Here is a 57,671-nt window from a genome sequence, read left to right as displayed (position 1 = left end):
CAGACCGCCAGTATTATTGCGGTGTTGGGTGCTGCTGGTTTGGCCGTGGGTTTGGCCTTGCAAAACACACTGCAAAATATCGCGGCAGGCATCATGCTGCTGATGTTGCGGCCCTTGCGTGCCGGTGAGTTTGTATCGGTAGTGGGTAAAGGCGATGGTACGGTGCAGGAAGTGGGTTTGTTCTTGACCCGCTTTGAGCAGGTGGATGGCATTCAGTTCACCTTGCCCAATAGTCTGATTTGGGGCAATCCCATCATCAACTACAGTCGTAATGCGACTCGTCGTTTGGACTTCGGGGTGGGCGTACGTTATGGCGATGATCTGGATCTGGCCATCAAGCTGTTGCAGGATCTGTTGAATGAACATCCGCAAGTGCTCAAGGACCCTGCTCCTGTGGTGATGGTCATGGAATACAAGGACAGCGTGATTACCGTAAATCTGCGTGCCTGGATCAGTTCCGCCGATTTCTGGGACGCACGTTTTGATCTGTTCCGCCGTGCGGTTCAGGTGTTGAATCAGGCAGGTTTGCAGACTCCGGTTCCCGTACGAGAAATCGTGCAATCGGGTGTTGAGAAAAAAGCGGCTTGATGTGACAGGCTCCAGGTCTGAAAGTCAGATCTGGAAGCGCAGTACGCAGACTTTTTAGCTAAGTCCAAGCTCAAGAAAAATGCCCCACGCCTTAAAACTTGTCTGCCACCGAGTCCAGGGCTTCGCGCAGCAGGCCGGCAATTTCTTTTTGGCGGGGCGCTGGCATGCGCTCGGTAATGGCCGTGACACTCATGGCCAGAATGGGGCGGCCTTTATGGTCGCACAGGGCGCAGCCCACACCCAAGGCACCGCGCACAGCGTAGTTGCCGACAACTGAGTAGCCACGGATACGGGTGTTGGTGACCAACTGGCGCATCTCGCGCTGAGTCATGCCACCGTACTGATCCAACTGATTGGCATTGCGTTCGATAATCTGCTCGATTGCTTCGTCTCCCAGTGTGGCCAGATAGGCCATACCCCCCGAACCCACGCCCAAAGGCTGACGCTTGCCTACATAAGTGGCCAGAATCTGTACCGGGTAGGGGCCGATTTCACGCCACAGGCTGACGGAGTCGTCGCCATCGCGGCCCACCAGAAAGACCGCATCGCCGGTCAGTTGGGCCAGCTCCTGCATGATGGGCTGCATGATGGTGACACGCGGGTCCAGTCCAAACAGGCCCTGATCCTGGCGCGTGGCGCTGTAGCGGCGACTATGGCTGCTGTTTTGGACCAGACCGTGATCGATCAGGGCGGCCAGCAGCCGGTAGATGGTGGGGCGCTGTAGTTGCGTGGCGCGCGACAGGTCGGTGACGCTCAGCCCTTTGCCTTGATGATTTTGCAAAGTCTTGAGCACCAGCAAGCCGCGTTGCAGGGTACGCGGCCCGGCCTGATCTTGCGGTTCTACGGTCTCGGGAGTGTTCATGCTTGAAAACAGCTCATGCTTACTGAAAAAGTAACTCAGTAAGAATATACGCCAGCCGAGAAAGTGTCCACTGTGTGATCGTTCATAAAAGACAATGCCCGCTGAGTGCAGCGGGCAAGCGGGTCAAAGCGCAAGCTTTATCGTTGCTCAGGGCCAGCCGATTCGTCTTTGCGCTGTTCAGGAATAGGGTGGCCCGCTGCTTTGGCGGTCTTGATCATGGCGGTACACAGGCCGCGCAACATATCCACTTCGTCCAGGCTGAGCTGAGCACGCCCAAATAAGTGCTGCATGCGCGGCAACAGTTTTTTGGGGTGTTTGGGGTCCAGGAACTTGACGCTCTCAATGGCCTGTTCCCAGTGTTGCAGCAAGGCCTGCACCTTGGCTTGCGGAGCCAGCTCTTTTCCAGGGTCAGCCTTGCCATCGGTATTGGGCAGCAGGCTGGCGCCGCTTTGCGCCAGCAGGGCGTAGCGCAATTCCCAGGCGGCCAGTTGCAAAGCCTGGGCGACATTCAGGGAGCTGTATTCAGGATTGGCCGGAATATGGCAGACATACTGGCACTGGCTGATGTGCTCGTTGGTCAGGCCCACGCGCTCGGTACCCAGCACAATGGCCACGGTTCCGGCGTGCTGGCGCAGGTGTTCACGGCTCAGTTCGGCCGTCTGGCGTATGTCGGCAGCCGGTGGTCCCAGGTAGCGGGGGCGGGCCGTCAAGGCAAAAGCCAGCGTGACCGGCTCCAGTGCATGCGCCAGAGTGGGAACAATGCTTGCTTGCTCCAAAACGTCCACGGCACCGCTGGCCAGCGAGATTGCCTGAGGGTTTTGTGCAACGTCCGGGTCTAGCGGGTCGACCAGACATAAGTCGCCAAAGCCCATGGTTTTGATCGCTCGCGCTGCTGCGCCCACGTTTCCAGGGTGGCTGGGTTGCACCATAATGAAGCGAACCCGGTGAAAATTATCATCAAATGCCGATGCTTGCGTCTGAGTCATTTAAAATAGCTACTTTGAAGCTACGCTTCCTGTGTCTGCTCACGCGATTTTACCCTGCAACAGGGCACGCCAGGCAGGCTCAATTATTGTTAAAAAAACGGAATTTCCATGCACCCGATGCTCAATACCGCCATCAAGGCGGCTCGCCGTGCCGGCACCATTATCTCTCGCGCCAGTCTAGACCTCCAGCACCTGTCGGTTGCGCGTAAAGGCCCTAAAGATTATGTCACGGAAGTGGATCGCGCAGCAGAGGAAGCCATCATTGAAGTGTTGAGCGAAGCCTACCCTGATCACGGCTTTATCGGAGAGGAAACGGGCGAGCGTCCTCCGCTGGAACCTGCAGGCGAAGGCACCCCTGAATACCAGTGGGTCATTGATCCGCTCGATGGCACCACCAACTTTATTCACGGCTTTCCGTGCTACGCCATTTCGATTGCCTTGATGCACCGTGGTCAGGCTGCCCATGCCGTCATTTACGACACCAACCGCAATGAAATGTTTACGGCCAGCCGTGGCGGTGGTGCTTTCCTGAACGACCGTCGTATTCGTGTGTCGGGCCAGACCCGTTACCACGATGCCTTGATCGGTGCGCACGTGCCCGATTCGGGTGCAGGCGTGAAACCCACCTCCCCATTTGCCGATATGCTGGCCGAATGTGCGGCTGTGCGTCGCGTGGGTGCAACGGTTTTGGATCTGGCTTATGTGGCTGCTGGTCGTCTGGATGGTTTCTGCGCCGTCAACCTGAAACCCTGGGATCTGGCTGCCGGTACTTTACTGGTGACCGAAGCCGGTGGCCTGGTCGGCGACTTTGAAGGTGAGCAAACCTGGAAAGAAACCGGCAATGTGATTGCCGCCAGTCCGAAGATCTTTATCCAGATGCTGTCGCACCTGCAAGATTAAGAACCTAGACCCCGGCTCCGCCGGGGTGTTCTTTTAGTCACAGCGCCAAGGAGCTGAGATGGAGTGGTTGATGGACCCGACCGTTTGGGTTGGGTTGCTCACACTGGTAATTCTGGAAATTGTGCTGGGCATCGATAACCTGGTGTTCATTGCAATTTTGGTCGACAAGTTGCCTCCCGCGCAGCGTGATCGCGCTCGTGTGCTGGGCCTGTCCTTGGCCCTGTTGATGCGTCTTGGCCTGCTGACGGTCATGTCCCATCTGGTGCAGTTGACTGATCCTTTGGTGTCCGTGCTGGGCTTGGATTTCTCGGGCCGCGATCTGATCATGATAGTGGGCGGCTTTTTCTTGTTGCTCAAGGGCACGCTGGAGCTGCACGAGCGCATTGAAAACCGCAGTGCTCACGCCTCTGGGTCGCGTATGTATGCCAGCTTCTGGGTCATCGTGGCGCAGATTGTGGTGCTTGATGCCGTATTCTCTCTGGATGCGGTCATTACTGCCGTGGGGATGGTCGACCACCTGCCTGTCATGATGGCGGCGGTGATTATTGCCATTGGCATCATGCTGGTGGCCTCCAAACCGTTGACTGCATATATCAACAGCCGGCCTACGGTCGTCATTTTGTGCCTGGGCTTTTTGTTGATGATTGGCTTTTCCTTGCTGGTCGAAGGCTTTGGTGTACATGTACCCAAGGGTTACTTGTATGCGGCCATCTCCTTCTCCATCCTGATTGAAATGTTCAACCAGTTGGCGCGTCGCAAGCTGCGTCTGTTGCAGGCGGGCCGCCCCATGCGTGAACGCACGGCTGAGGCCGTGCTACGCATGTTGGGCAAGCGCCCCGCCTCGGGAGAGGCTGTCATTGGGCCGGATCTGCCTGGGGCATCGGCGCAAATGGTGTTTGGTCAGGAAGAGCGCAATATGGTGAGCGGTGTGCTGACCTTGTCCGAGCGCACCGTGCATTCGGTGATGACGCCACGCAATGCGATTACCTGGGTGAATGTGCAGGACGACCCAGAGGTCCTGCGTGAAAAAATGACACAGGAACCTCATAGCATGGTGCCGGTGTGTCGCGGTTCGCTCGATGAGGTTATTGGCATTGGTCGAAGCAAAGAGTTACTGGCAGATCTGCTGATTCATGGTCATATCCGTGTGGACCAATTGCGTCAGCCGGTCTTTGTGTACGAGTCCATCGGGATTTTGGACTTGATGGAAACCATCAAACAAAGCCGCGGTCAGTTGGTTCTGGTAACGGACGAGTTTGGGGCGATTGAAGGGTTGGTGACGCCCTTGGATATTTTTGAGGCTATTGCGGGCGACTTTCCCAGCGAGGATGAAGCTCCTGATATTGTCCAGGAGTCTCAGGATCATTGGGTATTGGATGGCTCCACGGATTTGCATCATTTGGAACAGATGCTGGGCGTGGAGGGGCTGGTGGATGAAGAGGAAGAGTATGCCACCTTGGCCGGCTATCTATTGACACGGTTTGGACAGTTGCCCAAGGTGGGTGATGTCTGTGAGCTTGAACAGCATGATGCCGTGTATCGCTTCAAGGTTCAGGAGCTGGAAGGGCGTCGCATTTCCCAGGTCAGTCTGGAGCGCGTGCCCTACGATGATGAACAAATCGATCCCTTCTTGGCATCTTAATTTTTATTGGCTTTGATTCACACAACATGACCGAGCAAACCATTTATTTGTTGAAGGCCCTGTTTCTGGGGATTGTTGAAGGTATTACTGAATTTATTCCTGTTTCCAGTACGGCACATTTGCTGATATTGGGTTCGTGGATCGACTTTTCTTCGGGCGACGCCAAGGTGTTCGAGGTCGTGATTCAGTTCGGTTCGATTCTGGCCGTGGTCTGGATTTTCCGTGCGCGTCTGATTCAACTGATCATGGGAACCTTGCGCGGTGACCGCACCGAGATGATGTTCACGCGCAATCTGCTGATCGCGTTTTTGCCCGCTGCGGTGATTGGTGCCTTGACGATTCAATACGTGAAAGCCTTGTTTCATCATCAGATTGTCTTTGTGTTCACGCTGGTGTTGGGGGGGCTGTTGATGCTGTGGGTAGAACGCAAACCGCAGTATGCAAAGCACACGGCAGACAGCGATCAGGGGGAAACTGCCACCTCGCAAAAGGCCACGGCCTTTGCTTTGGAGGAGATCACCTGGAAACAGGCTTTGGTCGTTGGTTTTGCTCAGTGCATTGCCATGGTGCCCGGTACGTCGCGGTCGGGGGCGACGATTATAGGTGGCATGCTGGCAGGTATTCAGCGCAAGACGGCCACGGAGTTTTCTTTCTTTCTGGCCATGCCCACCATGTTGGCCGCCACGGTTTATGACCTGTATCGCAACGGTGCGTCCTTGAGCGCAGATCAGAGCAGCGCGATTATCGTGGGTTTTATTGCCGCGTTCTTTAGCGCACTGTTCCTGGTGAAAGCCGTGCTGCGTTTTGTATCCAGCCGTACTTATCGTCCTTTTGCCTGGTATCGGATTGCGTTGGGCGGAGTATTGTTTGTGTGGTTGATGACGTAGCCCTTTATCGCTTTAGAGGTTCTGAAATCCCCGCTTGGTTTATCTGCCAGCGGGGATTTTTCTTTTTAGGGAGGGTCGGTAAATACCGTCTTTTCACGCACATACTTTGTCTATCTATCTATCTATCTATCTATCTATCTATCTATCTATCTATCTATCTATCTATCTATCTATCTATCTATCTATCTATNCCTGCCTGGGTGGGTGTGGGGATGTGCGAAGGCGCCAAACTTGCTACGATGAACAAACGCAAAAAAGCCCGCAGAGTGGCGGGCTTTCAAGTATGTTTTTCCAGTTCCTAGCTTTGACATCTTTTAAGGAGATTTGCAAAACTTTGGAAGCGGTAAATTTTTTGGGGTGACCGATGGGGCTCGAACCCACGACAACCGGAATCACAATCCGGGACTCTACCAACTGAGCTACGGTCACCACTATTTACTGCTTTTTTGCTTCAGGCCTACTTTAAAGTGGCTGCGAAGTAAAAAATTTATTCTAGCATGCTTTTTTTAAATAATGCAACACCCATGCACGAATACGCCGACCCTGAGCCCTGCTTCGGTCTTGCCGGTCACGGCGTGACTCAGGTTTAATGATTTCCCCTCGTAATAGCAAGGAAGCGCGAAATGTCTCAATTATTCGTCGTTCATCCCGAAAACCCCCAACCCCGCGCATTGGCTCAAGCAGCAGAACTATTGGCTAAAGGAGGGCTGCTCGCCATTCCTACCGATTCCAGTTATGCCGTTGTTGCTCGTCTGGATGACAAGTCAGCGGCTGACAACCTGCGTCGTTTGCGTGGCTTGGATGACCGTCATCATCTGACCTTGCTGTGTCGTGATCTGGCTGAGATCAGCCACTTTGCCAAAGTGGACAACCCGCAGTATCGACTGCTGAAAATGGCCACCCCTGGCCCGTGGACTTTTATTCTGGAAGCCACCAAGGAAGTGCCGCGCCGTGTGTCGCATCCTTCGCGCAAAACCATTGGTATTCGGGTGCCCGACCGGAAAGTGGCCCTGGCCTTGATGGAGCAAGTGGGCAGTCCTCTGATTTCCACCACCCTGATTCCCGACGGCGAAGACGAGCCCTTGAACGATGCCCAGGACATTCTGGACCGTTACGCCCATCAACTGGCGGCGGTTGTCGATGGTGGGCCGTGCCCTTTGCAGGCCACTACCGTCATCGATTTGACGGGACCCACGCCCGACGTGTTGCGTCGAGGCTCTGGTGATCCCTCTACCTTGGGCCTGTCTTGACCCCCTGACTGACACAAAACTCGCGTCCAAGTGCGTATCCGTGTTTCAATTCTGAACCTTGGGGCAGCAGTCGCTGTCCCAATCAGACGGGTTGCGTGTGGGTGGCTTAGCCTATTGTGAATAGACCCACGGCCCGGACCCAAGGATCACCATGGACTCTTTTATACAGACCTTGACGGTCTATGCTTTGCCTGTCATTTTCGGCATCACGCTGCATGAAGCCGCTCATGGCTATGTTGCGCGTATGTTTGGCGACCCTACGGCCATGCAGGCCGGTCGCATCAGCCTGAACCCACTGCGTCACATTGACCCTATCGGGACCATTGTGGTGCCTGCGGTTCTTTTGCTCTCCAGCGCCATGATGGGCATGGGCGGTATTCTGTTTGGCTGGGCCAAACCCGTCCCTGTGGATTGGGGGCGTTTGCGCAATCCCAAACGGGACATGCTCTGGGTTGCCTTGGCCGGCCCGGCCTCCAATATGATGATGGCTATTTTGTGGGTTCTGTATGCCCATTTGATGGTCAAGATCGGTCAGGGTGACAGCCGCTTCTGGATGGGCATGGCGGTGGCCGGTGTGCAGGTCAACCTGGTTTTGATGGCACTGAATCTGCTGCCTTTGCCGCCTTTGGACGGTGGGCGCATTGTATTTAGTCTATTGCCTAACCGTTGGGCCTATCATTATTCTCGTATCGAGCCTTACGGCATGATCATTCTGATCTTGCTGATGTTTACCGGTGTGCTCTGGACACTGATGAGTCCTTTGATTGCACTGGGCGAAGGCATATTGAAATGGTTCTTATGATTTAACGGCTTATCCGTTAAACTTGTGAGTCATATTTTTTTTGGGCTATAGGGCCTTAAACCCGGAGATTCATCTCATCATGGCAAGTTCGGACTCTGCTATTTCCAATTTTCAGGGCAGTATGGTGGCCCTTGTTACACCCATGGATCCCAATGGGGGTCTGGATTTTGCCGCTTACCGAAAGTTGATCGACTGGCACATTCAGGAAGGAACACGTGTGCTGGTGGTTGTTGGAACCTCGGGCGAATCGCCTACGGTGTCGGTGGATGAACACGCTGAACTGATCAAGGTTGCCGTGGAGCACGCTGCCGGTCGTGTTCCTGTGATCGCTGGTGTAGGCGGTAACTCCACCCGTGAGGCCATTGAGCTGTCGCGCCACGCCCAGGAAGTGGGTGCAGACGCTGGTTTGTCGGTGGTGCCTTACTACAACCGTCCCACCCAGGAAGGCATGTACCAGCATTTTCGCGCGATTGCCGAAGCGGTCAGCCTGCCCCAGTTTCTGTACAACGTGCCTGGTCGCACGGTAGCCGACTTGCAGAACGATACCGTTCTGCGTCTGGCTCAAATCCCCAACATTATCGGTATCAAGGACGCAACGGGCGACTTGGCTCGTGGTGGCCTGTTGCTGCGTGATGTACCGGAAGACTTTATTGTGGTCAGCGGTGATGATCCTACCGCTGCTGCGTATATCTTATTGGGCGCCAAAGGTAATATTTCTGTGACGGCCAACGTGGCCCCACGCCTGATGAGCCAGTTGTGTCAGGCTGCCCTGGATATGGACGTACCGACGGTACGCCGTTTGAACGCCTATCTGGCAGGTTTGAATAAAAACCTGTTTATTGAGGCTAACCCCATTCCCGTGAAATGGGCCGTTGCAGAAATGGGCCTTACTCAACTGGGATATCGTTTACCATTGACGCCGTTAAGTACACAGCATCACGAATTGCTGCGTCAATCCTTGAAACTTGCGGATCTTCTTCCATGATTGCTAAGCCAGTTAATAAAAGCCTGATCGGGCTGTCTTTGAGCCTGTTGGTACTGTCGGGCTGCTCGACAATGGACCAGATTATGGGCCAGGGCGAGTCGGTGAATTACAAGAGTACGGTTGCAGGCGATCCCTTGAGCATTCCGCCGGATCTGACTCAGGCTAACCGCGACGCACATTACCGTGCGCCAGAAGGGGCCACGTCTTATTCGGTCTACTCGCAAGGTCAGAGTGCGCAGCAGCTCAAAGGCGGGGCGGATGATATTCTGCCTCAGTCCGACGTCATCAAAGTGATGCGTGACGGCGATCTGCGTTGGCTGGTGGTCGATCGGCCCGTGGAAGACCTGTTCCCTCGTATTATCGAATTCTGGGGTGATCATGGTTTTACCATTCAGTCTCAAGATCCTCGCGCTGGTTTGATCCAGACCGATTGGGCTGAAAACCGTGCCAAGATTCCAGAAAGCTGGATTCGCAGTGCCTTGGGTTCCATCATTGACCAGGTCTTTGACAGTGGTGAACGAGACCGCTTCCGTACCCGCTTTGAGCGCGTCGGCAACAAGACAGAAATCTATGTGTCTCACCAGCATATGGAAGAAACACCCACGGCAGACGGTACCGCCTTTAAGTGGGTGTTCGCCAAAGAAGATCCCGGTCTGAATGCCGCCATGCTGGCTCGCATGATGGTCTTCCTGGGCTCGGATATTGAAACCGCACGTGAACAAGTGGCCAATGCCACCAAAGATCCTGCTGGCGTTCAAGTCCAGACCTCAGACAAGGGCGATCAGGCCGAACTGACGCTCAACGAGTCCTTTGATCGTGCATGGCGTCGTGTTGGCGTGGCCATCGACTCCGCTGGTTTCTCGGTGGAGGATCGTGATCGTTCCACGGGTGAGTTCTTTATCCGCTATCTGGATTCGGATACGGGCGAGAAGATCGAACAGCAAAACATCATTGGCCGCATCTTTGGCAGTCGCAACACCGCCGAAGCCACACCATTCCGCATCAAGCTCAGTGCCCAAGGTGCAGGTACTCGTGTCACGGTGCTGGATCAGCAAGGTCAGGAACAGACGACGGCGACAGCCAAGCGCATTATCAATGTGCTTTCCACCAATCTGCGCCCCGGCAACTGATTGTTATAAGCTGGCCTGCGGGCCGTCTGGAAAAAACCCTGGTTTCATGCCAGGGTTTTTTTTATGCCCTTGATCTGCCCTGAATGGGTTTGATACGGTTTCAAGTCTAAAAAGGCATGTCAATTGGCATCAAGCGTCAAACGCAGCCAGTGTGGTTGCCGCCTGGCTGTTAGTCTGTCCTGGGTTCGGTTGACACTTTTTTCCTTTGGGCGAAGGAGAGGCAACTGGTGGGATTTGTCCTGAAAGGGGAGGGCTGTTCTTGTGTGGGCTGCTTGAAAGGGGCCACTTTTTATTTTGTGAGCCGAGTGAATCTTTATCGAGCAGGGCTGGACTTTCTCTAAAACAGTAAAGATAATAGGAACTATTATCATTTGCTGTGTTTAAGGAGTGGCCCATGCTGAAATCGTTTTATCGTAACGGTTTAAGTTTTTGCCTGCGCATGCTGCGTGGCTCACAAGCCTCTGCTCATGCTCCTTCAGAGCCGGGTGCTCGTGTGCTGGCCATGATCGAGGCCTTGCCTCGTCGCCGCCGCGAAGCCTTTGTGCTGCACCGCTTTGAGGGCCTGAACTACAAAGAAATCGCGACTCGTATGGGCACCAGCCCTCGGGTTGTTGAGCACTATATCCGTATGGCCATGCTGGCGTGCCGCCACAACCCGGCACCAGTCGATCGGATGGACGGGGCTGTGCCGCGTCCGGCTGGTTCGTATGTCTAAGGACGAACACATGCAGCACATCGATGAGCAGGCCTTGAACTGGCTGCTCAAACAGCATGACCCCAAACACCAAGGCGACGCCCGTAGCCAGGCGGCATTCCGCGCCTGGCTGTCCATTGACCCTCAGCATCAGGCCGCTTTCCTGCGTTGGAAGCTGGAGTGGGAAGCCATGGATGGAATCAGCCAGGAGCATTTGAGCCGTTTGCGTGCGAGCTCCCAGCAAGCCGCCAGTGCGGCAGGGCAGAGAGTATGGTGTCGCCGCGTGCTAAATAGTTGCGTGGACATGTGGTCTGCCAACCCTGCCTTGCGTTTTGCTTTGGGTGGGGCGGTATGTTTGCTGCTAGGTGTGGCGTTTTTGGGCAGTATCGGTAGCTATTTTCTATAAGCCTTGTACAAAGTGTCTAGGTCTTATCTCCCCAAGGTGAACGTAGGTATTGCGCAGCTTGCTGGATACGCTCATCCAGCGTTGTGGCTTCCAGTCTTGGAATGACACCCAGGCAAGGGCCCGGCAGATAGTCATGCAGCGTTTGCAGATTCTCCTTGGCATAATTCATCTCCGGGACTATGTGGTTGGCGACCCAGCCCAGAAAGCTCAAGCCACTGGCGCGTATGGCTTGAACGGTCAGCAAGGCATGATTCAAGGCCCCCAAACGTAAACCAACCACCAAGACTACAGGTAGCTGCAACGCCTGTGCCAAATCTACCCCCGTGTGCCCTTGTCCCAGGGGCAGCATGAAGCCTCCCACTCCTTCAACGATTACATAGTCGGCTTGTATTGCCGCTGCATGAACCGTTTTTTGGATCAGAGCCGGGTCTAATTCGACTCCTGTTTGCTCAGCCAGAATGTGGGGTGCCGCAGCGGGCTTAAACAAGTACGGTGTCAGTGTTTCCGGATCAGGTTTCAGGCTGGAGTGCCGGGCCAGCGCGTCTACGTCTTCGTTATGCAGACGGCCTTCTATTTCCTCGGCCCCCGACGCAATAGGCTTGATGCCCAGCGTGCGTGCACCGCTTTGGCTTAGTAAGTGGAGCAAAGCCGAGCTGACCAGCGTTTTGCCAATCTCCGTATCGGTGCCCGTCACAAAGCAGGCCCTCATGCGTATTCCTTCAGCAGACGACCCAGGCCATTCAGGCAATGCTCCACTTCTTGTGTGCCCCATAGATAGCCGGGCATCAGGTACACGGTATTGCCGATAGGGCGCAGCATCAGCCCTTGTTGCAGGGCTGAGCGGTAAAAGCGTCGTGCAAAACCCTGGTGATCGTAGCGAGCCGGGCCCGTGTCCAGGTCAAAGGCCCAGATCACCCCGCAGCGGCGCAGATGCTGCATCCTGGGATACTGTCGATTCAGTTTTTGCAGGCCGTCATCCAGTGCTTGCCCCAGCGTTTTTTGCAGCTCGTAGACAGGGTATTGCTCAAACAAGTCCAGAGTAGCCAGCGCGGCGCGGCAGGCCAGGGGATTGCCGGTGTACGAATGAGAGTGCAGAAAGCCCCGGCGCAAGTCTTGATCATAAAACCCTTGAAAAATCGTGGGGCTGGAGAGCACCACGGACAAAGGCAGCGTGCCGCCGGTAATTCCCTTGGACAGGCACAGCAGATCAGGCCAGATACCTGCCTGCTCGCAGGCAAAGAAGGTGCCGGTACGCCCGCAACCCACGGCAATCTCGTCCAAAATCAAATGTACGTGATAGCGGTCGCATAGCTCACGCACACCGCGCAGATAGTCGGGTGAATGCATGTTCATGCCAGCCGCACATTGCACCAGCGGCTCCAGAATCACGGCGGCAATGTCCTGATGGCTCTCCAGAATCTGTTTCAACGACTGCAGTGCGTTTGTGGTGACCTGGTGGTGTTCGTCCGGGCTATGGGCCTGGCGCAGATCGGGGCTGGCTGCGGTGTATTGCTGGCCCAGTTGCGAGCCGTAGCTTTCCCGGAACAAGGGCACATCGGTTACGGCCAGAGCACCCAGCGTTTCGCCGTGGTATCCCTGTGCAATGCCTACAAAACGGTGCTTGTGCTCCTGGCCCTGGTTGCGCCAGTAGTGCACGCTCAGTTTCAAGGCAATTTCCACTGCAGAAGCGCCGTCGCTGGCATAAAAAGCATGGCCTAAGCGATGGCTGCTCAAGGTGGCCAATCGTTCGGAAAGCTGCACAACCGGCTCATGGGTCAGGCCGCAGAGCATGATGTGATCCAGTTGCTGGACCTGATCGCTAATTGCCTGCACCAGATGCGGGTGGCTATGTCCAAACAGATTCACCCACCAGGAGCTGATGGCGTCCAGGTAGGCGTTGCCGTTGGCATCATACAGCCAGGCGCCCTGGGCGCGCTTGATCGCCAGTAGCGGTACGCCTTGATCGTGATGCTGCATCTGAGTGCAGGGATGCCAGACCGCTTGCAAGCTGCGTTGGGCCAAAGGAGGGAGAGAGTTTGAGTTCATGGCAAATCACCGTAAAGAGTGGGCGGCTTCCTGTAGTGCCTGGACCAGTTTTTCAATATCCTGATGCCGGTGGGCGGCAGACAGGGAAATGCGTAATCGGGCTTGATGGCGGGGAACGGTGGGCGGGCGTATGGCCGGTGCCCAAATACCTTTTTGAAGAAGCGTTTCGGATAGCTGCAAAGCAGGTTCCACCTCGCCCATCAGCAGGCTTTGCACGGGTGTGTCGGACGGCGCCAGACGCCAGGGCAGGTCCTGGCTCAAGGTTTGCAGCGTTTGGATGTGTTCTTTCAACAAGGCCCGCTGGGGCTGAGCTTGTTTGATCAGCCGTAGGCAAGCCAGCAAGGAAGCGCAATGTGCCGGTGCCAAGCCGGTGCTGTACACATAGCTGCGGGCGGATTGCGTGAACCAGTCGGCCAAGTTATGGGAGCAGGCAATAAAAGCGCCGCCTTGCCCGGCTGCCTTGCCAAAAGTCCCCAGATAAATCAGACGCCGACGTTGTGTGGCCGTGAGCTGGAAAAGCTCAGGCGCACCGCGCCCGTTTTCGCCCAAAATGCCCAAGCCATGTGCATCGTCCAGATACAACAAGGCATCGTGGCGTTCGCATAAGGTGATCAGTTCATCGACCGGGGCTATTGTCCCGTCCATGCTGAACAGGCTGTCCGAGATCACCAGCTTGAAGCCCGGCGTTGGTCTGCCGAGTAGATTATCCAGCCGTGCCATATCCCTATGGGGATACACACGTAAACGAGCACCGGATAGACGGCTGGCATCAATCAGGCTGGCGTGGTTCAGCCTGTCACAGAAGATGGTGTCGCCCGTGCCGACCAGCGCGGGAATGACACCCAAGCTGGCTTGGTAGCCGCTGACAAAAAGACGGCTGGCCTCGAAGCCACTCCAGTCTGCCAGATCCTGCTCCAGTGCCTGAGCCAGCGCATGATGCCCACAAATGAGTGGGGAGGCCGTGGCTCCGGCTACATCTTGTGCTGCCAGCAGTTTGAGTTGTGGATGCTGACTAAGGCCCAGATAGTCATTGCCGGCGAAGTTCAGCACGACCTGAGCATTGCGCTCGATATGCGCGTTCGGCAAGGGACGGCTGATGGCTCTTTGTCGCCACAGCTTCTTGGTCTTCAAGGCCTCCAATTGCTGATCCAGATGAGTGAGAAAAGCACTCATGATTGAGCAGCCCGGTATTGAACCAGCAAGCGGTTCCAGCCCCGATAGGCAGGGAGTTGAATGCGCTCTCCTTGAGCCAATTGCAGGCGAGGTAGCAAAGGCAGAAACTGCTCAAGTACCAGTTTTGCCTCCAACTGCACCAAACCGGCTCCCAGACAATGATGAATTCCATAGCCCATGGAGAGCTCGGCCTGATTGTCGCGGCTGAAGTCCAGCTCGTCGGGATGGGCAAACACCTCCGGATCCCGGTTGGCAGCGCCCAATAGCAATAGCAAGAGTTGTCCTTTGCGTAAATGCTGGCCGTGCCAGTGTTGGTCCTGCATCAAACGTCTGGCCGTGTATTGAATCGGGCTGTCGTGACGCAGAACCTCCCTGATCGCGGCGGGAATTTTTTGTGGATTCGATAGCAGTTCCTGCCGCTTTGTGGAGTCGCTTAGCAGAGTCTGAAACAGTGAACTGAGCAGATGCCGGGAGGTTTCATAGCCCGCAAAAAGCAACATACAGGACTGCGCCAAACGCTCGCGCCTGCCGTGCAGAGAGAGCTGCTCGTCATGCAACAGTCGCCAGGCCAGCCCACCTTCTTGCAGATTGATGGTGTTACCCAGAAAGTCGGCCATCTCCAGCAAAGCGTCCTGCGTATCCATCAACAAAGGTAGATCCGGTGTCGCTAGGCCAATGAAACGTGCCAGTTGCTCTGACCAGGCCTGAAAAACCGATAAGGGTAGCTGCTGCAAACCGAGTACATCCATCATGACCAAGGCGGGGAGCGGGCGACAGACCTCATCAACCAGATCCGCAGAGCCGTGCCGCAGTTTGTCTTTCAAACCAAGATGGATTTGCGCAGCACGACTCTTGATCGTGTCGTGCAAGGATTCCAATGCCTTGGCGCTGAAAGCTGCATTCACCACCCGCCGGACGCGTGTGTGACGGGGGCGATCCAGAAAAACCAGTGTCCGGGCCATCAAGCCCTTGAAGGTTTGCAGACGCGGGGAGGGGGCAGCGCCCGCCTGAGCTACCCACCCGCCGACACGCCGCACACTTAAATCAGGATCACGCAGGGCGGCTTGTACATCGCTATGCCTATGAACCAGCCAAGCCCCACCGCAGAAATCCGCATCCCACACCAAAGGCGACCCCTGGCGAAGGCAGGCATAAGTCGGGTAGGGAGACGCAAGCTTGAAATCGCCAAACATGACACCGTTTCCTGAAAACCAAAGCCAGCGCAGGCTAGCACTTGAGCCGGAAAGAGGCAGTCAGGAGATTGTGTCTATTAATTCTTTCAGGGTGTTTTGGTGGGATTAGAAAGTGGTTTGAGGTTTATGGAGGCTGTTAGGCTAATTTGTGTGACTATTTTTTACAATAAAATTGATCAGTGGATTTGAAGCGATTGAGCTTTCCTTGTAGAACCCTTTTTTCTATGGTTTTGAAATTTCATTTAAAATCAGATGCTTATAAAGTTGTCAAAAAAAAGGGTTTGGGAGGCAAAAAGAGCCATAAGATAGAGTCTGTTTGGCGCTCAGGGATAAACGCTCTAGTTTGCTGCCGCATAGGCAGCTTAGAAAGCCCGGTGGATGCGCCACCACCGCCTGCGAAGTTTGCTGCCGCATAGGCAGCTTAGAAATGTTCGTTGATCTTTGCGGCCTGGGTATCCCGGTTTGCTGCCGCATAGGCAGCTTAGAAATTTCCGCAGATTCGCCATTTAACGCTTTACCCGTTTGCTGCCGCATAGGCAGCTTAGAAATGGTCGCACAACTTCCCATGTGACCTCCGCAAGTTTGCTGCCGCATAGGCAGCTTAGAAATTACCGTCAGAGGTGGTGACGAAGTAAGGCTCGTTTGCTGCCGCATAGGCAGCTTAGAAATGGAATACAAGGAGCTGCGGGCCTGCGACTACGTTTGCTGCCGCATAGGCAGTTCAAGAATGGAGGCCACAGGCTGCTGCTATATGGCCGCTGAAATAGAGGAAGTTTCAGCTGCTTAGCTAGCTTTTTGTCGTAGGCCGTCGCCTATCCAGTGACAAGGCCAGTTCTGGTAGCGGCCCTGCAGCAATAGCAGACTAGGACTACCGCCCTAGTCTGCTATTTCTTCCAACTAGTTACCGAGCATCAGATGCTGCCGGTAGTCCATCATTACTCAGTTGTTCGGTTTTACGCTGCGGCAACTTCCCATTCAAAATACAGTACGCCAGCAGACCGATCACCAGTCCCCAGAAGGCCCCGCCAATCCCGAATAGCGTGATATTGGCAGCCGAGGCCAGGAATGTAATCAAGGCTGCTTCACGTGATTTGATATCGGCCATGGCCCCTGCCAGGCTGCCGCCTATGGTGCCCAGCAGCGCCAAGCCCGCTAGGGTGGTGATGAACGTTGCGGGGAAGGCCATGAACACGGCGGCCAGCGTCAGGCCAAAAACACCGACAAGAATGTAGAACACACCAGCGGCAATCCCGGCAACCCAGCGTTTGGAGGGATCCTGGTGCGCTTCTGGCCCGGTGCAGATGGCTGCAGTAATGGCCGCTACATTCATGGCGTGGGAGCCAAAAGGAGCCATGATCAGCGAACCCAGGCCGGTCACCCACACAATCGGGTTGGCGCTGGTACGAAAACCGTCGTTACGCAGGACCAGCATACCGGGCATGTATTGGCCAGTCAGCGTGATCAGAAACAAGGGCAAGGCCACGCTCAGCAGGGCATTGAGCGTAAACACCGGCATGGTGAACACTGGCGCGGCCAGTTCCAGTTTCAGACCGCTGAGGTCGACGCGATGCTCCAGCAGCAAAAAGCTCAGGCCCAGGATCAGTATGCCCACCACGGCGTAGCGTGCGGAAAAGCGTTTGATGATCAGGTAGGCCAGAATCAGCAAGCCGGCCAGCTTCGGGTCTAGCGTCATGCTGCCAAATGCCCCAATGCCAAATTGCAGCAGAATCCCGGCCAGCAGACCGGCGGCGATGCCGTTTGGAATCAGGCGGATCAGGCGCTCGAAGTAGGAGGATAGGCCCAGGACCACAAAGGCTGCTGCCGAAATCAGGTAGGCGCCGACGGCTTCCTCGTAGGGGGTACTGGCCAGAGCAGTCACCAGAAATGCGGCTGCTGGAGTAGACCAGGCGGTGATGATGGGCTCGCGCGAGACCCAGCTCAAGAGCAGGCCCGTAACACCTACACCAATGGAGATCGACCAGACCCAGGAGGCGGTCAGCTCAGGGCTCAGGCCAGCGACTTTGGCGGCCTGGAAAACCAGAATGAAGGTGCCGCCGTAATTAACGATGACCGAGATCAGACCGGCCACGATAGGCGGGATCAGGTCGCTGACTAAATAGGATGAGGACGATCGGGAGGTAGACATAGTGCTCTGCGCTTTCCAAAAGGAGAGATGACAAACAAGCACTATTTATAGCGATTAAATGGACTGGTCTGGCAGGACGCTTTCCGGGAATAGGTCAGACCACTTTTGAATTAGGTAGGTGCCTGACTATATGGAGTGGGGTGGCTACAGGATTGTTGAGTGTGACCCGAGCTGGATTGAAGCTGGGCTGCAAAGTCACTAATGGTGGCTTTATGACGAGTTGCTCATCTTGTGAATTGCGTTTTTCATGATAGTGCTTTTTCTTGCTGGATGGCGTGAATAATACTGTGGCAACCGCAACCGCAACCGCAACTGCAACCGCAACCGCAACCGCAACCGCAACCGCAACCGCAATCAGCAACTATATCGGGCTTTCGATTCTTTTGGGGCTAGAGATAAAAAAGCGAGGTAGCCTGCAAGCTGCCCCGCTTTTTTGCTGAACTCGCCAGAGCTAGTGGCTCGGTGCTCAGTTTTCCTTGAATTGCAGCCAGCCGTCATCCAGCCAGGCATTCAGCATTTCGCGTTCATCTTCATCCAGGGCTTCAAAATGCTCGCCGGGAATTAAGAGTTCACGCTGGTCAGCCAATTGTTTCAGCGCCGGGCTGGCCGGGCAGGGGGCGACCTCGCCGTTGATGTACAGTTCATTGTCGCGGTACATCATGCGCGAACAGCGATCCAAAACCAAGCGGCCCTCAGGCAGCTCGGGGTCGTGCAGATCCACCGGGTCTTCGGCGATGTCGAACCAGCTATTGCTGGGCAATTCGGTCAGCCAGACGCCCAGAAAACGTGAGGCCAGTGCTTCGTCAAAACGAATGGCGTTCAAGGCATCCAGCGACTTTTGAATCAGGTTTTCCGGCAAGGCGGCAGGCGTGGTGCTGGCCTGTGCGTCTGGGTCAGTGTAGCGTTGCTGCATGGTTTCGGGCATGGACATGGGCGGGTCGGCATACAGGCCAAAGCCTTCACCACTGGCAGCGGCCAGTTGATCCGAGGCGGCGTCCATCAAACCACGAGCTAGCGTTGCCTGGGTAGGCGAGCGAAAGCCGATGGAAATTGTCATGCAGTCGCCAATCGCAATCCCGTCATGCGCCACGTGCGGGGGCAGATACAGCATATCGCCGGGTTCCAGGGTGAACTCTTCTTCGACCTGAAAATTGCGCAAAATCTTCAAGGGCAGGTCGGGCACCAGGCTTAAGTCTTTTTGCTGGCTGATACGCCAATGGCGCTTGCCGTGGGCTTGCAGCAGGAACACATCGTAGCTGTCAAAGTGTGGGCCTACGCCACCGCCGTCAGAGGCAATACTGATCATGGCGTCATCCAGACGGGCATCGCCAATGAAGCGGAACTGACGCATCAGGGCAGCGGTGTTGTCGTCGTGCAGATCCACGCTTTGTGCCAGGGCGGTCCAGTTGGGCTGCGAGGCGGGCGGCAGTTCGTCAAAAGGCCCGGTTTCCATTTCCCAGTCTTCGCCATCATGCATGATCAGGCGCGACTCGACCTCTTCACGCGTTACCAGCTCACGGATATTGTCTATGCTTAGCGAGTGCTGGAAATTAGGGATGGCGCCGCGTATCAATAACGGTTTGCGTTGCCAGTAGGTTTGCATGAATTCATGCGCGCTGATGCCACCCAAAAGGGTCAATGGCTGGTCGATAGTCATGGACTGCCCGAACAAGAATTAAATTAGCCCGTAGCTTAACTGATCCGGCTTGCCTCGGCTGCTGTGCTGTTTGTGCCTAAGGCGGATGAAGCGCAAAGAAAGCGGAAAAATAGTTTGGCTGTATTCGGGCAGAATGGATGGGTGATGATTGGCACTTAGTCAATCTGGAAATCCGATGCTTCGATGGTCACGGTTTTTCCTGGAGTCCAGCGTGCAGACTGGATAGAGGTTCCCCGAAGCCTTTGGGCCTTTGGCGTCAATGGCACAGAGCAAGCAAAGGTTGTGAGATCGGCATCCAGAGACCACACTGAAAGAGCTGCCTGAGGGAGCCATAACGGCTCCCTTTGTTTTAGTCAGCGGGTTTCATCTCTTTTTTCCAGCGATACAGCAGATCCAGGGCATCGCGTGCGCTCATGTCATCTACATCCAGTTGTTTGAACTGATCCAGCAGTTCCAGTGCCTGTTCTGTGGTTGGATCAGGTTCCGCCACCGTGGCTTCGGGGGCGCTACCTGCATTGAATAGATCCAGTTGGGCACTAGGATCATTCTGTGCTTCCAGGCGGCTGAGCTCACGGCTGGCCTGACGAATCACCGCAGAGGGGATGCCGGCACGCTGTGCAACCTGAATCCCGTAACTGCGACTGGCCGGACCTTCCTGAACTTCGTGCAGGAATACAATGCCCGAAGCCGATTCTGCGGCGGCCAGGTGTACGTTCGCAGCGGCAGCTAGCTCGTTAGGCAGACGCGTGATTTCAAAGTAGTGCGTGGCAAACAGGGTCAATGCCTGATTGTGGCTGAGCAGGCGATGCGCGATGGACCAGGCCAGGGCCAGACCATCATAGGTGGAGGTGCCGCGGCCAATTTCATCCATCAGCACGAGACTGTAGGGGGTGGCGCCAGCCAGAATCGCTGCTGCTTCAGTCATTTCCATCATGAAGGTGGAGCGGCCACCGGCCAGGTCATCAGCCGCACCGATACGGGTAAAGATGCGATCGATCTGACCAATACGGGCCGTGCTGGCCGGTACAAAGCTACCGATGCGGGCCAATAAGGCAATCAAGGCAACCTGGCGCATATAGGTGGACTTACCACCCATATTCGGGCCGGTAATCAGCAACATGCGGCGTTGTGCGTGCATCTCACAATGGTTGGGTGTGAATCGCTCGATACTGTGTTCCACCACGGGATGACGACCCGCTTCAATCCAGATGCCGGCCTGTTCGCTTAGTTCCGGGGCGACCCAGTTATTGTCCAACGCATGCAGCGCCAGGGAAGACAGGGTATCCAGTTCCGCCAGGGCGCTGGAGCACAAGGCCAAGGGGCCTGCATAGCTTTGTAGCTTGTCCAGCAATTCATCGAACAGGAACTTTTCGCGGCTCAGACTGCGGTCCTTCGCGGACAGGACTTTGTCTTCCCATTCTTTTAGTTCAGGTGTGATGAAGCGTTCGGCGTTTTTCAGTGTCTGGCGGCGGCGGTAGTCGTCGGGGACTTTGTCGGCCTGACCACGGCTGACCTCAATAAAGAAACCATGCACACGGTTGTATTCGACGCGCAAGGTGGCGATGCCGGTACGTTCGCGCTCACGGGCTTCGATCTTGACCAGCACATCGCCGCTGTCGCTGGCCAAGCTGCGCAATTCGTCCAGATCGGCATCGTAGCCATCGGCAATGACACCCCCATCACGGATTAGCAAGGCTGGCTCGGGGGCAATAGCTGCCTGCAGCAAAGAGGCTAGCTCCGGGTCCAGAGCCAAACTTAACAAATGCCCATACAAATGTTCAGACTGCGCAAAGTTCTGTTCCAATTCCTGACGCAGTTCGGGTAGCGTTGCCAGTGCGTCGCGCAAACTGGCCAGCTCCCGGGGACGCACGCTGCGCAGGGAAATACGCGTGGCAATACGCTCCAGGTCTGGAAAACGGCGCAGGGCATGACGCAGCGCACCCAAAGGATCACCTGCATTCAGGCTGGCGCTTTGCTGGGTCTGGAAGAACAGGGACACCACGTCCTGACGCTGCTGAACGGCGTGGTTCAGACGCAAGGGATGATGCAGCCAGCGGCGCAGCAAGCGGCTGCCCATGGGGGTTTGGCAATGGTCCAGTGTGGAGAACAGGGTTGGGCTGGTTTCACCGCTAATGGTTTCGGTAATTTCCAGATTCTTGCGCGTGACCGCATCCAGCACCAGAAAGTCCGAACTGTGCTGAACCCGGATAGCGGTGATGTGAACCAGGGATTGGGATTGTGTGCTGCCGACATAGCGCAGCAAGGCTCCGGCCGCCGCTGTCGCCGCAGGCAGCTCGTCCAGACCAAAGCTGGCCAAGGAGTCCAGATCGAAATGGTCCAGCAGGGTTTCGCGCGAACCGTCTTGTGCAAAGTGCCAGTCTGGCAAGGTGTGGCAACTGGCTTGGGGCAGTTCCGGGGCAGGGCGCAGCGATTCGGGGTAGACCAGTTCTACAGGGCCGATACGGTTCAGTTCCGTATCCAGCATGTCTGGCTCGCACTGGCTGACCAGAAATTCACCACTGGCCAGGTTCATCCAGGCCAGTCCCACCATTTCCTGACGTTGTACTTTGATGAGTGTGCAAGCGGCGATCAGGCGATCTGCCTTGGGAGGCAACAAGGCATCGTCGGTCAGTGTGCCAGGGGTGACCACGCGCATGATCTTGCGCTCGACCGGGCCTTTGCTGGCAGCCGGGTCACCGACTTGTTCACAGATGGCGACGGACTCGCCCAAGGCAACCAAACGTGCCAGATACCCTTCCATGGCATGAAAAGGTACCCCTGCCATCGGGATGGGCTCGCCATTGGAGGAACCACGCTTGGTCAGTGTCAGGTTCAGCAGGCGCGCGCCACGCTCGGCATCGGCGTAGAACATCTCATAGAAATCCCCCATCCGATAGAACAACAGATGCGAGCCAGCCTCCGCTTTGAGCTGAAGGTATTGACGCATCATGGGCGTGTGGGCGGACAGATCGGCAGCAGAGGTCATAGCGCAGTACAGGTCAGGGAATTCAACAACAAGGCCGCCCAGAAGGCGGCTGAGTCGATATTGTAGCGAGGGCAGTCACGTGGGGGATAGGCAAGTGGCTGATTTAGTCTCGCGTATTTCCCCTTAAGGTGCAGGGATATCCCGGTTTTGAGCATGGAAGTGCTTAATGTAATAATAAAAATGATAATCACTTTTATTTAGAAAACAGGATATTCCCATGTTTACACGTTGTCTCGCTTTGTCTGTTTTGTCTGCCGCTTTGCTGAGCGCAGGATCGCTTGCTTACGCCCAGCCGGCCGAGGCGGTCTCGTTGCCTCTGACGCCGGAGCTGGCACAAAAGACTTCGATTACGGCAGAAGGAGCCTTGCGCAAGGATCTGGCCTACGGGATTTATCAAACGGTTTACAGCCCTTTTGACAATTCCTTGTATGTCGCCTCGGCAGAGCGGGCACCCTCGGTTCGTGGTGGTGTGATCTACAAGCTGGACCCCATCACCCTGGATGTGAAGGGGACGATATATACCGACGAGAGCAACTTCGGCCTGACAAGAAACGCCTCGGGCGACGCTCTGTACGTTACCAATAGTCTGGCTGCTGCCGTCTCCAAAGTAGAGCTAAAGGAGGACGGGGGCATAGAGCGCGTCCATTTCAACAATAGGAGTTTTGATGACACCAAAATGGGGCCGCGTACGATTCGTCACGATCCTCAGCAAGGTCGTGTCTATGTGGGAGCCGTCGGTGCGCCTGCCGTGATCTGGGTACTGGATGATCGTAATCTGGAACTGATTGACACCATTGAAAACGCAGGCAAATGGGTGACCGGCTTGCTGGTGGATTCGGCCTCGCATCGTTTGTATGCTGCCAATGGCGATGGCGATGGCGAGGTGATGGTGGTGAATACTCAGACCAACAAGATCGAACAGCGCTGGAAACCGGCTGGCGTCAAACCCGCCTTGCTCTTGAATTTCGCGCTGGATTCCGCCCGCAATCGTCTGTATGTGACGGAAACCAAAGATCAGAAAACTGTGTATGTGCTGGATGCCCGCGACGGTAAATTGCTGCAGCAACTGCCGGTGGGCGATGCGATGGATATCCTGTATAACGCCGATCGTGACGAGCTGTATTTGACGCACCGCGAGCAAGGCAAGGTGTCTGTATTGGATGGCGCCAGCTATGCGGTCAAGGCGCAGTACAACTTGCCCGAAAACCCCAACAGCCTGGAGCTGGGCCCGGACAGTCAGTTGTACGTCACTGTTAAAGCACCGTTCACCCCTCAGTACAAAGCCAGCAAGCGTGAGAGCGTGGTGCGTATTGACCTGAAGAACATCAAGGGTTGATAGGTAATCGTGATGACACGTCTATTTAAACCTTGCCTGGGACGCTCTCTTGTCTTATCCCTGCTTGCTCTCCATGTACAGGCTCAGGCGCAAGACCAGGCGGATGTTGTCCAGGCGCAGGAGTTGTCCACCATTACCGTCAATGCCAGTGCAGATGCCTCGCGTCAGGGTTTGCTGCCCGAGTATGCGGGCGGCCAGGTCGCCAGCGGTGGCCGGGTGGGGATATTGGGGGCTCTGGATAATATGGACTCGCCCTTTAGCGTCAACAGCTATACCAGCCGCTATATCGAGCAATTGCAGGCGACCACGGTAGCCGATGTGGTGCGCCATGATCCTTCCGTGCGGGTGGCGCGTGGTTTTGGCAACTTCCAGGAAAGCTTTTTCATTCGGGGCTTTTTGACGGCTTCCGATGATATTGCTTACAACGGCTTGTTTGGTTTGCTGCCCCGGCAAGCGACCGCGGCCGAACTGGCCGAGCGTATTGAAGTGCTGCATGGAGCAGGCGGCTTTCTGTACGGTGCCGCACCTTCTGGCGGTGGTATTGGGGGCACGATCAATGTGCTGCCCAAACGAGCGGGGGAGAATCCGCTGACCAAGCTTGGTGTGGGTTATGGCAGTGGCGGGCAAAGCCAGATCAAGGCGGATATTTCGCGTCGCTTTGCGGATGATGCGGCAGGTATTCGCATCAATGCCATCAAACGCAGCGGTGATACGGCGGTCGACAATGAACACACCCGTCTGGACCTGTATACCGTGGGGATGGATTGGCGTGGTGAGCGTGTACGCTTGTCTGCCGACCTGGGCTATCAGGAGCACAAGCTGCGCGAAGTCCGGCCCAATGTCACCTTGCAGGCCGGCTTGTCGGCCTTGCCGGAGCTGCCCTCTCACAAGCGTAACTTTGCTCAGCCCTGGACTTATTCCAATGAGAAAACTGTCTTTGGCACGGTGCGTGGGGAATATGATCTGAATGATTCCATCACGCTGTGGGCGGCCTTTGGCATGAAAAATGGCAAGGAAGAAAATCAGTTGGCGGGCCTGACAGTGACCGATGCGGTTTCGGGTAAATCTACCTTTTCACGTTTCGATAACTCCCGACGAGATGATGTGAAAACGGGCGAGCTGGGCTTGCGAGCCAGTTTTGAAACCGGCCCTGTGTTGCATGAACTGGTTGCTGCGGCTTCTCTGTATGACCACAAGGAGAAAAACGCCTGGGCCATGGGCAGCGTGCAGGACAGCAATCTCTATGATCCTGTGAGCTATGCCTTGCCACCCATTGCCTTTTCGGGTGGTGATCTGGGATCTCCGACGTTAGTGGGGCGCACCAAATTGACGAGTTACACCCTGGGCGACTTGATGTACCTCTGGGATGACAGGCTGGAAGTCATGCTGGGTTTGCGCCATCAGATTATGGAAACGCGCAGCTACGACTACGGAACCCAGGCCCTGCAACGCAAAGACCGTCAGCAACACACCAGCCCCGCAGCAGGAGTGGTATTCAAGCTGACGGATGAATGGGCTTTGTATGGCAACTATACGGAAAGCCTGGCCCAAGGTGATCTGGCTCCGACTCGCTTTAACAACCAGCCCGTTCAGAATGCAGGGCAGCGTTTATCAGCGTTTGTTGCCAAGCAAAAAGAACTGGGTATCAAGTACGACAATGGCTCCATGGGCGGCGGGTTGACCTTCTTCACCACGACCAAACCGCGTGGCGTGGTCAATGACACGCTGCGTTTTGTGGAGTCGGGCAAGGATCGCCATAACGGGCTGGAGTTGAGCTTTTACGGTCAGTTGACGGATTCCTTGCGCATCCTCGGTGGTGTGACTGCGCTGGATACCAAGCAGAAAAACACGGGTGATCCGCTTAGCGAAGGCCAGCGCGTGATTGGCGTGCCGCGCTGGCAAGGCAGTCTGGGTTTGACCTGGGATGTGCCGCAGGTGACTGGCTTGTCGCTGGATACCCAGTTGCTGGCCACCGGTGCCCGTTATGCGGATTCGGCCAATGCGATCCGTGTGCCAGGTTGGGTACGTTGGGATCTGGGAGCCAGCTATCAGCGCAAGGTCTCCGGTGTGCCCATGACGTTTCGGGCCAGTGTCGAGAATGTGGCCGATACGGCATATTGGGCGTCAGTTGGCGGTTATCCCAATAATGGCTATCTGGTTTTGTCGCAGCCTCGTACCTTCATGTTGAGTGTGTCCGCCGAGTTTTAAGGATAGGGCAGGGGAGTACCTCCCCTGCCTTTGTTGGCATGTTGAGCGCGGTATCTTAAAACCGGGATGACGCCTTTTATTTCAGAATAACTCTGACAGTTTTAGTTCTTAGTATTTCTTTTGTGACTGTTAGGTGGGTGCTTGCTAGTGTGATTAGCCCCTGACTTCGTGACGACCAGCCGTCAGTTGTTTTGTATTTAAGTAGTACGCTGGCTAATTAAATGAACGGCTGATTTATCTAATAGAAAAATAAAAAAGAAGATGTTACAAGCTGATTTATGGAACCTATCGCCGCCTCCGACTTGAAAACTATTTTGCATTCCAAGCGTGCAAATATTTATTATTTGGAACATTGCCGTGTATTGCTTAATGGCGGGCGGGTCGAGTACGTAACTGACGCAGGAAAAAAAGCCTTGTATTGGAATATCCCCATTGCCAATACCACCTGCATTTTGTTGGGAACCGGAACGTCGTTGACCCAGGCCGCCATGCGGGAGCTGGCTAAGGCAGGAGTACTTGTGGGGTTTTGTGGTGGAGGAGGGACTCCTTTATTTGCAGGCTCCCCCATGGATGTAGAGGTGGCATGGCTTAGTCCTCAAAGTGAGTATCGCCCTACCGAATACTTGCAGGCTTGGGTGCGGTTTTGGTTTAAAGACGATCTACGCTTGCAAGCCGCCTTGAAATTGCAGAGCCTGCGACTGAAATTCTTGCGTTCTCAGTGGGGGCGTAGGGAGATACAGGACATGGGCTTTCAGCCGGTTTTGTCCGAGCTTGATGCTGTATTAGAAAAAAGTGCATCCTCTTTGCAATATGCACCTGATGTTACGCATGTTTTGACAGAGGAGGCGCGGCTTAGCAAGGCGCTGTTTCGTATAGCCGCCAATGCGGTGCAGTATGGTGAGTTTTCCCGAGTCAAAAAAGGGCAGGGCTTGGACCCTGCCAATCGTTTTTTGGATCATGGTAATTACCTGGCCTATGGTCTGGGAGCGACTGCGTGCTGGGTGCTGGGCTTGCCTCATGGCTTGGCGGTGCTTCATGGCAAAACACGCCGAGGCGGCTTGGTGTTTGATGCGGCTGATTTGGTTAAGGATGCCATTATTTTGCCGCAGGCGTTTTTATCTGCGATGCATGGCGATCAGGAGCAGGAGTTTCGACGGCAGTGTATCGAGGCGTTGACGCGCAGTGAGTCGTTGGACTTTATGATCGATAGCCTGAAAGATATTGCGATGAGTGTTTCAGCCGATGTTGTAGATTCGTAGGGCTGCAGGCATGAATATTTTGCTGGTGTCGCAATGTACAAAACAGGCCTTGGTCCAAACACGTCGTATTTTGGATCAGTTTGCAGAGCGTCGAGGGGAGCGTACTTGGCAAACGGCCATTACGCAGGCCGGCCTGGATACTTTACGCAAATTGTTGCGGCAAACCGCTAGAAAAAATACAGCGGTTGCGTGTCATTGGATACGTGGCAAGGATCACACTGAATTGTTGTGGGTGGTGGGCAATCGCAGTCAATTTAATGAGTATGGTGCAGTGCCGACGCACTCCACCTCCCGAGATGTATTGCGTCAGGCGGATGAGAATAATTGGCACAATTTGTCGCTAATCAATCTGCTTTCTGGCTTGGCGGCTTTGCTGCATGATTTGGGTAAATCCTGCCAGTCGTTTCAGGCCCGATTAAAACCCGGCTCCTTGCCGGAAAAGAATCGTTATCGGCATGAGTGGGTGTCGGTTCGTTTATTTCAGGCGTTTGTGGGGCCGGATGATGATCAAGGCTGGTTACATCGCTTGATGCTGGCCGGGCATAAACAGGCCGATGCTCACGCATTTGAACAAGTCTGGTTAGGTGAATCAGGCCATGTTCTATATAAAGATGGCCTGGATCAACAGACAAAACAGCATAGACCGTTTGCACAAGATGGTTCTGGTTTACCTCCCTTGGCGCAAGCAATTGCCTGGCTCGTACTGACGCATCACCGTTTGCCTGCTTGCCCCGACGAGCAAAACCCAGATCCAGAGCGTCGCCTTTGGCACGGGAAAAAACCCTACAACGGCAGTGCGCAAGCACTAGAACACTTACTGGCCAAGGTGAACGCTGATTGGAATGAGCCATGGCTTGAAGTTGCTGATAAACAGGCCATTGATCGCTGTCAGCCATATTGGCATTTCCCGCATGGCTTACCTGTGCGTACCTTGCTTTGGAGGCAGCGGGCAGCTCGCTTTGCCAAAGCCTTGCAATCACATGTTTTGACTGGGCAAGACTTACTGCATGATCCTTATGTGATGCACCTGTCGCGCTTGTCGCTGATGCTGGCGGATCACTATTACTCGGGCCTGAAAAAAGAGGAGCATCGACTTCAGGGGGAGAAAAACTTCCCCCTTTATGCCAATACAGACCGAGCTACCGGCCATTTACTGCAGCCTTTAGATGAGCATTTGCTTGGGGTGGAGCATCAGGCCGGAAAGCTGGTGCATAGCTTGCCCTCCTTGAGGGGGCAGTTACCTCATTTGATTGCGCATCGAAAGCTGAAAAAGCGTAGCGCGGATGCGCGTTTTCACTGGCAGGACAAGGCGGCCGATCTGGCTGTAGCGGTACGGCAAGAATCCAGGGATTGCGGTGCTTTTATCGTCAATATGGCTTCAACGGGGTGTGGCAAAACCCTGGCGAATGCCCGCATCATGAATGCCCTGACGGATCCTGCTTTAGGGCTGCGTTGTGCCTTCGCTATTGGATTGCGTACCTTGACTTTGCAGACCGGGCGTAGTTTTCAGACTGACCTGGGCTTGGATGAGGATGCCTTGGCCATTCAAGTGGGTGGCTCTAGTCAGAAAGCCTTGTTTGAGTATTACGAACAGTTGGCAGAACGCAGTGGCTCCGCCTCGCGGCAAAGCTTGATTGATGAAAGTAGCCATGTCATTTACGACAGCAATACGGATCATCCGGCCTTAAAACAGTTGGCGCATGAGCCGGGAGCGCAAAAGTTATTAAGTGCTCCGTTGCTGGTGTGCACGATTGATCATTTGACTCCAGCAACCGAGAGTTTGCGCGGCGGACGGCAGATTGCACCTATGTTGCGCTTGTTGACCGGGGATCTGGTGTTGGATGAGCCAGATGATTTTGACCTGGATGATTTGCCCGCCTTAACGCGTTTGGTGCATTGGGCGGGGCTGTTGGGTTCCCGAGTCTTATTGTCCTCCGCCACCTTAGCCCCCGCATTGGTGCAGGGGCTGTATTTGGCTTATGCGGCGGGGCGTCGCTGGTTTCAACGTAATCGCGGATTGCGCCCCGACGAGCCTGTGCAAATTGCCTGCCTCTGGGTGGATGAGTTTCATCAGGTATATGTACCGTGTCGACAGGCGCACGAGTTTGAAGTCCAACATCATGCGTTTGTACAGAAGCGGGTACAGGAGCTGGGCCAGCAAGTTGTACGGCGTCGGGCTGAGTTGTTGGCTTTGCCCGCAAACATGGCGAAACTTTCTAAGCACGAGCAGCGTATACAGTTTGCGCAGGTGGCCCGACTAGGGATATTCAAGCTGCATAAGAAAAATCACAGCCAAGATCCCCATAGCGGTAAACGAGTCAGTTTTGGTTTATTGCGTATGGCCAACATCAATCCTTTGTGTGAGGTGGCGTTGGCCTTGTATCAGGCCGGGATGCCGGATGGCGTTCAATTGCATGTGTGTGTATATCACTCTCAGTATCCCTTGGTGATGCGCTCCGCAATCGAGCATATGCTCGATCAGGTCATGAACAGACGGCAGCCCCAAGCGGTGTTTAACCACCCTTTAATCCGGCAGAAACTGGATCAGTCCAGTGCTCAGGATCATTTATTTCTTGTGGTCGGCTCGCCAGTGGCAGAAGTAGGCCGGGATCACGATTATGACTGGGCGGTGGTTGAGCCTTCATCCATGCGATCCATTATTCAACTGGCAGGGCGGGTGCGTCGACATCGAAGTGATCAAAGCGATCGTGATCTTAATATTTTGCTGTGTAACGCCAACCTCTTGCACTTTAGCGCAGGCAAGGGAAAGCCCGCCTTTTGTCGGCCTGGGTTTGAGGGGACTGGACCGAATCTTTTAGAAAGCCATTATTTAGCCTCGGTGCTCCAGCCCCTGGTGGATGAAAAACATCAGTTTTGCGTCGATGCTCGTCCGCGAATCCTGCCGCGTGCTTTGTCGCAACGACAACCTCGTAAGAGCTTGGTTGATTTGGAGCATGCCCGCTTGGAGACGCAGATGTTGCCCAGAGAGAAGAATAGCAGTGTGTCTACTGCATCTTCTGTGTTGAACGCCAGCAGTTTTTGGGCAGAGCCGCAGGCGCATTTGTTGGGCTTTGTACAGCAAATGCAGCCCTTCAGGGAGCAGACCAGCCAGCAAGTAGAGCTTGTTTTTTTGCCGGATGAAGACGAAATCTTGCGGCTCCATAAAGTGCAGGATCAAGATCGGTATGGAGGAAAACAGTATGTACCTGTTGATGCAAGCTTGAAGCATGCTGTGTCGGTACCAGAGGATAAAGGCGCCATCAGGTGGCAGACGGAGAGCCTGGAAGAACTGATGCAACGGCAGGCACAGGAAATGGATCTGTCCCTGGAGGCGTTCGCCTACAAGTTTGGAATGGTATCAGTGGGGGCGAGTGAAAATGGGTGGGTCTGGAGTGAGGCGCTCGGGTTTAGTCGGAAGGGATAGATGAGTCTGTATTAACAGTACAGTTGCTTGACTGTTGGGAGAGATGATGTGAATGAATCCTTAAGTTCTGAGAAAGCGAGGCAATGGAGGGAGCTTATCCAGAGCTTTATCCAGGCCCGTTTACAGGCCAAATTAGAAAAGCTGTCCGAGGATGATCCCAAACGCTCTGATTTGATTGCTCAGTATCAAGTTGAGACATGGTTGGCTGACGCTGCTCGGCGGGTTAAGCAGATTCAGGCGGTGACGCATTCCTTGAAGCCGATCCACCCTGATGCGCGAGGCACCAATCTCTATGTGGACCCGACGGCGTTACCTGCATTGGAGCAGCTAAGTAGCCATGTGCTGCATGACAACTTTGCCAGCGATGTGGTTGGTAATGCTGCGGCACTCGATGTCTATAAATTTCTACGTTTGGAGTGGGGCGGACACAGCATTTTGGACCGTTTGCAAGCGGATGATCCTGCTGTGCTGGCTGCGTTTTGTGCTGATCTCGAACAGGCTAAAGAGTGGCAGCAAGCCTTTCTGGGCTTGCTCCAGGACAATGGTCAAGCCATGTCCAGCCATGTTCTGGCTAAGCAGTTGTATTTCTTGGTGGGCGAAGATTCTGGTGATGATGCACACTATCATTTGCTCGCTCCGTTGTTCCCCACCTCCTTGGTTCATGCCGTGCATGAAGTACTTCAAGAGGATCGGTTTGGGGAACCTATGAAACTGGCCCGACAGGCACAGCGCGATAAGGTGATGCATGAGCATGCGGTGCGCTGGTATCCCAATTTGGCTGTCCGTAAATTGGGAGGTACTAAGCCGCAGAATATCTCTCAGTTAAATAGCGAGCGGGGTGGCGTTAATTACTTGCTCAGCTCCTTGCCCCCGACTTGGACGTCTCGATCCGCTCCCAGCCCATGGGCGGTAGAGTCCATTTTTGACTCCCTGTTCATGCAGCGTCGGGAGGTGCGTCAGCAAGTAAGAGGTTTGCAACGGTTTTTGCATAGTCAGCCCAAGCCTATTAAAGAAACGCGTGATCGTGTCGACGATTATCTAGCCCGCTTGATTGATGAGTTGGTGTCGTTTGCTGCCGAATTACGCCTGGCTTGGCCTGCGGGTTGGACAGCGGATAGTCGTTGTCAGCTTAATCGTGAAGAGCAGCTATGGCTGGATACTGAGCGAGTTCGTCAGGAAGATCTTTTTAGTTCTGAGGATGACCAAGCGTTTCGCGCCGAATGGTACTGGATGGATTGGCCTGATCAAATCGGCCAGCGCTTTGCCCGCTGGCTCAACGGGCGTTTGGGTGACACTTTACCGGTCGGTGACGTTGAGTATTTTCACTGGAAGAAAGAGCTGTTAATAGATCAAGCTCATTGGGCCAGTCAGTTGCGCACATTACGGCAACAAAACAACGCACCTTTATATATCTCGGCAAGGAAGGGGGGGATATGAGTTCGAACATAGAAGCCTTGTTGCTGATTCCCCGTTTGCGTATTCAAAATGCCAACGCCATCTCCAGCCCCTTAACCCACGGCTTCCCAGCCATGAGTGCTTTTTTGGGCTTGATGTGGGCCTTGAATCGCAAGTTGGAAAAAACAGGTGTCCCTATTGTGCTGGAAAAAGTGGGGGTTGTTTGCCACTCACATCAGGAGCAAGTAAATACTGGCTTTGTGAGCACGTTTAATCTGACCCGCAATCCGGTTGACAAGAAAGGCGACACTCTGGCGATTGTAGAAGAGGGGCGCATGCAGTTGGAGCTCAGTCTCATCTTTCAGCTTCGGGGGCGCGCCAATGGGGAGAACGGCAGCTTGGCGAGTCAAGAGCACACTCAACGACAGGATTGGGCGAAACAGGTCGATGACTGTTTGGCGACGATGCGCGTGGCGGGCGGTAGTGTGCTGGGACATCAGGGGGCGCAGCGAACCCCATCCATGATGCTTTGGCCCTCCGAGGAGAAAGAGCAGAAAGAACTGTTCCGCACCTTGCGGCGTCGTTGTCTACCAGGCTTTGCGCTGGTAAGCCGAGAGGATTTGCTGCAATCGCATTGGAGCAAATTAAAAGACGAAGTACCCGAGAGCACCTTGCTGGATGCCTGGCTGGATTTATCGCGCTTCAATTACCGCAGTCAGCAAATGGAAGATGGGTCGGTAAAGTGGCAACACGATCGTGAGGGTTGGGTTGTGCCTATTCCAGTTGGTTATCGTGCGCTAGGACCGTTGCAGGAGTCTGGGTCGGTCTTGAATGCTCGTGACACCTCCACACCCTTTCGTTTTGTAGAAAGCGTTTATTCAATTGGGCAATGGCTTGGTCCTCATCATTTAAACCATCCCGACGATTTGCTCTGGTATGCCCAGTACCAAGAGCCTGAAGGAAGCTACCTGTGCTGCAACGCATACCAAGCTCCCGAGCCAGAGCCAGAGCCTGAGTCTGGTTTGTCCCTTCTGGATGACTCGGTGTTTGATTGGACCACTTAACGCAGGTAAGTTTTTTGTGTGATTTTTAGTTTGGACTGGCAGTTTGTCAGTAAGGCTATAAGTGCCTTGGGGAAGCTTTAAAAGAAGGTGTGTTGCTCTTTTGGGCCTCTATTCAATCTGGTGACGAATTATTCTGGAGTAGTTCTTATGTCTTTGAAGACCGCATCCGTATTAGCATTCGAGCGCAAAATTGACCCGTCTGATGCTTTGTTTTATGCAGGAAGTTGGCAAGATCAGGATAAACAGGCTGCTTGGCAAACTGTGGTGATCACTCAGAAATCGGTTCGCGGCACGATCTCTAACCGACTCAAAGCCAAAGACCAGGATCCTGCTAAGTTGGATGCCGCTATTGAGAAGCCTAATTTGCAAACCGTAGACGTGGCGGCTTTGCCCCCTAATAGCGACACATTACAAGTTGGTTTTACCTTACGTATTTTGTCTGGCATGGGATTGCCATCGGCTTGCAATAACGTGGAGTACCAGGCCAAGTTGCAGCAGGTGGTGCAGGCTTATATACAAGACAATGGCTTTACGGAGCTGGCCCGTCGTTATGCTCACAACCTGGCTAATGGTCGGTTCTTGTGGCGCAATCGAATTGGCGCAGAGCAGGTTCAGGTCCTTATTGATTTGCTTGAGCAAGGCCAGGTCAGTCAGAGTTGGTCGTTTGATGCCTTGACGTTGAGCCTGCGCCAGTTTGATCAAAAAGGGCAAACGCCAGAGCTGGAGGCCTTGTCGCAATTGATTGCACAAGGTTTGGCTGGGGCGCGTCATGTTTTGCTGCGTATTCGTGCGTATGTGCGTGTGGGGCAAGGACAGGAAGTATTCCCTTCCCAGGAGCTGATTCTGGAGCGGGGTAAAGGCGATAAAAGCCGAACCTTGTATCACGTTAATGATGTTGCTGCAATGCACTCACAAAAAATTGGCAATGCCATTCGTACTATTGACGATTGGTACCCAGGCTCGCAGGAGCTGGGGCCTATTGCGGTGGAGCCGTATGGTTCGGTGACGACTCAAGGCAAGGCGTACCGTCAGCCCAAAGAAAATCTGGACTTTTATACCTTGCTGGATAATTGGGTGCTGAAAGATAAAGCCCCAGCCCTGGAGCAACAGCATTTTGTCATGGCCGTATTGATCCGTGGCGGTGTCTTTGGTGATGCTGGGAACTGAGGCCATGAGCACTCATTACATCGAAATTCGTATTTTGCCTGATCCGGAGTTTAGTGCGGTTCATCTAATGGGAGTCTTGTATGCCAAGCTGCATCGGGCCTTGGTGCAAATGGGCACGCAGGGCCTGGGAGTCAGTTTTCCGGGCTATTCCATAAAGCCTCGTACAGTGGGGCCAATAATGCGGATTCATGGTTCCTTGTCAGAGTTGCAGAGTTTGGAGCAGACTCAGTGGTTACGCGGGATGCATGATCATATTGATTTGAAAGAAGCCAGCCCTGTTCCGCAGGACGCGACGTACCGAACGGTTTATCGTCGTCAGTTCAAAACCAATGTCGATCGGCTGCGGCGCAGGCGTATGAAGCGTCATGGAGAAACAGCAGATCAGGCTGTGAAGGCGATTCCTGAATGTGTTCAACAGCAACCAACCTTGCCGTTCATACAGATGCGTAGCCAAAGTACCGCACAAACCTTTTGTCTGTTCCTGGAAATGGGACCGGAGCAGGAGGTGGCAGCGTTGGGAGGTTTCAATGCTTATGGACTAAGTACGCAGGCTAGCGTCCCTTGGTTTTGACCCAAATTTTTAGTGAAAATAATTATTCTTTAAAATCAATGGCTTGTGTTTTTGTCTAAAAAAAGGGTTTTGTAGGTAAAAAAGGCTGAAAGCGTTGAGTATTCAGCGATTTCGGTGTTTTTTATTCTAGTTTGCTGCCGCATAGGCAGCTTAGAAATGACGACTGCGACGAGTTGACCACGCTGCGCAGTTTGCTGCCGCATAGGCAGCTTAGAAAGTTTCGATCTTGCTGCGCTTTGCCTGCGCGTAGTTTGCTGCCGCATAGGCAGCTTAGAAATTGGAGCACCTCCATTTTCAGGCGGTAGCGATGTTTGCTGCCGCATAGGCAGCTTAGAAAAACGTGGGCGAGCACTTCGTAACCGTGGCACTGTTTGCTGCCGCATAGGCAGCTTAGAAATCGCGGCGCTCGTGCGGCAGCTGCTTGCGCATGTTTGCTGCCGCATAGGCAGCTTAGAAAATCGCAATCGCGGAATCTACATAGCCCCTGGTGTTTGCTGCCGCATAGGCAGCTTAGAAAAGGTGGCGGCGGTATGTCGCAGGTCGTGAAATGTTTGCTGCCGCATAGGCAGCTTAGAAAATCTGCGCTGCAATCGCTTCATACCTCTCTGTGTTTGCTGCCGCATAGGCAGCTTAGAAAAACGTGGAGATTAACGGCATCCAGGGCACGTTGTTTGCTGCCGCATAGGCAGCTTAGAAATTGTGGCCGGGGTCAGCGGTAGCGGTCAACAAGTTTGCTGCCGCATAGGCAGCTTAGAAAAGTTCGAGCTGGGCGGCGCAAAGGTGGGCTATGTTTGCTGCCGCATAGGCGGCTTAGAAAAAGATTGGCAAATACCGCGTGGACTTTCTTGTGTTTGCTGCCGCATAGGCAGCTTAGAAATTTGCTCTGTCGCGGTATCCATTGGTGTGTCGGTTTGCTGCCGCATAGGCAGCTTAGAAAGGGTTCCGCATTTGGAAGCGGTGCCATGAGCGGTTTGCTGCCGTATAGGCAGCTTAGAAAAAGTCGTAACGACCAAACAGATATATCTGCGTGTTTGCTGCCGCATAGGCAGCTTAGAAATGTTTTTACATCGTTAGGCGTTTGCCGTGTGTAATCTTTGTCTCTTATTGAGAGTCGGCAGCAGAGTCTATTTTCATTGGGTACGCCCGATTTGGCGCCTGTATTTGTTCTTTCAAGCTGCCCGCTATAACTTTTACAAAATAAATGTCCGGAAAGTGGGCTCTCAAACGTCTTTATAGGGAAGGCCTGAAAAAGGACCGATTGTCCTGTCCGCTTGATTGCACTGTTCAGGGGTGAATCCGCGCTGTTTGCTAGGCAGCCTGGAGCCCGTTTCGGTGTAGGCAAGTATCTGCCTTCTTGACCATTTTTACTTTTTTGATCTCCTGCTACGCAGGATACGGCGGGTGTCGATCTACGGTTTTAACGGGATTATGTATGAAGTCCAAAGCAGTGAAGCGTCGCTGGGCGTTGGCCCTGTTGGCGGTGCTGGTGCTGGGGGCGCTGGCCGCACAGGCCGGGCGCTCCTCAGAGCAGTTTGAAACGGTGGCTGTGGAGCAAAGCGATATACGCGCTACCGTTGCTGCGGTGGGGACGTTAAAGCCCAGTCGCTATGTGGATGTGGGTGCACAGGTGTCGGGGCAGATTACGGCTTTGCCGGTTGCACCGGGCGATCAGGTTGAGCAGGGGCAGTTGCTGGTGGAAATTGATCCCAGTGTGCAGCAAGCCACCGTTGATGCCGGCCGCGCTTCGTTGGCGGCGTTTCGCGCCCAGTTGGCTGAACAGCAGGCCCAGCTTGTGTTGGCCCGTCAGCAGTTGGCTCGTCAGCGTCAATTGGAGCGCCAGCAGGCCAGCCGTCAGGAAGATATCCAGATCGCCCAGGCGAATCTGGCTACGGCTCAAGCTCGTGTTGCTCATGTACAAGCGCAGATGGAACAGACCCAGGCTACGCTGAAAGCTGATGAAGCCCGACTGGGCTATACGCGTATTTACGCGCCCATGAGTGGCACCGTCATTGGCGTACAGGCGCGGGAAGGACAGACGCTGAATGCCACATACCAAACGCCCACTATTTTGCGTATTGCGGACCTGAGCACCATGACGGTGTGGACCAGTGTGTCCGAGGCCGATATTCGCCGTATCAAACCGGGCATGACCGTGACCTTTACGACCCTGGGTGAGCAGGGCGAGACGCAGGCGCGTCAATGGCAGGCCAGGGTACGGCAGATCATGCCGGCCCCCGAAGGCAGCACAAAGGAAGAAACCACTGCAACAGCCCCGACAGCCACACAGGCCATCATGTATACGGTGCTGTTTGATGTGGACAACGAAGATGGCGAGTTGATGCCTCAGATGACGGCTCAGGTGTTGTTTGAAATTGATCGGGCTGACCAGGCTTTGCTGGTGCCTTTGGTGGCGTTGCGCGCTGATACTGATCGTGGTCCCGAGGCGTTTAAGGTGGCTGTGCTCGAGCAGGGCAAGCTGCAGGAAAAGCCGGTCAGCCTGGGGGTGCGTAATCGCCACCAGGTTCAGGTTCTGGATGGCTTGACCTCGGGAGAGCAGGTTGTGCTGGCCGTGGTGGCCCCCGAGCGTGGCTGGCGGTGGTTGCAATGGTAGGGGCTGCACCTGCTTTGATTGAGCTGCGGGGCATTAACCGTATCTACGGTGGCCCGCCCAGTACCAAGCCTGCGGTGCAGGTCTTGTTCGATGTCAGCTTGAGTATTGAGCCGGGCGAGTTTGTGGCCATTGTGGGCGCTTCGGGATCGGGTAAGTCGACGCTGATGAACCTGCTCGGGTGTCTGGATAGGCCCAGCAGCGGTACTTACTGGTTCCAGGGCCGGGATGTCGCGCAGTTAAACCCGGACGAACTGGCCGCTTTGCGTCGGGAAACCTTTGGTTTTGTGTTTCAGGGCTATCACCTGATTCCTACCGAAACGGCCAGTGAAAATGTCCAGATGCCTGCCATTTACGCGGGAATGGATGAGGACGCGCGTGCGGCACGGGCTGCGGAATTGCTCAGCAGCCTGGGGCTGGCGGACAAGCTGGACAACCGGCCCAATCAGTTGTCCGGCGGCCAGCAGCAGCGCGTGTCCATTGCCCGTGCCTTGATGAACGGTGGGCGTGTCATTCTGGCTGACGAACCCACGGGGGCATTGGACTCGCGCAGTGGCGCAGAAGTGATGACCTTGCTGCGCAAGCTCTCGGACTCCGGACACACCATTATTCTGATTACGCACGACCATGAAGTCGCGGCGATGGCAGACCGGATCATTGAAATTCGTGACGGCTGCATTCTCTCGGATAGTCGTCCTGAAACGGCCTTGGAGAGCAAACCCACGCAGCCCTTACCGCCGCCTGAGCACTGTCGTTCACCCTGGCTCTCTGAAATCAAGGATGCGGCGCGCAGTGCCTTGCGCAGCATGTTTATTAATCGGCATCGTACCGCCTTGACCTTGCTGGGCGTGATTATAGGAGTGGCCTCGGTCATTGTCATGCTGGCGGTGGGGGAGGGAGCCCGTCAGCGAGTGGTGGAGCAGATGGGGACGATGGGGACCACCATTATGTATTTAGGCAGTTACTCACCGTCCAATGGGTTTCCTAGAGGAGAGTTGACGCAGGAGGATCTGGACGCGATTGCAGAGCTGCCGTTAATACGGCGTGTGATGCCGGTTATTGGTGATCCGATTACGGTACGGCGTGGCAGTGTGGACCGTCAGGTGTATGTATTTGCCGCCAATGAGACTATGCCTGATGTCCATCACTGGCCATTGGCGCAAGGCCGTTATTACACGGATGCAGAGGATCGGGATTTGGCTCCTTTAGTGGTTCTGGGACATCGTGCCGCCAAGCATTTTTTTTCGGATAGGGAGGTGCCCCTGGGGCAAAAACTGTTGATTGGGAACTCGCCTTTTGAGGTTATTGGCGTGATGCAGGAGCGAGGGGCCGACTCAGGGGTGGAGGACTATGACGATATGGTCTTTATTCCTTATCTTGCTGCCCGTGCCCGTGTGTACCAAGCGCAGACACAACCTGATTATGTGGTTGTTGAGGCGCAAGACAGCGCCACCGTGCTGGAGGCGGAGCAATCAATGCGTCAGTTACTGCTTCAGCGTCATGGCGGACGCGAGGACTTTTCCATTGGCAACGCGGCGGCCCGTTTGCAAGCCGAAGCCTCTACACGGCAGTCTATGAGCATGATGCTGGGCCTGATCGCTGCAGTCTCGTTGGTGGTAGGCGGTATTGGGGTCATGAACGTAATGTTGATGACGGTGCGTGAACGTACGCGGGAAATTGGCATACGTATGGCCACCGGCGCGCGACAAAGCGACATCATGCGCCAGTTTCTGACCGAGGCAGTTTTGTTGACGATTACAGGCGGTTGCCTGGGCGTGCTGGCCGGTGCGGTTGTGGGTATTGGCCTGATTTTTAGTGGGGTAGATGTGGTGTTTTCCTTGCGGGCGGCCTTGGGCGCCTTTGGCTGCGCTGTGGTGACGGGCATGGTTTTTGGCTATATGCCAGCACGTACGGCGGCGGCACTGGACCCCGTTCAGGCTTTGGCTGGGGAGTAAGCATGGCCCATTACCGATGGATTGCAGGGATCATGAGCACGCTTTTGCTGCAGGCGTGCAGCTCCTTGTCTTCGGATCTGGACAAGACCCCGCCGACGCTGCCCCAGGCGTATCAACAGCGAGCCAAGGCCACACCCAGCCCTGTACAGGCTCAGGTGGAGCCGCAGTGGTGGCGTGCCTATAACAGCCCCGCCTTGAACAGCCTGATGCAGGAAGCCGTGAAGGATGTGGCGGTGCTGCGTCAGGCCCAGGCCCGGATCTTGCAAGCGCAGGCCCAGGCACGCATTGCCGGAGCCAGTTTACTGCCGGAATTGCAGGGCAATGTTTCTGTGCAAAGGGATGCACCGTTTTCTTCGTCACATGGTGACCCCCGCTCGCAATATGTGGCCGGTGTGTTCATGAGCTACGAACTGGATGTGTGGGGGCGTAATCGTGCTCTGGCTGATAGTGCCGTGTTCCTGGCCCAGGCGGCGAATTATGAGCTGGATGTGTTGCGTGTCAGCGTACAGGCGCAGGTGGTGCATTTAAGTTTGCAAGCCTTGGGCGATAAGCAGCGTGTCGCCATTGCTCGTCAAAACCTGGCCGTTGCGCAACGCTTGTTGAGCTTGCTGGAAGCACGCCTGCAAGCGGGGGCGGCTTCGCCGTTGGAGCTGGCGCAGCAACGTCAATTGCTGGCGTCGCAACAGCGCAAATTGTTCGTGATTGAGGAACAGGCCATTCGCACGCGGGTGGAGTTGGCGACCCTGTTGGGCCGTACTGAAATCATGCCCGAACCACAGGAGGATATTGCGGACTTGCAGGTGCCAGAGCTGGACGCGGGTCTGCCTGCACAGCTCTTGTCGCAACGCCCTGATATTGCGCGCATCGAGGCCCAATTGTCAGCGGCTCATGCCGATGTGCAGGTGGCGCGCGCTGCCATGTATCCCAGCCTGACCTTGGGCGCGCGAGCAGGGGCATCGGGGAATCATTGGGAAGAAAGTTTGCGCCATCCGGTCTATAGCCTGATCAGTGGGCTGGTGGCCCCTATCTTCAATGCCGGTCGTCTGCAGGCGGGCAAGGATTTAAGCGACGCCCGTTTACAGGAATGGCTGGTGCAGTATCGCCAGACCATTGTGCAGGCCTATATGGATGTGGAAGGCGTGCTGGCACAACTGCATAGCCTGGATGCTCAGGCGCAGGCCATGGAACGGGAGTGGGAGCAAGCCAGACTGGCGTTTCAACTGGCCGAAGCACGTTATCGCTCCGGCTCGGAAACCTTGCTGTCTTTACTGGATGCGCAGCGTACCTTGTACGCCGCCCAGGATGTGCGCGTCAGTTTGATGCAGTCGCGTCTGCAGTCCCGCGCGGCGCTTTTCAGGGCGCTGGGCGGGGGCTGGCAAGCTGGCTCAGGCGGCCTGGCTGATCAGGGGACGGTGGCACAGGCTGGGGTCTAGCAAGCTGGCAGCCGCCTCGTCCAGCAGGATGTGGGCGTTGGCGTGCTGCTTCAAGGCCGTGAAAGGCAGCTCGGGCGTGACACCACCTTCCTGATAATTGAGCATGGTGCGAGCCTTGTGCTCACCCGTCACTACCAGGGCAATTTCATGGGCGCTCAGAATATCGGCAATCCCCATGGTGATGGCCGAGGTAGGCACTTGGTCCATGGAGTCAAAAAAGCGACTGTTGTCGATACGGGTGCGCTCGGACAGGGCCACCACATGGGTGCGGCTGTCAAAAGGCGTGCCCGGTTCGTTAAAGCCAATGTGTCCGTTGGTGCCGACGCCCAGTAGTTGCAAGGCGACACCGCCGCTGGCGGCAATCGCGGCGGAATAGTCCTGACAGTGCTGCTCCAGCTCTGTGCTCAGGCCATTGGGCAGATGCAGGCGTGCAGTATCAAAGGGCAATTGGCTGAACAGGTGCTGGCGCATGTAGCACGCGTAGCTTTGCTCGTGCTCTGCCGCCAGACCCACATATTCATCCAGATTGAAGCTATTGATCCTGGACACATCCAGTCCATTGGCACGTACGTCCTGCACGAAACGGGCGTAAATGGGTTCCATGGTCCCCCCCGTTGCCAGACCCAGAGTCGCTTGTGGGTTCTGACGAATAATGTCTTGAAGACGGGTGCTCAGGTGTGTCGCAATGGCGGCGGAATCGGGGAAGACTAAAAACATATTTTTTTTCTTCGTATGGGCTGAATAAGTTGAAAAAAAACTTCGCCGCAAGCACGGCGAAGTTTGATCTTTCGAGATTCTAATGGGACAACAGCGTAACGTCAGTTTTTTTTGCAAGCAAGTGACACTGGTTCAGACATCTTGTTTGCCGGTCTCTCCCAGGAATCCGCCACTTTGATGGGCCCACAAACGAGCATATAAGCCCCCTTTTTGCAGCAAGTCCTGGTGGCTACCTTGCTCGATGATGCGGCCCTGATCCAGCACAATCAAGCGGTCCAGTGCGGCAATGGTGGACAGGCGGTGGGCAATGGCAATCACCGTCTTGCCCTGCATCAGCGTATTGAGGCTTTCCTGAATGGCCGCTTCCACTTCGGAGTCCAGGGCACTGGTGGCTTCATCCAGTAACAGGATGGGAGCATCTTTGAGCATGACGCGGGCAATGGCCACACGCTGCCGTTGACCGCCGGACAGTTTCACGCCGCGTTCGCCCACATGGGCATCCAGACCTTCACGGCCCTGGCGGTCGTGCAATTGCGGAATGAAGTCGGCAGCGGCGGCACGCTCTACCGCCATATGCAGCAACTCGTCGTTGGCATCGGGGCGGCCATACAGAATGTTGTCGCGCATGGAGCGGTGCAGCAAGGACGTATCCTGCGTCACCATGCCAATGGCAGCACGCAAACTGTCTTGCGTGACATGGGCAATGTCCTGGCCATCAATGCGGATGGTGCCGCTATCGACATCGTGGAAACGCAGCAGCAGATTGACCAGCGTGGATTTGCCCGCGCCTGAACGGCCAATCAGGCCAACACGCTCGCCCGGCTTGATCACCAGATTGAGCTTGTCGATAACCTGACGGCTTTTATCGCGGTAAGCAAAGCTGACGTCCTGGAACTCGATACGGCCTTGCTCGATGTGCAGGGTGTTGGCATCGGGCGCATCCACTACAGTGGGTTTTTGCGTCAAGGTGTTGATGCCGTCCTGAATCGTGCCCACGTTCTCGAACAGGTTGGTCAGCTCCCACATCAGCCAATGGGAATGGCCGGACAGACGCAATGCCATGGCAATGACAGCCGCCACCACACCGGCGGTGGATTGATCAATCGACCACAGGTACAAGGCCAGGCCTGCCGAACTGATCAGCAAGAGGGTGGCCAGCACATGGTTGGCCACTTCAAACAGGCTGATCAGGCGCATTTGGGCATGGCCTGTTTCCTGAAAGCGGCGCATGGCGTTCTTGGCATGGTCTGCCTCACGGCGTGTGTGGGCAAATAGCTTGACCGTGTTGATATTGGTGTAGGCGTCGGTAATGCGGCCCGTCATCAAGGCGCGAGCATCGGCCTGTTCAGCGCCGACTTTGCCCAGACGGGGCACAAAGTACAGACAGGCCAATGCATAGCCCACCAGCCAGAACAGGAAGGGCAGGATCAGCAGGCGGTCAAAGCTGCCGGCCAGAATCAGGATACCGATCAGGTAGGCGCTCATGCCCACAACCACTTCCACGGCCATGAACAGGGTTTCGCGTACCGCCAGAGCGGTTTGCATGATCTTGGTGGTGATGCGACCGGCGAACTCGTCCGCATAAAAGGACATGCTCTGGTTCAGCATCAGTTTGTGGAATAGCCAGCGCAGGCGCATGGGGAAGTTGATGGCCAGCACCTGGTGCATGACCAGCGTATGCAGGCTGATCAGGACCACGCTGCCCAGCAGAACAGCGGCAATAGTCAGGAGCGTGCCACCCTGCTGGCTCCAGAACAGAGCAGGTTCAATCGAGGGCAGCCAGTCCACGATATAGCTGAGCAGGGCAAACAGCATGGCCTCGTAGGCCGACAGGCCAATCGAGGTCACGGTCATCAGGCCAATCCAGCCACGTGAATTTTTTGTGCAGGCCCAGATGAAGGGGAAAAATCCTTTGGGAGGAGGGGCGACGTGTTGTTCGGGATAGGGATTTAACCGACGTTCAAAGAATGACAGCACCGAATGGGCTCCAGCGGACGGCCCCAAGGATGACAGGGCCGTTTAGACAAATAGAAAACCGCTTCCGGGGTATGAAGCGGCAATTTTTGATGGTACAGCAGTCATTCTGTCTGGCTGAAGAAAACCTGATAAAAACACAGTCTTTGTGTATGGAAAGTGTCAGATATTGACCACGGCGTACGTTTGGACAGCGAGCAGGCTTAGTAAGCCACCACCTGACCATCTTTACGTGGGTCGGAGCCGCCCACGTAATGATTGCCCTGACGCAGAATCAGTTGTGCACCGCCAAAGGCGAACACACCGCTGCCGGGTTCAACGACGACTTCATGACCGCGCTCGCGCAAGGCCTGAACCAGCGCCGGATCGAAAGTGGGTTCTACTGCCACCCCACGGCCACCCGTCACGCGCCAGCGTGGGGCATCGGCGGCGGCTTGCGGGTTTTGGCCGTACAGCAGCACACGCAGCGCCATTTGCATATGGCCTTGCGACTGGAAGGGGCCACCCATCACACCAAACGACATTTGCGGCGTGCCATCGGCATTCATGGCAAAGGCCGGAATGATGGTGTGCGAGGGGCGCTTGCCACCGGCCACTTCATTCACATGGCCGGGGCGCAGGGTAAAGCCATGCCCTCGGTTCTGCAGGCTGATGCCGGTGCCGGGGACGACCACGCCGGAGCCAAAACCCATGTAGTTGGACTGGATCAGGGACACCATCATGCCGCTGGCATCGGCGGCGGTGACATAGACCGTGCCGGAGGGGCCGGGCAGGCCATGTTTGGGGTCCCCTGCCTTGTCCATCTGAATCAGGGCAGCGCGCTCGCGCAGATAGGCCGGGTCCAGCAGATGCTCGGGCTGGTGAATCATGTGCTCCAGATCGGCGTGGTGCTCGTACAAATCGGCAAAAGCCAGCTTCATGGCTTCAATGCTCAAATGCACGGTATCGATGTGATCCAGCGGTTGCTGACCCACACCGGCCTGCTCCATGATGCCCAGTGCCATCAAGGCGGCCAGACCCTGACCATTCGGGGGGATTTCATGAATGACCGATTGCGCAAAAGGATGGCTGATGGTGCCGCACCAGTTCGTGCGGTGCTCGGCCAGATCCTGCTCGTCCATGGCACCGCCATGCTGGCGGGAGAAGTCGGCAATGCGTTTGGCCAGCTCGCCGGTATAGAAGTCCTGACCCTGGGTGGCGGCGATGCGTTCCAGTGTGTTGGCCTGGTCCTGGTTCTGATACCACTGGCCAGCGACAGGGGCTTTGCCATCACGTAAAAAGGCTTCGGCAAAACCGGGCTGATCGCCCAGGCGTTGACGACCCAGTTCCCATAAGCGCGCGATCACGGGCGAGACCGGGAAACCCTCGCGGGCGTAATGGATTGCGGGGGCAGCCACCTGTTCCAGACTCAGACGGCCCAGCTTGCTGGACAGTTCGGCCCAGGCAGAGACCGCACCGGGAACGGACACGCTTTCCCAACCCTTGTCGGGCATGGCTGCATGACCTTTGAAACGGTCGGGCGACCAGGCACGAGGCGAACGACCGGAGGCGTTCAGGCCATGCAGTTCTTTGCCGTCCCAGACGATGGCAAAGGCGTCACTGCCTATGCCGCAACCCGTGGGTTCGACCACGGTAAGGGTAATAGCGGCCGCCAGGGCCGCATCGACGGCATTGCCACCCGCTTGCAAGATGCGCAGGCCCGCTTGCGCGGCTAAAGGGTGGGAGGTGCTGACCATGTTTTGGCCAAGCACCGCAGAGCGGGCGGATGGGTAGGGGTTGTTCCAGTCCATACAGTTGTCAGTCTTGTTCATTGAATCTGTATTCCAGTCAGTTGGATCAGGCTGTGCCAACGTGCGCTGTCCTCGCGGACCAGAGAGATAAACGCTTCTCGACTGGTGCTGCGGGGCAGATCCACGCCCAAGGTTTGCAGGCGTGAGCGTACGCTGGGGTCCTGAGCGGCATGGGTGAATGCCTCATAAGCTTTGTCACGGATATCATCGGGCAGGCCGGCGGGCGCATACAGACCAAACCAGGTAACTGACTCATAGCCCGGCAAGCCAGACTCCTGAAAGGTGGGCAAGTTCGGGGCCAGCGGCGAACGCTGTGGGCCTGTCACCGCCAGAGCACGCAATTGGCCGCTGTTCACATACGGCATTCCGGTGGGGATGGCGTCCAGTAAAACATGGATGGAGCCGCCCAGCATATCGTTAATGGCCTGACCAGTTCCCCGGTACGGAACATGCGACATGACGATATTGGCCTGATTCAAAAAGGCCTCGGTGCCCAGGTGCACGATGGTGCCATTGCCGCTGCTGGCGTAGTTCAGCTCATTGGGATGGGCGCGGGTGTACTCAATCAGTTCCGGCAAGGTGTGGGCGGGTACGGACGGGTTCACCAATAAGACGCTGGCGGCATCGCCCAAATGAGCGATGGGGGTGAAGTCTTTTTCTGCATCGTAGGGGAGGGACTTGTACAGATGCGGTGCAATGGCGTGAGTGCTGCTGGTGGTGAACAAAAGCGTGTAGCCATCGGGTTTGCTGCGGGCTACTTCGGCTGAGCCAATGGTGCCGCCTGCGCCTGTGCGGTTGTCCACGACAATGTTGGCGTTCATCGCCTTGGCGGCGCTTTCGGCAATCAGTCGGCTGATGACGTCGGTCGCGCCGCCGGTCGGGAAGGGCACGATCAGGCGAATGGAGCGATCAGGCCACTCGCTGGCATGGGCAGCCACGCTGCTGACCGCTAGAACGGCGCCCAACAGGGTTTGGGCAAAACGTCTCCAGGGGCGGCGGATCGAAGGGGACTGTGCGGTGTTTGCGATGTTGCTGAATGTTGTCATGGCTATCTCCTCAATCAGGAGATGATAGAAAAGGCAAAGATGCCGAACCAGCAACAAATAAGCAGGTCAGCATTGCTATTTTGGCAAGACTGACGGGTCTACTTCAAGCTGCGGCAACAACTCGTCCAGAAAGCGGCGAACAATAGCTGGCAAGCGGCGGCCAGCGAGGGCCTGTACTTCAATTTGGCGGTTCAGCAAACCGCGTTCATGGATGAAGCTGGCTTGCAGCAAACCTTGCTCAATCAGGTGACGAGCCGAGAGCAAGGCTGACACCGTCACGCCTGCGCCGGACAAGGCAAATTGATGCAGAGACTGCATGTGATTGCTGCTGAATACCGGGTCCAGACTCAGGTTCTGTGCGCTGCAGGCCACATCCATCATTTGCCGCACGGTGGTGTCCGGGCCGGGCAAGGCCAGAGGGTGTGCCAGAAGGCTTTTCAGGCTGATGCGTTCGGTACGGGTAACGGGATGGCCGGGAACCGCCAGGGCCATGACGGGGGCATCGCGGCGAAACAAGGTCTTGATGTCTTTTTCGGCTGTTTGAGTGAATTTGATGCCGATGTCTATCTGGCCGCTTAACAACAGCATGGTGATACGGTGTGGCGGCAGCACGTCCAGTTGAAAGCGTATGCCTTGATGCTTGTCACGGAACTGTGCAATGCATTGCGGCAGTAGCTGGGCGGCCAAACCTTCCGAGGATGCAATCCGGATCTGGCCAGTCTGCAGCCCTTGCAAGGCGGCAATATCGTGCAAGGTGCGCTCGGCATCCATGGCGCTGCGGCGGGCATGGGCCAGCAGCAGTTCTCCCGCCGCGGTCAGGCTCATGCCACGGGCATGGCGCTCGAACAAGGCCATGCCCAGGTTTTCCTCCAGCCCACTTATTTGACGACTGATGGCCGATGTGGCCACATGCAGATTACTGGCCGCTTGCGAAATAGAGCCACAGCGCGCGACCTCCTGGAAGTAGCGCAGTGCGGTTTCTTGGAGGTGGCGTGGGTTCATGCCAGACTGCCGCGCAGTTCGGCGGCAATCTCGTAGGAGCGCAGGCGCTTGTTGTGGTCAAAGATATTGGCGTTCAGCATCAGCTCGTTGGCTCCCGTTCGCTGAATGAATCCTTTCATCTGTTCAAGCACTTGCTCCGGATTGCCGATGGCCGTACAGCTAAGCAAGGAGTCCAGCAGATGCTGGGCCGGTGGGCTGCATTGTTCGTAGTAATCCCGCACGGGTGGCGGTAGCTGGCCGGGACGACCGCTGCGCAGGTTGACAAAGGACTGTTGCCAGGAAGAGGCCAGTAGCTTGGCTTCGTCTTGCGTATCGGCGGCAAAGACGTTGTAGCCCAGCATGACGTAGGGCTTTTCCAGATGCACGGAAGGCTGGAACTGACGGCGGTAAACCTCAATAGCATCCATCAATTGAGCAGGTGCAAAATGCGAGGCAAAGGCATAGGGCAAGCCCAGCGCGGCGGCCAGTTGAGCACCAAACAGGCTGGAGCCCAGAATCCAGACCGGCACATTCAGGCCACGACCGGGTACGGCCATGATGCGGTTGCGCGGCTCGTCGGACATATAGTCCATCAGCTCCAGCACATCGCGTGGAAACTGGTCTGGGTCGCTGTTCAGATTGCGGCGCAAGGCGCGGGCGGTTTCGGGGTCCGAGCCAGGGGCACGGCCCAGGCCCAAATCAATACGGCCAGGGTACAGAGAGGCCAGTGTTCCAAACTGCTCGGCAATGACCAAAGGGGAATGGTTGGGCAACATGATGCCGCCCGCTCCGACCCGAATGCGGCTGGTTTGACCGGCAATATGGCCAATCAGTACCGAGGTCGCGGCACTGGCAATACCAGGCATGCCGTGGTGTTCGGCCAACCAGTAACGGTGATAGCCCCACTGCTCGGCATGACGGGCAATGTCCGCCGAACAGCGAAAGGACTGGGCCGGGGTGGAGCCTTGAACGATAGGGGACAGGTCTAGGACGGAGAGCGGATAGCTTGGCTTCATGGCATCGGATTCAAATTGGACTCAGGATATAGTCAATCCATCGTTAGGCAGCGTCAAGTAAACCCATAGCATAGGCAAGGATGTTCAGATGAAAGAAACCAGTCGTCGCACCGTCAATCACTACCAGGACCATGCACAGGCCTATCGGGACGGCACATGGGACCACGACGTCAGCCAGAATCGCGATGCCTTGCTGGCGGCGATCGGCTTGCCGGGGCCTGTGGATATTCTGGACCTGGGCTGTGGGCCGGGGCGGGATCTGGTCGCTTTTCAGGCTATGGGACATCGTCCGGTGGGGCTGGATGGCTGTGCCGCTTTTGTGGATATGGCCCGTCAGCAAACTGGTTTGCCGGTATTGCATCAGGACTTTCTGGATTTGAATTTGCCCACTGCTGCATTCGATGGCGTGTTTGCCAATGCGGTGTTGTTCCATATACCCAGTGCGCAGTTGCCCGCTGTACTGACGGCTTTGCGGCATAGCCTGCGACCGGGTGGTGTGCTGTTTTCTTCCAATCCGCGCGGTCAGGGGCAAGAGGGCTGGAATGGTCAGCGTTACGGGTGCTACTACAGTTGGGAACAGTGGTTAGAGCGTCTGGAGCAAGCGGGCTTTGACTATATAGACCATTTTTATCGCCCTACAGACAAGCCCCCGCAGGAGCAACATTGGCTGGCATCTTTGTGGCGTGTGCCCGCTTGCTGATAAGCAAAATGGTGAATTCCTGACCTGGCTACTTAGTGTGTTGTTCTGTAAGCCTATTTTTTGCTCATACAGGGGTTTTCCCTATTTTTATGCACATCTTTTGTGGATAAGCCGGTTTTCAGCAAGCAGGGGTGTGCCTGAGGAAAAAAATGGTAAAGAATTGTCGATTCTCTGATCTTTGTTTTTAAGTGATTGATTGTGCAGGAATAAATGCAGTGATTCATGGTTTATCCTGTGACTTGTCCACATTTTATGGGGATAAGCGGGTGTTTCTTTTCGGGTTTGGCTGTTTTCTGTTCGCGGTTTTTAAGTTGCTGATACTACGGGGTGTTTTTCTGATTTGCCCAGTTTTTCCTATGAGCTATCCACAGTTTCCGGGGATAAAGTGGAACGCTTGACCAACTTGGGTTCATGTCCCTCCCAAGGCTATGATGCGCACTAGCAATGTTTACCCTTGGCGGCCAGTCCCTTCGGTGCTTTGCCTTTTAATTGAGGAGATTGAAACGTGGAAAAATTGCAAGCCTGGATGACAGAGTTTCCAGCTGTAGTCGCGATTGCGCTTAATGTCGTGATCGCTTTGTTGATTCTGATTATTGGCTGGTGGCTATCTGCTGTCGCCGGTCGAGCCATCAAACGGATGGCAACCCGCTCCCCCCGAGTGGATCCGACGATTGTGCCTATGGCCCAATCCGTGACAGTCTGGACGATTCGGGTTTTTGTGTTGATCGCCGTACTGGCGCGTTTTGGCGTACAGACCGCCAGTATTATTGCGGTGTTGGGTGCTGCTGGTTTGGCCGTGGGTTTGGCCTTGCAAAACACACTGCAAAATATCGCGGCAGGCATCATGCTGCTGATGTTGCGGCCCTTGCGTGCCGGTGAGTTTGTATCGGTAGTGGGTAAAGGCGATGGTACGGTGCAGGAAGTGGGTTTGTTCTTGACCCGCTTTGAGCAGGTGGATGGCATTCAGTTCACCTTGCCCAATAGTCTGATTTGGGGCAATCCCATCATCAACTACAGTCGTAATGCGACTCGTCGTTTGGACTTCGGGGTGGGCGTACGTTATGGCGATGATCTGGATCTGGCCATCAAGCTGTTGCAGGATCTGTTGAATGAACATCCGCAAGTGCTCAAGGACCCTGCTCCTGTGGTGATGGTCATGGAATACAAGGACAGCGTGATTACCGTAAATCTGCGTGCCTGGATCAGTTCCGCCGATTTCTGGGACGCACGTTTTGATCTGTTCCGCCGTGCGGTTCAGGTGTTGAATCAGGCAGGTTTGCAGACTCCGGTTCCCGTACGAGAAATCGTGCAATCGGGTGTTGAGAAAAAAGCGGCTTGATGTGACAGGCTCCAGGTCTGAAAGTCAGATCTGGAAGCGCAGTACGCAGACTTTTTAGCTAAGTCCAAGCTCAAGAAAAATGCCCCACGCCTTAAAACTTGTCTGCCACCGAGTCCAGGGCTTCGCGCAGCAGGCCGGCAATTTCTTTTTGGCGGGGCGCTGGCATGCGCTCGGTAATGGCCGTGACACTCATGGCCAGAATGGGGCGGCCTTTATGGTCGCACAGGGCGCAGCCCACACCCAAGGCACCGCGCACAGCGTAGTTGCCGACAACTGAGTAGCCACGGATACGGGTGTTGGTGACCAACTGGCGCATCTCGCGCTGAGTCATGCCACCGTACTGATCCAACTGATTGGCATTGCGTTCGATAATCTGCTCGATTGCTTCGTCTCCCAGTGTGGCCAGATAGGCCATACCCCCCGAACCCACGCCCAAAGGCTGACGCTTGCCTACATAAGTGGCCAGAATCTGTACCGGGTAGGGGCCGATTTCACGCCACAGGCTGACGGAGTCGTCGCCATCGCGGCCCACCAGAAAGACCGCATCGCCGGTCAGTTGGGCCAGCTCCTGCATGATGGGCTGCATGATGGTGACACGCGGGTCCAGTCCAAACAGGCCCTGATCCTGGCGCGTGGCGCTGTAGCGGCGACTATGGCTGCTGTTTTGGACCAGACCGTGATCGATCAGGGCGGCCAGCAGCCGGTAGATGGTGGGGCGCTGTAGTTGCGTGGCGCGCGACAGGTCGGTGACGCTCAGCCCTTTGCCTTGATGATTTTGCAAAGTCTTGAGCACCAGCAAGCCGCGTTGCAGGGTACGCGGCCCGGCCTGATCTTGCGGTTCTACGGTCTCGGGAGTGTTCATGCTTGAAAACAGCTCATGCTTACTGAAAAAGTAACTCAGTAAGAATATACGCCAGCCGAGAAAGTGTCCACTGTGTGATCGTTCATAAAAGACAATGCCCGCTGAGTGCAGCGGGCAAGCGGGTCAAAGCGCAAGCTTTATCGTTGCTCAGGGCCAGCCGATTCGTCTTTGCGCTGTTCAGGAATAGGGTGGCCCGCTGCTTTGGCGGTCTTGATCATGGCGGTACACAGGCCGCGCAACATATCCACTTCGTCCAGGCTGAGCTGAGCACGCCCAAATAAGTGCTGCATGCGCGGCAACAGTTTTTTGGGGTGTTTGGGGTCCAGGAACTTGACGCTCTCAATGGCCTGTTCCCAGTGTTGCAGCAAGGCCTGCACCTTGGCTTGCGGAGCCAGCTCTTTTCCAGGGTCAGCCTTGCCATCGGTATTGGGCAGCAGGCTGGCGCCGCTTTGCGCCAGCAGGGCGTAGCGCAATTCCCAGGCGGCCAGTTGCAAAGCCTGGGCGACATTCAGGGAGCTGTATTCAGGATTGGCCGGAATATGGCAGACATACTGGCACTGGCTGATGTGCTCGTTGGTCAGGCCCACGCGCTCGGTACCCAGCACAATGGCCACGGTTCCGGCGTGCTGGCGCAGGTGTTCACGGCTCAGTTCGGCCGTCTGGCGTATGTCGGCAGCCGGTGGTCCCAGGTAGCGGGGGCGGGCCGTCAAGGCAAAAGCCAGCGTGACCGGCTCCAGTGCATGCGCCAGAGTGGGAACAATGCTTGCTTGCTCCAAAACGTCCACGGCACCGCTGGCCAGCGAGATTGCCTGAGGGTTTTGTGCAACGTCCGGGTCTAGCGGGTCGACCAGACATAAGTCGCCAAAGCCCATGGTTTTGATCGCTCGCGCTGCTGCGCCCACGTTTCCAGGGTGGCTGGGTTGCACCATAATGAAGCGAACCCGGTGAAAATTATCATCAAATGCCGATGCTTGCGTCTGAGTCATTTAAAATAGCTACTTTGAAGCTACGCTTCCTGTGTCTGCTCACGCGATTTTACCCTGCAACAGGGCACGCCAGGCAGGCTCAATTATTGTTAAAAAAACGGAATTTCCATGCACCCGATGCTCAATACCGCCATCAAGGCGGCTCGCCGTGCCGGCACCATTATCTCTCGCGCCAGTCTAGACCTCCAGCACCTGTCGGTTGCGCGTAAAGGCCCTAAAGATTATGTCACGGAAGTGGATCGCGCAGCAGAGGAAGCCATCATTGAAGTGTTGAGCGAAGCCTACCCTGATCACGGCTTTATCGGAGAGGAAACGGGCGAGCGTCCTCCGCTGGAACCTGCAGGCGAAGGCACCCCTGAATACCAGTGGGTCATTGATCCGCTCGATGGCACCACCAACTTTATTCACGGCTTTCCGTGCTACGCCATTTCGATTGCCTTGATGCACCGTGGTCAGGCTGCCCATGCCGTCATTTACGACACCAACCGCAATGAAATGTTTACGGCCAGCCGTGGCGGTGGTGCTTTCCTGAACGACCGTCGTATTCGTGTGTCGGGCCAGACCCGTTACCACGATGCCTTGATCGGTGCGCACGTGCCCGATTCGGGTGCAGGCGTGAAACCCACCTCCCCATTTGCCGATATGCTGGCCGAATGTGCGGCTGTGCGTCGCGTGGGTGCAACGGTTTTGGATCTGGCTTATGTGGCTGCTGGTCGTCTGGATGGTTTCTGCGCCGTCAACCTGAAACCCTGGGATCTGGCTGCCGGTACTTTACTGGTGACCGAAGCCGGTGGCCTGGTCGGCGACTTTGAAGGTGAGCAAACCTGGAAAGAAACCGGCAATGTGATTGCCGCCAGTCCGAAGATCTTTATCCAGATGCTGTCGCACCTGCAAGATTAAGAACCTAGACCCCGGCTCCGCCGGGGTGTTCTTTTAGTCACAGCGCCAAGGAGCTGAGATGGAGTGGTTGATGGACCCGACCGTTTGGGTTGGGTTGCTCACACTGGTAATTCTGGAAATTGTGCTGGGCATCGATAACCTGGTGTTCATTGCAATTTTGGTCGACAAGTTGCCTCCCGCGCAGCGTGATCGCGCTCGTGTGCTGGGCCTGTCCTTGGCCCTGTTGATGCGTCTTGGCCTGCTGACGGTCATGTCCCATCTGGTGCAGTTGACTGATCCTTTGGTGTCCGTGCTGGGCTTGGATTTCTCGGGCCGCGATCTGATCATGATAGTGGGCGGCTTTTTCTTGTTGCTCAAGGGCACGCTGGAGCTGCACGAGCGCATTGAAAACCGCAGTGCTCACGCCTCTGGGTCGCGTATGTATGCCAGCTTCTGGGTCATCGTGGCGCAGATTGTGGTGCTTGATGCCGTATTCTCTCTGGATGCGGTCATTACTGCCGTGGGGATGGTCGACCACCTGCCTGTCATGATGGCGGCGGTGATTATTGCCATTGGCATCATGCTGGTGGCCTCCAAACCGTTGACTGCATATATCAACAGCCGGCCTACGGTCGTCATTTTGTGCCTGGGCTTTTTGTTGATGATTGGCTTTTCCTTGCTGGTCGAAGGCTTTGGTGTACATGTACCCAAGGGTTACTTGTATGCGGCCATCTCCTTCTCCATCCTGATTGAAATGTTCAACCAGTTGGCGCGTCGCAAGCTGCGTCTGTTGCAGGCGGGCCGCCCCATGCGTGAACGCACGGCTGAGGCCGTGCTACGCATGTTGGGCAAGCGCCCCGCCTCGGGAGAGGCTGTCATTGGGCCGGATCTGCCTGGGGCATCGGCGCAAATGGTGTTTGGTCAGGAAGAGCGCAATATGGTGAGCGGTGTGCTGACCTTGTCCGAGCGCACCGTGCATTCGGTGATGACGCCACGCAATGCGATTACCTGGGTGAATGTGCAGGACGACCCAGAGGTCCTGCGTGAAAAAATGACACAGGAACCTCATAGCATGGTGCCGGTGTGTCGCGGTTCGCTCGATGAGGTTATTGGCATTGGTCGAAGCAAAGAGTTACTGGCAGATCTGCTGATTCATGGTCATATCCGTGTGGACCAATTGCGTCAGCCGGTCTTTGTGTACGAGTCCATCGGGATTTTGGACTTGATGGAAACCATCAAACAAAGCCGCGGTCAGTTGGTTCTGGTAACGGACGAGTTTGGGGCGATTGAAGGGTTGGTGACGCCCTTGGATATTTTTGAGGCTATTGCGGGCGACTTTCCCAGCGAGGATGAAGCTCCTGATATTGTCCAGGAGTCTCAGGATCATTGGGTATTGGATGGCTCCACGGATTTGCATCATTTGGAACAGATGCTGGGCGTGGAGGGGCTGGTGGATGAAGAGGAAGAGTATGCCACCTTGGCCGGCTATCTATTGACACGGTTTGGACAGTTGCCCAAGGTGGGTGATGTCTGTGAGCTTGAACAGCATGATGCCGTGTATCGCTTCAAGGTTCAGGAGCTGGAAGGGCGTCGCATTTCCCAGGTCAGTCTGGAGCGCGTGCCCTACGATGATGAACAAATCGATCCCTTCTTGGCATCTTAATTTTTATTGGCTTTGATTCACACAACATGACCGAGCAAACCATTTATTTGTTGAAGGCCCTGTTTCTGGGGATTGTTGAAGGTATTACTGAATTTATTCCTGTTTCCAGTACGGCACATTTGCTGATATTGGGTTCGTGGATCGACTTTTCTTCGGGCGACGCCAAGGTGTTCGAGGTCGTGATTCAGTTCGGTTCGATTCTGGCCGTGGTCTGGATTTTCCGTGCGCGTCTGATTCAACTGATCATGGGAACCTTGCGCGGTGACCGCACCGAGATGATGTTCACGCGCAATCTGCTGATCGCGTTTTTGCCCGCTGCGGTGATTGGTGCCTTGACGATTCAATACGTGAAAGCCTTGTTTCATCATCAGATTGTCTTTGTGTTCACGCTGGTGTTGGGGGGGCTGTTGATGCTGTGGGTAGAACGCAAACCGCAGTATGCAAAGCACACGGCAGACAGCGATCAGGGGGAAACTGCCACCTCGCAAAAGGCCACGGCCTTTGCTTTGGAGGAGATCACCTGGAAACAGGCTTTGGTCGTTGGTTTTGCTCAGTGCATTGCCATGGTGCCCGGTACGTCGCGGTCGGGGGCGACGATTATAGGTGGCATGCTGGCAGGTATTCAGCGCAAGACGGCCACGGAGTTTTCTTTCTTTCTGGCCATGCCCACCATGTTGGCCGCCACGGTTTATGACCTGTATCGCAACGGTGCGTCCTTGAGCGCAGATCAGAGCAGCGCGATTATCGTGGGTTTTATTGCCGCGTTCTTTAGCGCACTGTTCCTGGTGAAAGCCGTGCTGCGTTTTGTATCCAGCCGTACTTATCGTCCTTTTGCCTGGTATCGGATTGCGTTGGGCGGAGTATTGTTTGTGTGGTTGATGACGTAGCCCTTTATCGCTTTAGAGGTTCTGAAATCCCCGCTTGGTTTATCTGCCAGCGGGGATTTTTCTTTTTAGGGAGGGTCGGTAAATACCGTCTTTTCACGCACATACTTTGTCTATCTATCTATCTATCTATCTATCTATCTATCTATCTATCTATCTATCTATCTATCTATCTATCTATCTATCTATCTATCTATCTATCTATCTGTCTGTCAGTTTGTCTGTCCGTTTATCTAGTGATGTACCAACTTGATAGGCACTTTTTTGGCGACTGTTGTGTTCAAGGGTTAGTTAGCAAATAGCGGGTTTGTCGCCAGCTAGGTGGTCTGGCTTGTCTTGGCTTTTGATACGCTGCGGCTCATTGAAGGGAGCTTGCTCTCAGCAAGACGCCTCTCGGTTCGTCTGCCCCGGTATCCGGGCTGACTACTTGCCGGTGCTGCGCACCGGTGCCCTTGTCGGTGTTCGGATACGGGCGTGCCCTTAACTCGCGGGGTGTCTTGTCCACAGGACAAGACACAAGCGTCCCACTCAAACAGAAGGGCTCTTGAACCCCGTATCCGAACACCGCCTGCGGCAAGCAGTCCGAACCGCCCCGGATACCGGGGCAGACGAACCGAGAGGCTCACAGTGAGGTGGGGACAAGCAGCCTGGCATTGCTCAAGGGTTGGTTTTGAGCAGGACTCCAATTGTTGACTGTCACTTGATAGGAAGCAGGAGGAGGCATCTTGGCCGCAAGAAATACGGTCTCTTTTGCGTTTTTGAGGGGGCCGCTGGGCTCGACGGGCGAGTCAGGGCTCTGGCCGCAGGTTCTTGCAGTATCCAGGATGCAAGCCCTGTGCTGTTTGAGCGGGGCGCTTGTGGTTCGTCCGGGGGGCGAATCACCCCGCGAGTTCACAGGGCGCCTGGATACTGCAAGAGACCAGGGAACCCGTGCGCAGCACGGGCCGGAGACCCGCCAAGTCGAGCCCAGCGGCCCCCTCAAAAATGCTTATGCAGCCACCCTGATTCCTTGCGGGAGACAGCTAGAGACCGCAGAAGTCAGCAAAAACTTTCATCCGCTGAGCGGACGAAAAGAGCCTGGCTTAAAACCAACTGCCTATAGCCGGAGTCAACGAAGTCAAACTTGCTGAGGTCCCAGTGTCTGGCACTGATCCTCTTTTCCCCATTGGTGCAAACAAAGCTGTCTGCCTTCAATACTGATATAACCGCCACGCCGTTCTCCTTCTGAGGAGTCCGACTCCCAATCCGGCAGTACCCATCGGCGTACCGGTTCGAAGCCGGGAATGTCATGCACGGCGGGTCTATGTGTGTGGCCATGTACCATGGCGTGCACAGCGTGTGCCTCGCAGGCCGCCACAATCGCCGCTGGCTGCACATCCATAATGTCTTTGGATTTGTATTGCTTGTCGCGCTGGCTACCGGCGCGGGCCGAATTGGCAATACGCTGACGCAAGCTTAAAGGGCAGGCCAGATAGAGTTTCTGGAGCCAGGGTTTGCGTACCCAATAGCGAAAGCGTTGATAGGCCAGATCGTCCAGACAATACTCATCGCCGTGTGACATCAGAATCAAACCGGCCGAGGTGTCCAGGATGACTTGATCCGGCAATAGCGTGGCGTGGACATGGCGGGCGTAGGTGTCATCCAGCAGAAAGTCGCGATTGCCGCGCATCAGATAAAGCGGATGCTGCTGCGCAAACGTGCGCAGCGCCTCACTGACTTGAGCAAGCCAGGGAGCAGGGTGGGCGATTTGATCGTCACCAATCCAGGCATTGAAAATATCACCGCCCAGGATCAAGGCATGAGCTTGATGCTGGGCGGAGTGCAGAAACTGCAGGAAATCCTGGACGGTGTCTGGATTGTCCGGACCCAGGTGCAGGTCCGCGGCAATCCAGATGGTGCCCGTCAGCGTGAGCTTATTCGACAAGCGTGGCTTTTTCCAGAACGACGTCCTCAACAGGAACGTCCTGATGGAAGCCCTTGTTGCCGGTGCGTACGGTCTTGATCTTGTCGACCACATCCATGCCTTCAATGACGCGGCCAAATACGGCGTAGCCCCAGCCATTGGCGGTCGGTGCGGTGAA

General features: G+C 55.5%; 45 protein-coding genes, 1 tRNA gene and 2 CRISPR repeat arrays (2 of these 48 running past the window's edge). Of the genes, 26 read left to right on the top strand and 20 right to left on the bottom strand.

The annotated features are described in order from the left end of the window. On the top strand, nt 1-588 hold the 3' portion of the coding sequence (locus ACDI13_RS05695; protein ID WP_316991047.1) for a mechanosensitive ion channel domain-containing protein. The gene continues 225 nt to the left of window position 1, outside the view; the window shows 588 of its 813 coding nt (coding positions 226-813); the start codon falls outside the window, past its left edge; the stop codon is at nt 586-588. Nucleotides 589-679: 91 nt separating this feature from the next. Here the strand turns inward: ACDI13_RS05695 and ACDI13_RS05690 are convergent, their stop codons facing one another. Beyond that, nucleotides 680-1,450 carry an IclR family transcriptional regulator gene (locus tag ACDI13_RS05690; RefSeq protein WP_042483953.1) on the bottom strand — a complete coding sequence of 257 codons (771 nt, stop codon included), beginning with the start codon at nt 1,448-1,450 and terminating at the stop codon, nt 680-682. Nucleotides 1,451-1,587: 137 nt separating this feature from the next. Next, complete coding sequence (locus ACDI13_RS05685; RefSeq protein ID WP_316991015.1) at nt 1,588-2,436, bottom strand: RNA methyltransferase; 849 nt, start codon at nt 2,434-2,436, stop codon at nt 1,588-1,590. A gap of 108 nt (nt 2,437-2,544) precedes the next feature. Here ACDI13_RS05685 and ACDI13_RS05680 point away from each other — a divergent pair, with 108 nt between their 5' ends. From ACDI13_RS05680 to ACDI13_RS05670, 3 genes are read left to right on the top strand one after another with little or no spacing between them, the layout of a single operon-like run. Beyond that, nucleotides 2,545-3,336 carry an inositol monophosphatase family protein gene (locus ACDI13_RS05680; protein ID WP_035270898.1) on the top strand — a complete coding sequence of 264 codons (792 nt, stop codon included), beginning with the start codon at nt 2,545-2,547 and terminating at the stop codon, nt 3,334-3,336. 58 nt (nt 3,337-3,394) lie between these two features. Continuing rightward, nucleotides 3,395-4,978 carry a TerC family protein gene (locus ACDI13_RS05675; protein WP_316991016.1) on the top strand — a complete coding sequence of 528 codons (1,584 nt, stop codon included), beginning with the start codon at nt 3,395-3,397 and terminating at the stop codon, nt 4,976-4,978. A gap of 26 nt (nt 4,979-5,004) precedes the next feature. Then, nucleotides 5,005-5,865 carry an undecaprenyl-diphosphate phosphatase gene (locus tag ACDI13_RS05670; RefSeq protein ID WP_316991017.1) on the top strand — a complete coding sequence of 287 codons (861 nt, stop codon included), beginning with the start codon at nt 5,005-5,007 and terminating at the stop codon, nt 5,863-5,865. A 353-nt stretch (nt 5,866-6,218) separates the two neighbouring features. Here ACDI13_RS05670 and ACDI13_RS05665 read toward each other — a convergent pair. Next, nucleotides 6,219-6,294 (bottom strand) — tRNA-His (locus ACDI13_RS05665). 194 nt (nt 6,295-6,488) lie between these two features. Here ACDI13_RS05665 and ACDI13_RS05660 point away from each other — a divergent pair. The 6 genes from ACDI13_RS05660 to ACDI13_RS05635 all read left to right on the top strand — a co-directional run bounded on the left by ACDI13_RS05660 (nt 6,489) and on the right by ACDI13_RS05635 (nt 11,132). Continuing rightward, on the top strand, nt 6,489-7,115 hold the full coding sequence (locus ACDI13_RS05660) for an L-threonylcarbamoyladenylate synthase (RefSeq protein ID WP_316990984.1): 627 nt from the start codon (nt 6,489-6,491) through the stop codon (nt 7,113-7,115). A gap of 151 nt (nt 7,116-7,266) precedes the next feature. Then, complete coding sequence (locus ACDI13_RS05655) at nt 7,267-7,917, top strand: site-2 protease family protein (RefSeq protein WP_316990985.1); 651 nt, start codon at nt 7,267-7,269, stop codon at nt 7,915-7,917. 79 nt (nt 7,918-7,996) lie between these two features. After that, nucleotides 7,997-8,902 (top strand): 4-hydroxy-tetrahydrodipicolinate synthase, encoded by a 906-nt coding sequence (gene dapA, locus ACDI13_RS05650; RefSeq protein ID WP_316990986.1) that lies wholly within the window; start codon nt 7,997-7,999, stop codon nt 8,900-8,902. Next, nucleotides 8,899-10,032 carry an outer membrane protein assembly factor BamC gene (gene bamC, locus ACDI13_RS05645; protein WP_316990987.1) on the top strand — a complete coding sequence of 378 codons (1,134 nt, stop codon included), beginning with the start codon at nt 8,899-8,901 and terminating at the stop codon, nt 10,030-10,032. Before dapA ends, bamC begins: the two co-directional genes overlap by 4 nt. A 394-nt stretch (nt 10,033-10,426) precedes the next feature. After that, nucleotides 10,427-10,747, top strand: coding sequence for a sigma factor-like helix-turn-helix DNA-binding protein (locus ACDI13_RS05640; protein ID WP_316990988.1), 321 nt, complete (start codon nt 10,427-10,429; stop codon nt 10,745-10,747). A gap of 10 nt (nt 10,748-10,757) precedes the next feature. Next, nucleotides 10,758-11,132 carry a DUF4880 domain-containing protein gene (locus tag ACDI13_RS05635; protein ID WP_316990989.1) on the top strand — a complete coding sequence of 125 codons (375 nt, stop codon included), beginning with the start codon at nt 10,758-10,760 and terminating at the stop codon, nt 11,130-11,132. 16 nt (nt 11,133-11,148) lie between these two features. Here the strand turns inward: ACDI13_RS05635 and bioD are convergent, their stop codons facing one another. The 7 genes from bioD to mutS form a co-directional block, all read right to left on the bottom strand. Continuing rightward, the gene (gene bioD / locus ACDI13_RS05630) at nt 11,149-11,841 is read right to left on the bottom strand and encodes a dethiobiotin synthase (RefSeq protein WP_316990990.1); all 693 of its coding nucleotides are present in this window, start codon (nt 11,839-11,841) and stop codon (nt 11,149-11,151) included. After that, on the bottom strand, nt 11,838-13,178 hold the full coding sequence (gene bioA, locus ACDI13_RS05625; protein WP_316990991.1) for an adenosylmethionine--8-amino-7-oxononanoate transaminase: 1,341 nt from the start codon (nt 13,176-13,178) through the stop codon (nt 11,838-11,840). The genes bioD and bioA overlap by 4 nt, the downstream gene beginning before the upstream one ends. 6 nt (nt 13,179-13,184) lie before the next feature. Then, a complete protein-coding gene (locus tag ACDI13_RS05620; protein ID WP_316990992.1) occupies nt 13,185-14,351 on the bottom strand; it encodes an 8-amino-7-oxononanoate synthase in 1,167 nt (388 codons plus the stop codon). Then, a complete protein-coding gene (locus ACDI13_RS05615) occupies nt 14,348-15,544 on the bottom strand; it encodes a cytochrome P450 (RefSeq protein ID WP_316990993.1) in 1,197 nt (398 codons plus the stop codon). The genes ACDI13_RS05620 and ACDI13_RS05615 overlap by 4 nt, the downstream gene beginning before the upstream one ends. A gap of 341 nt (nt 15,545-15,885) precedes the next feature. Further along, nucleotides 15,886-16,273: direct repeats of the CRISPR family, unit length 29 nt; unit sequence GTTTGCTGCCGCATAGGCAGCTTAGAAAT. 172 nt (nt 16,274-16,445) lie between these two features. After that, nucleotides 16,446-17,690, bottom strand: a complete 1,245-nt coding sequence (locus ACDI13_RS05610) for a benzoate/H(+) symporter BenE family transporter (protein ID WP_316990994.1) — start codon at nt 17,688-17,690, stop codon at nt 16,446-16,448. A gap of 466 nt (nt 17,691-18,156) precedes the next feature. Beyond that, nucleotides 18,157-19,347: a JmjC domain-containing protein gene (locus ACDI13_RS05605; RefSeq protein ID WP_316990995.1), complete on the bottom strand. Its 1,191-nt coding sequence runs from the start codon at nt 19,345-19,347 to the stop codon at nt 18,157-18,159. 349 nt (nt 19,348-19,696) lie between these two features. Continuing rightward, nucleotides 19,697-22,333: a DNA mismatch repair protein MutS gene (gene mutS, locus ACDI13_RS05600; RefSeq protein WP_316990996.1), complete on the bottom strand. Its 2,637-nt coding sequence runs from the start codon at nt 22,331-22,333 to the stop codon at nt 19,697-19,699. A 217-nt stretch (nt 22,334-22,550) separates the two neighbouring features. Here mutS and ACDI13_RS05595 point away from each other — a divergent pair, with 217 nt between their 5' ends. The 11 genes from ACDI13_RS05595 to ACDI13_RS05545 all read left to right on the top strand — a co-directional run bounded on the left by ACDI13_RS05595 (nt 22,551) and on the right by ACDI13_RS05545 (nt 40,753). Beyond that, a complete protein-coding gene (locus ACDI13_RS05595) occupies nt 22,551-23,669 on the top strand; it encodes a YncE family protein (RefSeq protein WP_316990997.1) in 1,119 nt (372 codons plus the stop codon). 12 nt (nt 23,670-23,681) lie between these two features. Continuing rightward, nucleotides 23,682-25,877, top strand: coding sequence for a TonB-dependent receptor (locus ACDI13_RS05590; protein ID WP_316990998.1), 2,196 nt, complete (start codon nt 23,682-23,684; stop codon nt 25,875-25,877). A gap of 278 nt (nt 25,878-26,155) precedes the next feature. Beyond that, nucleotides 26,156-27,136: a type I-F CRISPR-associated endonuclease Cas1f gene (gene cas1f / locus ACDI13_RS05585; protein ID WP_316990999.1), complete on the top strand. Its 981-nt coding sequence runs from the start codon at nt 26,156-26,158 to the stop codon at nt 27,134-27,136. 10 nt (nt 27,137-27,146) lie between these two features. Further along, the gene (cas3f, locus tag ACDI13_RS05580) at nt 27,147-30,560 is read left to right on the top strand and encodes a type I-F CRISPR-associated helicase Cas3f (protein ID WP_316991000.1); all 3,414 of its coding nucleotides are present in this window, start codon (nt 27,147-27,149) and stop codon (nt 30,558-30,560) included. A gap of 48 nt (nt 30,561-30,608) precedes the next feature. Continuing rightward, nucleotides 30,609-31,997 (top strand): type I-F CRISPR-associated protein Csy1, encoded by a 1,389-nt coding sequence (gene csy1 / locus ACDI13_RS05575; protein WP_316991001.1) that lies wholly within the window; start codon nt 30,609-30,611, stop codon nt 31,995-31,997. Further along, entirely contained in the window at nt 31,994-33,019 is a 1,026-nt protein-coding gene (gene csy2, locus ACDI13_RS05570) for a type I-F CRISPR-associated protein Csy2 (protein WP_316991002.1), read from the top strand. Before csy1 ends, csy2 begins: the two co-directional genes overlap by 4 nt. Before the next feature lie 147 nt (nt 33,020-33,166). Next, nucleotides 33,167-34,186: a type I-F CRISPR-associated protein Csy3 gene (csy3, locus tag ACDI13_RS05565; RefSeq protein WP_316991003.1), complete on the top strand. Its 1,020-nt coding sequence runs from the start codon at nt 33,167-33,169 to the stop codon at nt 34,184-34,186. A 4-nt stretch (nt 34,187-34,190) separates the two neighbouring features. Further along, the gene (gene cas6f, locus ACDI13_RS05560; RefSeq protein ID WP_316991004.1) at nt 34,191-34,757 is read left to right on the top strand and encodes a type I-F CRISPR-associated endoribonuclease Cas6/Csy4; all 567 of its coding nucleotides are present in this window, start codon (nt 34,191-34,193) and stop codon (nt 34,755-34,757) included. Between the two features lie 129 nt (nt 34,758-34,886). Continuing rightward, a CRISPR array of direct repeats spans nt 34,887-35,814; the repeat unit is 28 nt; unit sequence GTTTGCTGCCGCATAGGCAGCTTAGAAA. A 375-nt stretch (nt 35,815-36,189) separates the two neighbouring features. Then, entirely contained in the window at nt 36,190-37,368 is a 1,179-nt protein-coding gene (locus ACDI13_RS05555; RefSeq protein ID WP_316991005.1) for an efflux RND transporter periplasmic adaptor subunit, read from the top strand. After that, entirely contained in the window at nt 37,362-39,320 is a 1,959-nt protein-coding gene (locus tag ACDI13_RS05550) for an ABC transporter permease (protein ID WP_316991006.1), read from the top strand. Before ACDI13_RS05555 ends, ACDI13_RS05550 begins: the two co-directional genes overlap by 7 nt. A 2-nt stretch (nt 39,321-39,322) precedes the next feature. Then, nucleotides 39,323-40,753, top strand: a complete 1,431-nt coding sequence (locus ACDI13_RS05545) for an efflux transporter outer membrane subunit (RefSeq protein ID WP_316991007.1) — start codon at nt 39,323-39,325, stop codon at nt 40,751-40,753. On the opposite strand, the gene ACDI13_RS05540 is transcribed toward ACDI13_RS05545, so the two are convergent. The 6 genes from ACDI13_RS05540 to ACDI13_RS05515 all read right to left on the bottom strand — a co-directional run bounded on the left by ACDI13_RS05540 (nt 40,706) and on the right by ACDI13_RS05515 (nt 48,277). Continuing rightward, on the bottom strand, nt 40,706-41,470 hold the full coding sequence (locus ACDI13_RS05540) for a glucosamine-6-phosphate deaminase (RefSeq protein ID WP_316991008.1): 765 nt from the start codon (nt 41,468-41,470) through the stop codon (nt 40,706-40,708). The genes ACDI13_RS05545 and ACDI13_RS05540 overlap by 48 nt on opposite strands. 132 nt (nt 41,471-41,602) lie before the next feature. Further along, entirely contained in the window at nt 41,603-43,447 is a 1,845-nt protein-coding gene (locus ACDI13_RS05535) for an ABC transporter ATP-binding protein (RefSeq protein ID WP_316991009.1), read from the bottom strand. Between the two features lie 200 nt (nt 43,448-43,647). Next, nucleotides 43,648-45,255 (bottom strand): gamma-glutamyltransferase family protein, encoded by a 1,608-nt coding sequence (locus ACDI13_RS05530; protein WP_316991010.1) that lies wholly within the window; start codon nt 45,253-45,255, stop codon nt 43,648-43,650. Then, the gene (locus ACDI13_RS05525; protein WP_316991011.1) at nt 45,252-46,280 is read right to left on the bottom strand and encodes a tripartite tricarboxylate transporter substrate binding protein; all 1,029 of its coding nucleotides are present in this window, start codon (nt 46,278-46,280) and stop codon (nt 45,252-45,254) included. The genes ACDI13_RS05530 and ACDI13_RS05525 overlap by 4 nt, the downstream gene beginning before the upstream one ends. Nucleotides 46,281-46,355: 75 nt before the next feature. Continuing rightward, nucleotides 46,356-47,282, bottom strand: coding sequence for a LysR substrate-binding domain-containing protein (locus ACDI13_RS05520; RefSeq protein WP_316991012.1), 927 nt, complete (start codon nt 47,280-47,282; stop codon nt 46,356-46,358). Next, on the bottom strand, nt 47,279-48,277 hold the full coding sequence (locus ACDI13_RS05515) for an LLM class flavin-dependent oxidoreductase (RefSeq protein ID WP_316991013.1): 999 nt from the start codon (nt 48,275-48,277) through the stop codon (nt 47,279-47,281). Before ACDI13_RS05515 ends, ACDI13_RS05520 begins: the two co-directional genes overlap by 4 nt. A gap of 88 nt (nt 48,278-48,365) precedes the next feature. On the opposite strand from ACDI13_RS05515, the gene ACDI13_RS05510 reads away from it, so the two are divergent. Together ACDI13_RS05510 and ACDI13_RS05505 are read left to right on the top strand one after the other, a co-directional pair. Then, the gene (locus ACDI13_RS05510; RefSeq protein ID WP_316991014.1) at nt 48,366-48,977 is read left to right on the top strand and encodes a class I SAM-dependent methyltransferase; all 612 of its coding nucleotides are present in this window, start codon (nt 48,366-48,368) and stop codon (nt 48,975-48,977) included. Between the two features lie 526 nt (nt 48,978-49,503). After that, entirely contained in the window at nt 49,504-50,316 is an 813-nt protein-coding gene (locus tag ACDI13_RS05505; protein WP_316991047.1) for a mechanosensitive ion channel domain-containing protein, read from the top strand. Nucleotides 50,317-50,407: 91 nt separating this feature from the next. On the opposite strand, the gene ACDI13_RS05500 is transcribed toward ACDI13_RS05505, so the two are convergent. Both ACDI13_RS05500 and ACDI13_RS05495 read right to left on the bottom strand, forming a co-directional pair. Beyond that, complete coding sequence (locus tag ACDI13_RS05500) at nt 50,408-51,178, bottom strand: IclR family transcriptional regulator (RefSeq protein ID WP_042483953.1); 771 nt, start codon at nt 51,176-51,178, stop codon at nt 50,408-50,410. Between the two features lie 137 nt (nt 51,179-51,315). Further along, nucleotides 51,316-52,164, bottom strand: a complete 849-nt coding sequence (locus tag ACDI13_RS05495) for an RNA methyltransferase (RefSeq protein ID WP_316991015.1) — start codon at nt 52,162-52,164, stop codon at nt 51,316-51,318. Nucleotides 52,165-52,272: 108 nt separating this feature from the next. Here ACDI13_RS05495 and ACDI13_RS05490 point away from each other — a divergent pair, with 108 nt between their 5' ends. From ACDI13_RS05490 to ACDI13_RS05480, 3 genes are read left to right on the top strand one after another with little or no spacing between them, the layout of a single operon-like run. Beyond that, nucleotides 52,273-53,064 (top strand): inositol monophosphatase family protein, encoded by a 792-nt coding sequence (locus ACDI13_RS05490; RefSeq protein ID WP_035270898.1) that lies wholly within the window; start codon nt 52,273-52,275, stop codon nt 53,062-53,064. A gap of 58 nt (nt 53,065-53,122) precedes the next feature. Then, nucleotides 53,123-54,706 carry a TerC family protein gene (locus ACDI13_RS05485; RefSeq protein ID WP_316991016.1) on the top strand — a complete coding sequence of 528 codons (1,584 nt, stop codon included), beginning with the start codon at nt 53,123-53,125 and terminating at the stop codon, nt 54,704-54,706. A 26-nt stretch (nt 54,707-54,732) separates the two neighbouring features. Next, entirely contained in the window at nt 54,733-55,593 is an 861-nt protein-coding gene (locus ACDI13_RS05480; protein WP_316991017.1) for an undecaprenyl-diphosphate phosphatase, read from the top strand. A gap of 1,114 nt (nt 55,594-56,707) precedes the next feature. On the opposite strand, the gene ACDI13_RS05475 is transcribed toward ACDI13_RS05480, so the two are convergent. Both ACDI13_RS05475 and ACDI13_RS05470 read right to left on the bottom strand, forming a co-directional pair. After that, complete coding sequence (locus ACDI13_RS05475) at nt 56,708-57,514, bottom strand: UDP-2,3-diacylglucosamine diphosphatase (protein WP_316991018.1); 807 nt, start codon at nt 57,512-57,514, stop codon at nt 56,708-56,710. Continuing rightward, on the bottom strand, nt 57,504-57,671 hold the end of the coding sequence (locus ACDI13_RS05470; protein WP_045931048.1) for a peptidylprolyl isomerase. It continues 342 nt past the right edge of the window; 168 of the gene's 510 nt are visible here — the last part of the coding sequence; its start codon lies beyond the right edge, outside the window; its stop codon occupies nt 57,504-57,506. Before ACDI13_RS05470 ends, ACDI13_RS05475 begins: the two co-directional genes overlap by 11 nt.

Source organism: Alcaligenes faecalis (assembly GCF_041521385.1).
Taxonomy (GTDB): domain Bacteria; phylum Pseudomonadota; class Gammaproteobacteria; order Burkholderiales; family Burkholderiaceae_B; genus Alcaligenes; species Alcaligenes faecalis_E.
The sequence above is the reverse complement of the archived record's forward strand: the minus strand, read 5'-3'. Positions and strand labels throughout refer to the sequence as shown.

What these genes read in the sequence shown, in the direction of transcription:
- ACDI13_RS05530 (WP_316991010.1), bottom strand. Translation starts at nt 45,255, where the DNA reads ATGAACAAGACTGACAACTGTATGGACTGGAACAACCCCTACCCATCC.
- ACDI13_RS05640 (WP_316990988.1), top strand. Translation starts at nt 10,427, where the DNA reads ATGCTGAAATCGTTTTATCGTAACGGTTTAAGTTTTTGCCTGCGCATG.
- ACDI13_RS05635 (WP_316990989.1), top strand. Translation starts at nt 10,758, where the DNA reads ATGCAGCACATCGATGAGCAGGCCTTGAACTGGCTGCTCAAACAGCAT.
- ACDI13_RS05610 (WP_316990994.1), bottom strand. Translation starts at nt 17,690, where the DNA reads ATGTCTACCTCCCGATCGTCCTCATCCTATTTAGTCAGCGACCTGATC.
- ACDI13_RS05680 (WP_035270898.1), top strand. Translation starts at nt 2,545, where the DNA reads ATGCACCCGATGCTCAATACCGCCATCAAGGCGGCTCGCCGTGCCGGC.
- ACDI13_RS05480 (WP_316991017.1), top strand. Translation starts at nt 54,733, where the DNA reads ATGACCGAGCAAACCATTTATTTGTTGAAGGCCCTGTTTCTGGGGATT.
- ACDI13_RS05675 (WP_316991016.1), top strand. Translation starts at nt 3,395, where the DNA reads ATGGAGTGGTTGATGGACCCGACCGTTTGGGTTGGGTTGCTCACACTG.
- ACDI13_RS05515 (WP_316991013.1), bottom strand. Translation starts at nt 48,277, where the DNA reads ATGAAGCCAAGCTATCCGCTCTCCGTCCTAGACCTGTCCCCTATCGTT.
- ACDI13_RS05555 (WP_316991005.1), top strand. Translation starts at nt 36,190, where the DNA reads ATGAAGTCCAAAGCAGTGAAGCGTCGCTGGGCGTTGGCCCTGTTGGCG.
- ACDI13_RS05550 (WP_316991006.1), top strand. Translation starts at nt 37,362, where the DNA reads ATGGTAGGGGCTGCACCTGCTTTGATTGAGCTGCGGGGCATTAACCGT.
- cas3f (WP_316991000.1), top strand. Translation starts at nt 27,147, where the DNA reads ATGAATATTTTGCTGGTGTCGCAATGTACAAAACAGGCCTTGGTCCAA.
- bioD (WP_316990990.1), bottom strand. Translation starts at nt 11,841, where the DNA reads ATGAGGGCCTGCTTTGTGACGGGCACCGATACGGAGATTGGCAAAACG.
- mutS (WP_316990996.1), bottom strand. Translation starts at nt 22,333, where the DNA reads ATGACCTCTGCTGCCGATCTGTCCGCCCACACGCCCATGATGCGTCAA.
- ACDI13_RS05670 (WP_316991017.1), top strand. Translation starts at nt 5,005, where the DNA reads ATGACCGAGCAAACCATTTATTTGTTGAAGGCCCTGTTTCTGGGGATT.
- ACDI13_RS05660 (WP_316990984.1), top strand. Translation starts at nt 6,489, where the DNA reads ATGTCTCAATTATTCGTCGTTCATCCCGAAAACCCCCAACCCCGCGCA.
- bamC (WP_316990987.1), top strand. Translation starts at nt 8,899, where the DNA reads ATGATTGCTAAGCCAGTTAATAAAAGCCTGATCGGGCTGTCTTTGAGC.
- ACDI13_RS05620 (WP_316990992.1), bottom strand. Translation starts at nt 14,351, where the DNA reads ATGAGTGCTTTTCTCACTCATCTGGATCAGCAATTGGAGGCCTTGAAG.
- ACDI13_RS05590 (WP_316990998.1), top strand. Translation starts at nt 23,682, where the DNA reads ATGACACGTCTATTTAAACCTTGCCTGGGACGCTCTCTTGTCTTATCC.
- ACDI13_RS05615 (WP_316990993.1), bottom strand. Translation starts at nt 15,544, where the DNA reads ATGTTTGGCGATTTCAAGCTTGCGTCTCCCTACCCGACTTATGCCTGC.
- ACDI13_RS05685 (WP_316991015.1), bottom strand. Translation starts at nt 2,436, where the DNA reads ATGACTCAGACGCAAGCATCGGCATTTGATGATAATTTTCACCGGGTT.
- ACDI13_RS05655 (WP_316990985.1), top strand. Translation starts at nt 7,267, where the DNA reads ATGGACTCTTTTATACAGACCTTGACGGTCTATGCTTTGCCTGTCATT.
- ACDI13_RS05485 (WP_316991016.1), top strand. Translation starts at nt 53,123, where the DNA reads ATGGAGTGGTTGATGGACCCGACCGTTTGGGTTGGGTTGCTCACACTG.
- ACDI13_RS05490 (WP_035270898.1), top strand. Translation starts at nt 52,273, where the DNA reads ATGCACCCGATGCTCAATACCGCCATCAAGGCGGCTCGCCGTGCCGGC.
- csy2 (WP_316991002.1), top strand. Translation starts at nt 31,994, where the DNA reads ATGAGTTCGAACATAGAAGCCTTGTTGCTGATTCCCCGTTTGCGTATT.
- ACDI13_RS05505 (WP_316991047.1), top strand. Translation starts at nt 49,504, where the DNA reads ATGACAGAGTTTCCAGCTGTAGTCGCGATTGCGCTTAATGTCGTGATC.
- csy3 (WP_316991003.1), top strand. Translation starts at nt 33,167, where the DNA reads ATGTCTTTGAAGACCGCATCCGTATTAGCATTCGAGCGCAAAATTGAC.
- ACDI13_RS05500 (WP_042483953.1), bottom strand. Translation starts at nt 51,178, where the DNA reads ATGAACACTCCCGAGACCGTAGAACCGCAAGATCAGGCCGGGCCGCGT.
- cas6f (WP_316991004.1), top strand. Translation starts at nt 34,191, where the DNA reads ATGAGCACTCATTACATCGAAATTCGTATTTTGCCTGATCCGGAGTTT.
- ACDI13_RS05525 (WP_316991011.1), bottom strand. Translation starts at nt 46,280, where the DNA reads ATGACAACATTCAGCAACATCGCAAACACCGCACAGTCCCCTTCGATC.
- ACDI13_RS05595 (WP_316990997.1), top strand. Translation starts at nt 22,551, where the DNA reads ATGTTTACACGTTGTCTCGCTTTGTCTGTTTTGTCTGCCGCTTTGCTG.
- ACDI13_RS05605 (WP_316990995.1), bottom strand. Translation starts at nt 19,347, where the DNA reads ATGACTATCGACCAGCCATTGACCCTTTTGGGTGGCATCAGCGCGCAT.
- ACDI13_RS05520 (WP_316991012.1), bottom strand. Translation starts at nt 47,282, where the DNA reads ATGAACCCACGCCACCTCCAAGAAACCGCACTGCGCTACTTCCAGGAG.
- ACDI13_RS05540 (WP_316991008.1), bottom strand. Translation starts at nt 41,470, where the DNA reads ATGTTTTTAGTCTTCCCCGATTCCGCCGCCATTGCGACACACCTGAGC.
- ACDI13_RS05495 (WP_316991015.1), bottom strand. Translation starts at nt 52,164, where the DNA reads ATGACTCAGACGCAAGCATCGGCATTTGATGATAATTTTCACCGGGTT.
- ACDI13_RS05690 (WP_042483953.1), bottom strand. Translation starts at nt 1,450, where the DNA reads ATGAACACTCCCGAGACCGTAGAACCGCAAGATCAGGCCGGGCCGCGT.
- ACDI13_RS05510 (WP_316991014.1), top strand. Translation starts at nt 48,366, where the DNA reads ATGAAAGAAACCAGTCGTCGCACCGTCAATCACTACCAGGACCATGCA.
- ACDI13_RS05545 (WP_316991007.1), top strand. Translation starts at nt 39,323, where the DNA reads ATGGCCCATTACCGATGGATTGCAGGGATCATGAGCACGCTTTTGCTG.
- bioA (WP_316990991.1), bottom strand. Translation starts at nt 13,178, where the DNA reads ATGAACTCAAACTCTCTCCCTCCTTTGGCCCAACGCAGCTTGCAAGCG.
- cas1f (WP_316990999.1), top strand. Translation starts at nt 26,156, where the DNA reads ATGGAACCTATCGCCGCCTCCGACTTGAAAACTATTTTGCATTCCAAG.
- dapA (WP_316990986.1), top strand. Translation starts at nt 7,997, where the DNA reads ATGGCAAGTTCGGACTCTGCTATTTCCAATTTTCAGGGCAGTATGGTG.